The organism is Pseudomonas fluorescens (genome assembly GCF_902497625.1).
In the GTDB taxonomy this organism is placed as follows: Bacteria; Pseudomonadota; Gammaproteobacteria; order Pseudomonadales; family Pseudomonadaceae; genus Aquipseudomonas; species Aquipseudomonas fluorescens_BQ.
The window spans coordinates 1-57,671 of record NZ_CABVGX010000029.1 but is presented as its reverse complement, the minus strand read 5'-3'; the positions used below and the strand labels follow the sequence as shown (position 1 = coordinate 57,671).

Genomic DNA, 57,671 nt, shown 5'->3' with positions numbered 1-57,671 from the left:
GTTCGCCGAGGCGGCCTGATAGCCGGCCTGGCTCGCAGGCGTTGCGCCCACCTATGCAGCAACAGAACCTTTGTAGCAGCTGGCGAAGCCTGCGTCCGGCTCGGGCCGCGATCGGACGAAGCAGTCGTAAAATCAGGCGGCGCGGTTTGATAGATAACCGCATGCTCGGAATCGACGACGACTACTACGACGACGACTGCTGCGTCCGATCGCGGTCCGAGCCGGACGCAGGCTGCGCCAGCTGCTACACGTTCTGTGGCGCGTCGGGCTGAATGGGTCTAGCAGACGAATCTGGGAGCTGCTTTGCTTTGCTTTGGATCTTGATCTTGATCTGCCCCGTCGGCAGGCCGAGCGCAGGTTCTGCGCTCAGCCTCCCGATGGGACGCTAACCGCCACAGTTCGCCGAGGCGGCCTGATAGCCGGCCTGGCTCGCAGGCGTTGCGCCCACCCTACGCACAACAGAACCTTTGTAGCAGCTGGCGAAGCCTGCGTCCGGCTCGGGGCCGCGATCGACGAAGCAGTCGCAAAATCAGGCGGCGCGGTTTGATAGATAACCGCATGCTCGGAATCGACGACGACTGCTGCGCAGCCGGACGCAGGCTTCGCCAGCTGCTACAGGTCCTGTGGGGCGGCAGCTTGATGGGTCTTGCAGACAAATCTGTGAGCCGCTGGCTCCGCTTTGCTTTGCTTTGGATCTGCCCCGCCGGCAGGACCGGCGCGAGGGTATGGCGAGCCTTAGCGAGCCACCGTACGCCAGGGGCAAGAGCGCTTGGTTACTTGGCGCTCTTCCAAGTAACCCGCTGTAAAAGCGGAACCGATATCAGCCATGACACAACAAACGGATATGCACACCACAATCCAAAAACTCAGATCCGCCCCAACGCCCGTCCCAGATCCAACCTCAAATCCTCAACATCCTCAACCCCCACCGACATCCGCACCAACCCATCCCCAATCCCCAGCTGCGCCCGCGTTTCAGCCGGGATACTCGCGTGCGTCATGATCGCCGGATGTTCGATCAGACTCTCCACCCCACCCAAACTCTCCGCCAACGCAAAAATCTCAACCGCCTCAAGAAACCGCCGCGCACCGGCCAGATCGCTGTTCAGATCAATGGAAATCATTCCACCGAAACCGCGCATCTGCCGCCGCGCCAGCTCATGCTGCGGATGCGATGCCAACCCTGGGTAATACACCCGCGAGACCTGCGGCTGACGCTCCAGCCATTGCGCCAACTCCAGCGCGTTACTGCAATGACGCTCCATGCGCAGCGCCAGCGTCTTCACCCCACGCAATGTCAGAAACGCATCAAAAGGCCCGGCAATCGCCCCGACCGAATTCTGCAAAAACCCCAGCCGCTCGGCCAACTCGGCGTTCTGCCCAACCACAGCAATACCGCCAATCACATCGGAGTGACCGTTCAGATACTTGGTAGTCGAATGCAGGACGATGTCAAAACCCAGCTCCAGCGGTCGCTGGATCCAGGGGCTGGCGAAGGTATTGTCGGCCACGCAGATAATCCCGCGATCCCGACACATGCGCGCGACCGCCTCGAGGTCAGTCAGACTGAGCAGGGGATTGCTCGGCGTCTCGACCCAGACCATCCGCGTGTCGTCCTGCAGCGACGCTTCGAAGGCTGACAGGTCGGTCAGATCGACAAAACTGAAGCGGTGCCCGGCACTGCGCTTACGCACTTTGTCGAACAAACGAAATGTACCGCCATATAAATCATTGCCCGACACCACGTGCGCTCCGGCATCGAGCAGTTCCAGCACATTGGCAATCGCCGCCAGCCCGGACGCGAAGGCGAAGGCCTGAGTTCCGCCCTCCAGGTCCGCCACGCAACGCTCCAGGGCAAAACGCGTCGGGTTATGCGAGCGCCCATAATCAAACCCCTTGTGCACACCGGGACTTTGTTGCAGGTACGTGGAGTTGGCGTAGATCGGCGGCATCAGCGCGCCGGTGGTCGGGTCCGGCACTTGTCCGGCGTGGATCACCCGGGTGGCAAATGCGCGCGGCGCGCCGGTTTCATCATGCTGACTCATGTGAGGGATCTCCGTAAATGGTTGAGCAGGTCAAACCGGGTTATCAGGCCATGAAATCCTGAGGCATCGGCAATGATCGCCACGAGGCCGCGGTCGAGTTCAGCCTGCAGCCGCGCCAGACTGGCGTCGGGCGGCAGGGTTTGCACCTTGTCGGTCATCGCGCTGGCGACACTCATGCGAAAGTGCGAAGCATCCTCCTGCATGCCAAGCAAAATGTCAGATTCGTCAATCACCCCGACCAGGCGCTCGCCATTTTCCAGTACCGGCAGCTGTGAGACATCCGCCAGACGCATGCGCTGGAAGGCCGTGAGCAACGTATCGTCAGGGCCGACGCTGATCACCCGACCGTCTTCGAACCGTCGCGCGATCAGATCGCGTAAATCTCCATAACGCTTGTACTGCAGCAGGCCCTGATCGTTCATCCACTGATCGTTGTAAACCTTCGACAGATAGCGCGTACCGGTGTCGCAGACGAAACTCACCACCCGCTTCGGTTCGGTCTGCTCACGGCAATAACGCAACGCCGCCGCCAGCAAGGTACCGGTCGAGGAGCCGCCGAGAATGCCTTCGGCGCGCAGCAGCTGGCGGGCATGGTCGAAGCTTTCCTCATCGCTGATCGAATAGGCGTGGCGCACGCTGGACAGGTCGGCAATCGAGGGGATGAAGTCTTCGCCGATACCTTCAACCGCCCACGACCCGGGTTTTCCGACAGTGCCGCTGCGGCTGTATTCGGCCATCACCGAGCCGACCGGGTCGGCCAGCACCATTTCCAGATTGGGTTGCACACGACTGAAAAAACGGGTGAGCCCGGTCAACGTGCCAGCCGAGCCGACACCGACCACGATGGCATCCAGATCGTGTTGAGTTTGCGCCCAGATTTCCGGCGCGGTGCTGCATTCATGGGCCAGCGGGTTGGCCGGATTGTTGAATTGGTCGGCGAAGAACGAGTCGGGAATATCTTTCGCCATGCGCGCCGCCACATCCTGGTAATACTCGGGATGGCCCTTGCCGACATCAGATCGGGTGATATGCACCTCCGCACCCATGGCTTTCAAGTGCAGGATCTTTTCAGTCGACATCTTATCCGGCACCACCAGCACTACCCGATAACCCTTGGCGCGACCGACCAGCGCCAGACCGAGGCCGGTGTTGCCAGCCGTGGCTTCGACAATGGTGCCGCCCGGACGCAGGCGACCGTCGCGTTCAGCGGCATCGATCATCGCCAGGCCGATGCGATCCTTGATCGAGCCGCCGGGGTTTTGCGATTCAAGTTTGAGAAACAGCGTGCACGGCCCGGTATCAAAACGGTTGACCCGGACCAGCGGCGTATTGCCGATCAGTTCGAGTACGGCAGGGCGTAAATCATTCGGCATGGCGTCACCTCGCTGCGGAGAATCCGCACTGGATGGACAGAAACCTGCGATCGGCAATTCATTGCCGTCGCGGGTAATACCTCGTTTGGACCATAGGCCCGGATGGCGTGACCCGCAACCGCCGCACGCCGTTGGGTAGATCAACGGGTCGTGTCACCTCACCGTGCGCGGCAGGACCGCGAGGAAGTTATCCCGAGCGACCTTTCTTGCAATCTCCTCAGGCAAGGCATCAAGAAACGGCTCGAAACTGTGCAGTTCCTTACCGAGCTTGTTGAATCTTCCTACCACGTCCGAGCCGAGCATGAAGCGGTAGGGGAAACGCTCTACCAGGCTCAGCCACTCTTTGCGTGGCGCGCCCTGCTCGTCCAGCAGGTAAGGCGTGAGCATGCTCCAAGACAGGTCGATAAACAGATTGGGATAGGCTTCGAGCATGCGGTTCAGCGTCGGCAGAAGAAAATCCAGCTGAGTCTGGTGCCGGTGAATCTCCGCACTGGTGCCAGCGTGCGCCCAGATAAACCGGGTGTGCGGATGATTGCGCAGAGGCTCTTCGATTTCCGCCAGGTACAGCGGATTTCGTTCACGCTTGGAGGTGATGTTGGAGTGCACCATCACCGGCAAGTCGTTCTCGGCAGCGAGGTGATAGATGCGCGTCATCGCTTCGTTATTCGCTCGCGGTGTATCGCCGGACGTCAGCGCGGTCAGGTCGTCGTGCCGGGTGAACACTTCGCCGATACCCTGCCAGAGCCCGGGATTGAGATCGAGCATGCGCTGGATATGCGCAGCGGAGTTTTTGTCGTTGGGATTGAAGCCGGACAGGAACGGGTGAAAGTACGGGCGTTGGTCAGGCGTCAGTTTGTTCACCGCCGCAGCGACAATCACGTCCGTCGCACTGTACCAGTAGGCATCGGCGTCATCGCCGGCGTAATAACGTGGGCGCTTGGGCTCGTCTTCGTGCCATTTCTTCGCCACCGGGATGCCGGAAATCATCACGTGCTCGATGCGATTTTCCTTCATCGCCGTCAGTAATTTCGGCATACCGGCGCTTTCCTGGAAAAAATCCACGTAATGCAGATGCGCATCGCTGTAGGCGTATTCGCGGGCGCCAGCATTCGCGCAACAAAAGGCCAACAGGCAGGCAACGCTGGAGCGAATCAGGGGCACGGGCGATCTCCGACAGTCAGGAACAGCGTAGACCCCGCCGCGCGGTTGAGGGTTCACCGATACAAGCTTTGTGGAACGCGCTTGCGTGAGAATGCTCTATAACTTCGGGGGCGCACAGCCACTGCGCGCGTTCCAGGTCGATCGAATTCCCTACATCCTGCGAGGTTTCACATGACTGTCACCGTCAACACCGTAACCGCCGAAGGTCTTCGTCACAGCGTGCAGATCGATGAGCACGAACTGTTTACCGATGCGCCCACCACCGCGGGCGGCGAAGGCTCGGCGCCGGAACCGCACGATTATTTCGATGCCGCGCTGGGCGCCTGCAAGGCACTGACCTTGAAGATATACGCCAAGAAGAAGGAGATCCCGCTGACCGGCGTCACTGTCGAGGTCAAGCGCGACAATAGCGAAGAACAGAAAGGCAAATACGCCCTGCATGTCAAGCTGACCTTGAAAGGTGTGCTCACTGATGCCCAACGCGATGAACTGCACCGCGTGGCCGACCGTTGCCCTATCCACAAGCTGATGACCACCACTGACGTCAGCATTGAAACCCATTTGTCCGAAGGCGCATTCAGCCAATAGCGGCAACGTCCGGGCCGGCGGGTTATGCTCCCTGTGTCTCCCGCCCAGCCTGGAAAGCACCATGAACACTTTGCTAGTGATTCGCCCCCGCGCCGAAGATGTCGAAGGTCAACCGATTCTTCGTCCTTTGCCGTCAGCCAAATGCCGCAGCGTCGGGCCCTTCGTGTTTTTCGACCACATGCTCGAAACCGATTACCCGGCTGGCAAAGGCATGGATATTCGCCAGCATCCGCACATCGGGCTGTCCACCCTCACCTACCTGTTCCAGGGGCAACTTCAGCACAAGGACAGCCTCGGCTCCGATCAAATCGTGGACGCGGGCGATGTCAGCTGGATGACTGCCGGCAGCGCGATTGCCCATGTCGAGCGCACACCGCAAACGCTGCAGGAAAGCGGTTTCAGAATGCATGGCTTGCAAGTGTGGCTGGCGTCCCCCCGGGAACGTGAACAGGGCCCCGGGCACTACAGCCATCACCCGGCGGCGACCTTGCCGGTCAGCGATAGCCTGGGTGTGCGGATTCGGATGATCGCCGGGTCAGGATTTTGTCTGGAATCGCCGGTACCGGTGCTTTCTCCTACCCTATATGCCGAGTTACACCTGCAAACGGCTACGACCTTGTTGATCCCGGCCGAACATGAAGAGCGCGCCCTGTATGTGCTGAGCGGTGAAGTGCAACTGGGGGGCGAGCTCATCGAGCCGCACGCCTTGGTGGTGTTGCCTGCCGGAGAAGAACTGAGCCTGTTCGCCGAAAGCGACTGCCACGCCGTGCTGTTTGGCGGGGCTGCCCTGGACGGTCCACGGCGGATCAACTGGAATTTCGTCGCCAGTGACCCGGCGGCGATCGATGAAGCGCGGCGGCGCTGGGCAGCCGGTGACTGGCCAACGGTGCCGGGGGAGACGGAGCGCATCGAGTTGCCATAGTGGTGTGTTGAGCTTAAAAGACGCCTTCGCGAGCAGGCTCGCTCCCACAAGGATTGGCGGCGGATGCGCAGTAGGTGGATGACATATGAACCCTGTGGAAGCGAGCCTGCTCGCGAAGAGGCCTGAAGGGCAGCGTCTGCGCAATCACCCGCCAAGGATCAGAGGGTCGAGGAGTCAAAAAAAACCCGCCGAAGCGGGTTTTTTCTTATGTAGCGATTAAACCGACAGTTCAACCAGCAGCTTGTTAAGACGGCGCACGTAGGCCGCCGGATCCTTCAAACTGTCGCCGGCCGCCAGGGCTGCCTGATCGAACAGGATGTGCGAGAGGTCACCGAAGCGCTCTTCGCTCTGCTCATTGTCGAGTTTCTCGATCAGCGGGTGAGCCGGGTTGAATTCGAAAATCGGCTTCGACTCTGGAACCTTCTGCCCGCTGGCTTCGAGAATCTGGCGCATTTGCATGCCCAGGTCCTGTTCGCCAATCGCGAGGATCGCCGGCGAATCGGTCAGACGGTGCGAAACCCGCACTTCAGCAACGGAATCGCCCAGCGCGGTTTTCAGACGTTCAACCAGACCTTCTTTGGACTTGGCCACTTCTTCCGCGGCTTTCTTGTCCTCTTCCGAGTCAAGGTTGCCGAGGTCCAGATCACCGCGCGCCACGTCAACGAAGCTCTTGCCGTCGAAGTCGGGGAGGTAGCTCATCAGCCACTCATCGATGCGGTCAGTCAGCAGCAGCACTTCGATGCCTTTCTTGCGGAAGACTTCCAGGTGCGGGCTGTTTTTAACCTGCGCGTAGGTTTCGCCAGTGAGGTAGTAAATCTTGTCCTGACCTTCCTTGGCACGCGCCAGGTAATCGGCCAGACCTACGACTTGCTCGCCTTCCTCACCGCTGGTCGATGCGAAACGCAGCAGGCCGGCGATTTTCTCTTTGTTGGCGAAGTCTTCAGCCGGGCCTTCTTTCATGACCTGGCCGAAGTTCTTCCAGAAACTCTTGTATTGCTCTGGCTCGTTCTTCGCCAGCTTCTCCAGCATGTCGAGAACGCGCTTGGTCAGCGCCGACTTCATGGAATCGATAATCGGGTCTTTCTGCAGGATTTCCCGCGACACGTTCAGGGACAGGTCGTTGGAATCCACCACACCCTTGATGAAGCGCAGGTACAGCGGCAGGAACGACTCGGCCTGGTCCATGACGAAAACGCGCTGGACATACAGCTTCAGGCCTTTCGGCGCTTCTCGCTGGTACAAATCGAACGGAGCGCGGGCCGGCACATACAGCAGCGAGGAATATTCCAGCTTGCCTTCGACCTTGTTGTGGCTCCAGCTCAGCGGGTTCTCGAAGTCATGCGCGACGTGCTTGTAGAACTCCTGATACTCCTCGTCTTTCACTTCAGTACGAGGACGGGTCCACAGAGCGCTGGCGCGGTTAACGGTTTCCCATTCAGCGGCAGGTTGCTCCTCACCTTCAGCAGCGGCGACTTCTTTCGGCAGCTCGATCGGCAGTGCGATGTGGTCGGAATACTTTTTGATGATGTTGCGCAGACGCCAGCCATCGGCGAACTCGTCTTCGCCGGATTTCAGGTGCAGGACAATACGGGTACCACGGTCGGCTTTCTCGACGGTGGCAATTTCGAACTCGCCTTCACCTTTGGACGACCAGTGCACGCCTTCGCTCGCCGCGAGGCCGGCACGACGGCTGAACACGTCAACCTTGTCGGCAACGATGAATGCGGAATAGAAACCAACGCCGAACTGACCGATCAGGTGCGAATCCTTTTTCTGATCGCCGGAGAGGTTTTTCATGAAATCGGCAGTGCCCGATTTGGCGATGGTGCCCAAATGGGTGACAGCGTCTTCGCGGCTCATGCCAATGCCGTTGTCTTCGAGAGTGACGGTGTTGGCGTCCTTGTCGAAGCTGACACGGATTTTCAGCTCGGCGCCACCTTCCAGCAGCTCAGGCTTGGACAGTGCTTCGAAGCGCAATTTGTCGACAGCGTCAGAGGCGTTCGAGATCAATTCGCGAAGGAAGATTTCCTTGTTGGAATACAGCGAATGGATCATGAGGTGCAGCAGTTGCTTCACCTCGGTCTGGAAGCCCAGGGTTTCCTTTTGAGTTTCCACACTCATGGTCATCAAACTCCAATCAGATGGCAATGGCCTCGACCTTGAGGGTCGACGGCGGGTTGTCATCAAAGTTGGGGGCTCAGATCAGGATTTCAAGGGCTCTTCGATTTTGAAATGCGCGCGGGCGGTGGCAATGGGCTCCGATTCAACGCTCTGCCAGGCTGTCACCGCCACATTAGCGACGCGCCGCCCCTGGCGACAGACCTGACAGCGGGCCCAGGTGTCGCGAAATTGCCCGGCACGCAAATAGTCGAGGGAGAAGTCGATGATTTTCGGCACGCCCGGCGAACCGGTGAAAATCAGCAAATGCAGGGCGGCGGACAATTCCATGAACCCGGCGATTACACCACCATGGATCGCCGGCAATAAAGGGTTACCAATGTTGTCCTTGTTGGCTGGCAGTCGAAACAGCAACTCGTCGCCGACCCGCGAGCATTCGACGCCAATCAGCCCGGCGTAGGGAATCATTTGCAGCAGCGGTGCGTAATCCCCCCGCGCGTGGGCCTGTTGCAATTGTTCCTTGAATGTATCGGTCATTGCGCGCCCCCGGCGATAGCGCCACCAAAACCTTTAGTGCCTTTAATGGCTTTGCCCATGCGCATGAACGTGCCCACTACGTGTGCGATAGGTTGCTCTGGATCGTCCTGGTAGGCGAAACCGCGAGCGAAGATCACGTCGGTTGTGACCCGATAGCACTGGGCGAATCCATACACATCTTTATGAGGTTCGGCGGCGTGCATGTAGTCGATGCGCAAATCGAGGGTCGGGCAGACTTCGAATTCAGCCAGCACACACAGGGTCGACATGCCGCACGCCGTGTCCATCAATGAAGTCAGTGCCCCGCCGTGGATCACTCCGGTTTGCGGGTTGCCGACAATTTTTTCGCTGTATGGAAGGATTACGGTAAGCCCTTCAGTGCTGGCGCTGTGCACGCGTAATCCAAGCACATGACAATGGCGCAATGCCGACAGGAATCGCGTCGCACGCTCAAAAACAGGGTTTTCAGACATTTGATAAACATTCTCGTCAAAGCCGGTATTCAGCAACGTGCCAAGCGGCAAAAGTTCAACTGCAAAACAATCTTATATATCTGAACGAATTGAGGAACTTAACCGAGAGGGCCATGCTCGAAAGGCCAGTAGATATTTTCCATAAGGAGATACACCCCATGCGTAAGACTTTTGCTATTGCCTTGATGTTGACCGCTTCCCTCGGTCTCGCTGCCTGCGATAAAAAATCCGAGGACAAAGCTCAAGATGCCAACGAACATGCTGAGCAGGCTCAGCAAGATATGAACAAAGCTCAGGATAAAGTGAACGACGCTGCGAAAGAAAACGCCGAAGCTGCCAAAGCTCAGGCTGAATCGAACGAAGCCGCTGCAAAAGAAGCACCTAAAAACTAATACAGTTTTTAGCGTGATAAAGAAAACCCGCCGAGTGCGGGTTTTCTTTTGCCTGCATTTTTCTGAAGTGGCGTTAGAGCAAGACAGTTCTAAAAGTCGGACTAATCATCAACAACAGCGAACACACTAGTCCGACCACCCACACCAGGCTGCGCTGCCAGGCCAGATCGGCCCAATAGCACAGCAGGTAGATAATTCGAGCGATGACGAAGATGATCGCCAGCGTGTCAATCAACCAGCCCGCAGTTTGCGTGGTATGAGCCATCAACACCCCCACTGCAAACAGCATGAACGCCTCGATACTGTTCTGATGCGCCGCCAGTGCGCGCGCACCGAAGCCAGTCAGTTGGGCCTGTTGCTGGCGTGGCAGATGGTTGTTGTAGCCGCCCTGCTCCTTCATCGCCTTGGCCACCGGCATGCGGGCCACGTAGATCAGCAATGCACTGATCAATACACACCAGAACGGAATACTCATCAAACAGCCTCCTTGTTTGCTTCAGGCAAAGGCGCCTCTGTAGGTGTATACACCATCACGTCGAGTACGTCGGAATGAAACTCGCGGCGGTACAGCACCAGCACTACACCGGCACTCATCAACATGAACAGCCACGGACTGACGAACCAGGCCAGCATGGTCATTCCGAAGTAATAGGCCCGCAGGCCAAAGTTGAACTGGTTGGCCGCCATGGAGATGACGCGTGCGGCACGGGCGGCGAACGCCTTGCGCTCTTGCTCGGATACATGGCGCTCACCCACCATCGGCGCCGAGCCAATCAGAATCGCCGCGAAGTTGTACTGGCGCATGCACCAGCTGAAGGTGAAAAACGCATAGACGAATACCAGGGCCAGGCACAGCAGCTTGATCTCCGACATGCCTCGAGATGCCTGCTGCACCATGGGGATATCCGCCAGCAGCGACACCGCTCGTTCGGAGCCGCCCAGCACGGTCAGAATACCGGCCAGAATGATCAAGGTGCTGGAGGCAAAAAACGAGGCGTTGCGTTCGAGGTTGCCGACAACGCTGGCGTCAGCGATGCGGTTATCGCGCAGCAGCATGCGGCGCATCCAGTCTTTCCGGTACAGGTGCAGCACGCTGGCCAGGCACGCGGTGTCGCGGCCCTTCCACGTCGCGTACCGGGTATAGCCACCCCAGCAAATGACGAACCAGACGGCGGCTAGAATGTGGATCAGGTTGCCTTGGATGAACGACATGCGGGTCCTTGTGGTGTAGAGACGCTGTACATATTACCTGCAGGAGTGAGCCTGCTCGCGATAGCGGTCGAACATTCAACATCTTTGTTGGCTGTAATAACTCTATCGCGAGCAAGGCTCACTCCTACAGGGTTCAGGCAGTGATTCGACGTTAGCTCAAGCAGAAAGACACTGCATCACACGCAAAAAAAATGCCCCGTATCGATTGATACGGGGCATTTCGGGACACCTCAGAAGCGCCTCAGGCCAGCGCCTCTTCGCGCTTGCCCAGCAGACGGTCACAGATCACTGCGACCACCAGGGTCATCACCGATGGCACCAGCCACGCCAGGCCCTGCTCGCTCAGCGGCAGGTGGGCCAGTTGCGCCGGCAGCCAGTCCGCCAGACCTGCACCCTTGAGCGCATCGATCAGGCCGAAGATGAACGACACCAGCATCACCGGACCGACGATGCGCGTCTGCTCATGCCAGAAATCCTTGCAGAAGCTCAGCGCCACCAGCGCGATGCACGGCGGATAGATAGCGGTCAGCACCGGAATCGAGAACGCAATCAGGTTGGTCAGGCCGAGGTTTGACACCAGCAGGGAAAACGCCGCGAGGATGATGACCAACGTCTTGTAGGACAGCGGCAACACACGGCTGAAGTACTCTGCGCAAGCACAGGTCAGACCGACCGCTGTCACCAGGCAGGCCAGGGAGATCAGGACCGCAAGGAACCCACTGCCCAGCGAGCCGAAGGTATGCTGCACGTAGGCGTGCAATACCGCCGCACCGTTGGTTGCACCGGCCGCCACTTCATGGCTGCCCGAACCGAGACGGAACAGGCTGACGTACACCAGCGCCAGTCCGACGCCGGCGATCAGCCCGGCGATGATCGCGTAACGGGTGATCAGTGCCGGCGACTCGACACCGCGCGAGCGAATGGCATTGACGATAACGATACCGAACACCAGCGCGCCGAGGGTATCCATGGTCAGGTAACCATTAATGAAGCCTTGGGAAAATGGTGCTGCGACATATTCCGGCGTCGCTACGCCGATATCACCGGCCGGCAACGCGAATGCCGCAATGCCCAGAATCGCCAGAGCGATAATTTTCAGCGGCGCAAGGAAACGCCCTACGGTATCCAGCAACCGACCTGGATACAGCGAGATGAAGAACACCAGCAGGAAGTACACAGCGCTATAGAGGAACAGCGCCAAAGGGCTTTCACCGGTCAACGGAGCCAGGCCAACTTCGAACGACACGGTCGCCGTGCGCGGTGTGGCGAACAACGGGCCTACCGCGAGGTAGCACGCCGCCGCGAGGATGCCGCCGGCCACCTTGCCGATCGGGCTGCTCAACGCATCCATTGCACCGCCGACTTTCGCCAGCGCTACCACGGTGATCACCGGCAGACCGACTGCTGTGATCAGGAAGCCCAATGCCGCCATCCAGACATGAGGCCCGGACTGCAAACCGACGATAGGCGGGAAGATGATGTTGCCAGCCCCGACAAACAGGGCAAACGTCATAAAACCAAGTGCCAGGATGTCCTGACCTTTCAACACTTTCATTCGGGAAATACCACACTACTGAAATCGGAATTTAGAGAGGGATTTCCCTTATGGGTGAGGGAAATGCTGCCGAACCGCATAGGACCGACCCTTTAGCGCGAAGCTTCCTTGTGGGACGCGGACGCAAAAATGGCGGCTAGCCTAACGAATTTGCACGACAAACGCACTGTTAGAGGGCGAACATTCCGATCTGCGACATTTCTGTGTCGCATTTACATATATAAAGGTCAAAAGATCGCAGCCTCGTTGCACTCGACAGCTCCTACACAACCCCGACAAGATTTCGGATTTCTCGTAGGAGCTGTCGAGTGCAACGAGGCTGCGATCTTTTAATCTTCGAAAACAACAAAGACCACCCGAGGTGGCCTTTGTCTGGTGAAGCGTCTTTCAAGAACCGTCCAACACTGCTGCCCTTAGCTTGCGGCTTAAAGCTTGCAGCTTGAAACTGCTCTTACTTGACCGCCCAACCGGTCAGCTCGGACAAAGCCTTGCCGATGTCTGCCAGCGAACGCACGGTTTTCACGCCTGCGTCTTCCAGGGCAGCAAACTTCTCGTCTGCAGTACCCTTGCCGCCAGAGATGATTGCGCCAGCATGGCCCATGCGCTTGCCCGGAGGAGCAGTCACACCAGCGATGTAGGAAACAACCGGTTTGGTCACGTGTGCCTTGATGTAGGCAGCCGCTTCTTCTTCAGCCGAACCGCCGATCTCACCGATCATGACGATCGCTTCGGTCTTCGGGTCTTCCTGGAACAGCTTCAGGATGTCGATGAAGTTCGAACCCGGGATCGGGTCACCGCCGATGCCGACGCAAGTCGACTGACCGAAACCGGCGTCAGTGGTCTGCTTCACAGCTTCGTAGGTCAGGGTGCCGGAACGGGAAACGATACCGACCTTGCCTGGCAAGTGAATGTGACCTGGCATGATGCCGATCTTGCATTCGCCTGGGGTGATCACGCCTGGGCAGTTAGGGCCGATCAGGACTACGCCCAGCTCGTCGCACTTAACTTTAGCGTCCAGCATGTCCAGGGTAGGAATGCCTTCGGTGATGCAGACGATCAGCTTGATGCCGCCGAAAGCCGCTTCCAGGATCGAGTCCTTGCAGAAAGGAGCCGGAACGTAGATCACGCTGGCGGTGGCGCCAGTTTGAGCAACAGCATCTTTCACGGTGTTGAACACTGGCAGACCCAGGTGCTCGGTGCCGCCTTTACCAGGAGTTACACCACCAACCATCTTGGTGCCGTATTCGATGGCTTGCTGGGTGTGGAAACTACCTTGCGAACCGGTAATGCCCTGGCAGATAACTTTGGTGTCTTTATTGATCAGGACGCTCATTATTTGCCCTCCGCAGCTTTGACAACTTGTTGAGCAGCGTCGGTCAGGCTGGTAGCAGCGATGATGTTCAAACCGCTTTCTGCCAGTACTTTAGCGCCCAGCTCAGCGTTGTTACCTTCAAGGCGAACAACAACCGGGATTTTCACGCCGACTTCTTTCACAGCGCCGATGATGCCTTCGGCAATCATGTCGCAGCGAACGATGCCGCCGAAGATGTTGACCAGTACTGCAGCGACGTTAGTGTCGGACAGAATGATCTTGAACGCTTCAGTTACGCGTTCTTTGGTAGCGCCACCACCTACGTCGAGGAAGTTGGCTGGCTTGCCGCCATGCAGGTTGACGATGTCCATGGTACCCATGGCCAGGCCAGCACCGTTGACCATGCAGCCGATGTTGCCTTCCAGTGCTACATAGTTCAGTTCGAACTTGGCAGCGTGCGCTTCGCGCGGATCGTCTTGCGACGGATCGTGGAAAGTCTTCAGCTTAGGCTGACGGTACATTGCGTTGGCGTCGATGTTGATCTTGGCGTCGAGGCAATGCAGATCGCCGTCAGCCTTGATCACCAGCGGGTTCACTTCCAGCAGAGCCAGGTCGTGATCCTTGAACAGCTTGGCCAGACCTACGAAGATCTTGGCGAACTGAGCAACTTGCTTGCCTTCCAGACCCAACTGGAATGCCAGCTCGCGACCCTGGAATGGCTGAGCGCCGACCAGTGGATCGATAGTGGCTTTCAGAATTTTTTCTGGAGTGTCGTGAGCGATTTTCTCGATGTCCACGCCACCTTCGGTGGAAGCCATGAACACGATGCGACGGCTCGAACGGTCAACGACAGCGCCCAGGTACAGCTCTTTAGCGATATCAGTGCACGATTCAACCAGGATCTTGGTGACTGGCTGACCATTGGCGTCAGTCTGGTAAGTCACCAGACGCTTGCCCAGCCACTGCTGTGCAAAGGCTTTGGCGTCTTCTCTGCTGCGAACCAGCTTTACGCCGCCCGCTTTACCGCGACCACCGGCGTGAACCTGGGCTTTGACAACCCACTCGCTGCCGCCGATCTTGTCGCACGCTTCTGCTGCTGCTTCCGGAGTGTCTACTGCGTAACCGGTCGAAACTGGCAGGCCGTATTCAGCGAACAGCTGCTTACCCTGATACTCGTGAAGATTCATGCTTATTACCGTCTTCGTTAGGTACTGCGCATTCGGTGCTGCACTTGTTCAAGTGCCGCACCACCTGTGACTGCTGCTTGCGTAGCCTTTCCGGACAACCGGTACAGCTACGCAAGGCTGCGTCCAGCGGACTTTCCGCGGTGAGCTTTGCATGCAAGGCTCACGACGGGCCATGCCGCCGTGGTTTCTTATTGTCTTTTCTTAACGCTTCTTGCGGTTGGCAATGTGGATGGCGCCGCCATTCACTGCCAAAGCTGCTTCGTGCAAGGCTTCAGACAGGGTCGGATGGGAGAAAACCATCATGCCCAGGTCTTCAGCGCTGGTGCCGAATTCCATACCGATCGCGCCCTGCTGAACCAGTTCTGCAGCGCTCGGGCCAATCACGTGGACGCCCAGTACGCGGTCAGTCTTGGCATCTGCGATGACCTTGACGAAACCACCGGTATCGTTGGCTGCCATGGCACGGCCACTGGCTGCGAACGGGAAGGTGCCGACGTTAACTTCAACGCCTTCGGCTTTCAAGGCCTGCTCGGTTTTGCCAACCCACGCGATTTCCGGGTGAGTATAAATAACCGAAGGGATCAAGTCATAGTTCATCTGGGCTTTGTGGCCCTTGATGCGCTCGACAACCATGATGCCTTCTTCCGAAGCCTTGTGCGCCAGCATCATGCCGCGAACCACGTCACCGATAGCGAAAACGCCCGGTACGGTGGTGGCGCAGTGATCGTCAACGTGCACAAAGCCGCGCTCGTCAAGGGTCACGCCACTGTCGGAAGCCAGCAGATCAGTGGTCACTGGACGGCGACCAACGGCTACGATCAGCTTGTCGAACGTGATGGTCTGTTCGCCGTTGGCATCGGTGTAGTTCACAACGACTTCATCGCCGTTCACTTTCGAGCCGGTTACGCGAGCGCCCAGCTTGATGTCCAGACCCTGTTTGGTCAGGGTTTTCAGCGCTTCCTTGGAAACGGCGGTGTCCGCTGCCATCAGGAAGGTGTCCAGAGCTTCCAGGACAACCACTTCCGAACCCAGACGCGACCATACCGAACCCAGCTCCAGACCGATCACGCCGGCGCCGATGACGCCCAGACGCTTGGGTACAGTCTGGAATTCCAGTGCGCCAGTCGAATCGACGATGACATTCTGGTCGACCGGAGCCGGAGGAATGTCGATCGGACGCGAACCTGGGGCCAGGATTACGTTCTCGGCTTCGATGATTTCTACCGAACCGTCAGGCTTGGTGACCTCGACTTTCTTGCCGGCCAGCAGTTTGCCGTGGCCCTGGATCGAAGTAACGCCGTTGGCCTTGAACAGCGTGGCAACACCGCTAGTCAGGTTCTTGACGATGCCCGCCTTGCGGCCAACCATTGCCGCCACGTCCATGCTCACGCCATCGTGGTTGATACCGTGGATAGCGAAGCCTTCTTTGGCTTCCTTGTATTTCCAGGAGCTGTCCAGCAGCGCCTTGGAAGGAATGCAGCCAACGTTCAGGCAGGTACCGCCCAGGGCCAGCTTGTCTTCCTTGTCGGTGTACTTCTCGATGCAGACAGTCGACAGACCAAGCTGCGCTGCTTTAATGGCAGCCACGTAGCCGCCAGGGCCAGCGCCAATCACTACCACGTCAAATTTCTGAGTCATGAAAAAGGTTCCCTTTTAGCAGCAAGCTTCAAGCCACAAGCTGCAAGATAAAAGCCCACTCACTCGGCTTGAGCCTGGGGCCTGAAGCTTGCAACTTGCAGCTGCTTTTTAGATATCCAGAAGGAGACGAGCCGGGTCTTCCAGCAGGTTCTTGATGGTAACCAGGAAGGTCACAGCTTCTTTGCCATCGATCAGACGGTGATCGTAGGACAGAGCCAGGTACATCATCGGACGGATAACGACCTGACCGTTGATCGCCATAGGGCGCTGCAGAATGTTGTGCATGCCCAGGATGGCCGCTTGCGGCGGGTTGACGATCGGGGTCGACATCATCGAACCGAAGGTACCACCGTTGGTGATGGTGAACGTACCGCCGGTCATTTCGTCCATGGACAATTTGCCGTCGCGAGCCTTCTTGCCGAAGGTGGCGATGCCGCCTTCGATTTCAGCCAGGCTCATCAGTTCGGCATTACGCAGTACCGGTACGACCAGACCACGGTCGCTGGACACGGCAACACCAACGTCGGCATAGCCGTGATAAACGATGTCGGCACCGTCGATCGAGGCGTTGACTGCCGGGAAGCGTTTCAGCGCTTCGGTAGCGGCTTTGACGAAGAACGACATGAAGCCCAGGCGTACACCGTTATGGCTCTTCTCAAAGAGATCCTTGTACTTCGAACGCAGGGCCATGACTTCGGTCATGTCGACTTCGTTGAAGGTGGTCAGCATGGCCATGTTCGACTGCGCTTCAACCAGACGCTTGGCAACGGTCGCGCGCACGCGGGTCATTGGTACGCGCTTCTCGATGCGGTCGCCGGCAGCGAACACTGGAGCGGCCGCAGCCGGTGCAGCAGCCTTGGCAGGCGCAGCAGCAGGAGCAGATTTTTTCGCAGCAACAGCCGCCACCACGTCTTCTTTGGTAACACGACCGCCTTTGCCAGTGCCGGACACGGAAGCGATGTTGATGCCGTTTTCTTCAGCCAGCTTGCGCGCTGCCGGTGCAGCAACCGGATCGTCTTCGCCTTCAGCGGCAGGAGCAGCAGCTTGTGCAGCAGCCGGAGCAGCAGCTGCGGTTGCGGTTGCAGCTGGAGCGGCAGCAGCGCCGCCCGCTTCGATCGAGCCCAGAACTTCGTCGGACAGAACGGTGTCGCCCTCGTTCTTGACGATAGCGCCCAGCACGCCGTCGGCAGTCGCAAGCACTTCCAGCACAACCTTGTCGGTTTCGATGTCGACGATCAGGTCGTCACGCTTTACAGCGTCGCCCGGTTGTTTGTGCCAGGTGGCAACGGTGCCGTCGGCAACCGATTCCGGAAAAGTGGGGGCTTTGATTTCGATAGCCATTATCTGTGGGTCCTTAAATTCGGTTTCAGGTGCGCGAAGGCGTTAAACAGTAAAGGCGTCTTGCAGCAGTTTTTCCTGCTGCTCAGCGTGCATCGATGCATAACCACAAGCAGGTGCAGCAGAAGCATCACGGCCGGCGTATTCGAGTACGAGCGACTTGTTGTGATTGCCAACGATGCGGCGCATATGGTGTTGGCTGCAGTACCAGGCACCCTGGTTCATCGGCTCTTCCTGACACCAAACGATATGTTTGAGGTTGGTGTACGGAGCCAGGACTTCGTTCAAGTCGTCCTCAGGGAATGGGTACAGCTGCTCGATACGCACGATGGCGATGTCATCACGACCTTCGGCACGGCGTTTTTCCAGCAGGTCGTAGTAGACCTTGCCGCTACACAGAACAACGCGCTCGACCTTGCTCGGTTCCAGTGCATCGATTTCCGGGATAACGGTCTGGAACGAACCTTGAGCCAGATCTTCCAGGGTGGACACGGCCAGTTTGTGACGCAGCAGCGACTTCGGTGTGAGCACGATCAGCGGCTTGCGCAGCGGACGGATCACTTGACGACGCAGCAGGTGGTAGATCTGCGCCGGGGTAGTCGGTACCGCTACCTGAATGTTGTGCTCGGCGCACAGCTGCAGGTAACGCTCCAGACGTGCCGAGGAATGCTCCGGCCCCTGCCCTTCATAACCGTGCGGCAGCAGCATGGTCAGACCGCAAAGACGGCCCCACTTGTGCTCGCCACTGGTGATGAACTGGTCGATCACGACCTGGGCTCCGTTGGCGAAGTCGCCGAACTGGGCTTCCCAGATCACCAGCGCCTCAGGCGTGGTGGTCGAGTAACCGTATTCGAACGCCAGAACGGCTTCTTCAGACAAGAACGAATCGTACAGGTCGAAACGTGGCTGGCCTTTGTACAGATTCTGCAGCGGCACGTAGGTGCCCGCGTCTTTCTGGTTGTGCAAGACAGCGTGACGGTGCGAGAACGTACCGCGACCGATGTCCTGACCCGTCATGCGGATCGGGTGACCTTCGAACGCCAGGGTCGCGTACGCCATGGTTTCGGCGTAACCCCAGTTGATCGGCAGGCCGCCGGCTTGCATTTTCTGACGGTCTTCGTAGATTTTCGAAACCTGGCGCTGAACCACGAAGCCTTCCGGAATTTCCAGCAGCTTGGCAGACAGTTCCTGCAAGGTTTTCAGGTCAAAGCTGGTGTCGTGACGCGCGGTCCAGGCGTGGCCCAGATACGGACGCCAGTCCACGAACAACTCTTTGTTCGGCTCTTTGACCAGGCTCTTCACAACATGCAGACCGTTGTCCAGAGCGTTGCGGTATTCATCGACTTTCGCCTGAACACGCTCTGCGTCGAGCACACCGCCCTGGGTCAGACGATCAGCGTACAGCTCACGGGTGGTGCGCTGCTTGGTGATCTGCTGATACATCATCGGCTGGGTGCCGCTAGGCTCGTCGGCCTCGTTGTGGCCGCGACGACGGTAGCAGACCAGGTCGATGACCACGTCACGCTTGAACTGCATGCGGTAATCGATGGCCAACTGAGTCACGAACAACACGGCTTCCGGATCATCACCATTCACATGGAGAATCGGCGCCTGGATCATTTTGGCAACGTCGGTGGCGTACTCGGTGGAGCGCGAGTCGAGCGGGTTGCTGATGGTGAAACCGACCTGGTTGTTGATCACGATGTGCACGGTGCCGCCGGTTTTGAAACCGCGGGTCTGCGACATCTGGAAGGTCTCCATCACCACGCCCTGACCGGCAAATGCCGCGTCACCGTGGATGGAAATCGGCAGCACCTTCTCGCCGGTAGGATCGTTACGACGATCCTGACGAGCGCGAACCGAACCCTCGACCACTGGAGATACGATTTCCAGGTGGGACGGGTTGAATGCCATGGCCAGGTGAACTTCGCCACCGGTGGTCATCACGTTGGACGAGAAGCCCTGGTGGTATTTGACGTCACCGGAACCCAGCTCGACCTTCTTCTTGCCTTCGAACTCGTCGAACAGCTCGCGCGGGTTCTTGCCGAAGGTGTTGACCAATACGTTGAGGCGGCCACGGTGGGCCATGCCGATGACGATTTCCTTGGTGCCGTAGGAACCGGAACGCTGGATCAACTCGTCGAGCATCGGGATCAGGCTTTCGCCGCCTTCCAGACCGAAGCGCTTGGTACCGGGGTATTTGGTGCCCAGGTATTTTTCCAGACCTTCACCGGCAGTCACGCGCTCGAGCAGGTGGCTCTTGACGTCGGCGGAGTAGACCGGACGGCCGCGTACGCTTTCCAGACGTTGCTGGAACCACTGGCGCTGCTCGGAATCGGTGATGTGCGTAAATTCAGCGCCGATGGTGCGGCAATATGTCTGCTGCAACGCTTCGTTAATTTCGCGTAGGCTCGCCTCCTCTTTGCCGATGAACAGGTCGCCGGCACGGAAGGTCGTATCAAGATCGGCATTGGTCAAGCCGTAATGATTGATTGACAGGTCTGCAGGTGCAGGACGCTGCCACAGCCCCAGCGGATCAAGCTGGGCTGCCTGGTGGCCACGCATACGGTAGGCCTGGATCAATCGCAGCACTTCAACTTGCTTCTTCTCGTGCTCACTGCTCACGCTGCCGGCGGAAACCGGTTGGGCGCGGCGCTGGTTCTTTGCCAGCAAGACGAAATGATCGCGAATTGTGGAGTGCGAAACATCGGTGGCAGAGTTGCCGTCAGCAGGCAACTTCTGGAAGTAGGTGCGCCACTCTTCTGGCACAGCGTTAGGGTCGTGCAGGTAGAGCTCGTAGAGCTCTTCCACATAGGCAGCGTTACTACCGGACAGGTAGGCGCTGTTCCACATGCGCTGCATCACGCTTTCTTGCATGCTTGGTCACCCTCGGTTAGGGGAACACCACCGGCGTCGACACCGAGCAAACTTGCAGAAGTCCGAATGCAGCGACCAAAACAAGCCACCTAGGATCACGCTGATAGTCCGGGTACCAGCCCGGATGCCCCTGCTTGTCTCATTTCTTCAAAATAAGAGCCGCAGCCTTGTAAGCTGCTGCCCAGGTTAAAACTACGGCGCCGGTTGAAGCCTGCGCCGTAGCATCTACGGTGTTGCGGTGTTGCGGTGTAGCAGTTAAAGCTGCCGAATCACACGCCGCTTTGCAGCAACATGTTACGGATGTGACCAATGGCCCTGGTCGGGTTCAGGCCTTTGGGACATACGTTGACGCAGTTCATGATGCTCCGGCAGCGGAATACACTGAACGGGTCATCCAGCGCAGCCAGACGCTCGGACGTCTTGGTGTCGCGACTGTCTGCCAGGAAGCGATACGCCTGCAGCAGAGCGGCCGGACCCAGGAACTTGTCCGGATTCCACCAGAAGGACGGGCAGGAAGTCGAGCAGCAGGCGCACAGAATGCACTCGTACAGACCGTCGAGCTTTTCACGTTCTTCAGGGGACTGCAGACGCTCGATGGCCGGGGCCGGCGAATCGTTTTGCAGGTAAGGCTTCACCTTCTCGTATTGCTTGTAGAAGATGCTCATATCGACGACCAGGTCACGAATGATCGGCAAGCCTGGCAGCGGACGAACGATCAACTTGTTACCTTTTACAACAGCAGACAGTGGCGTGACGCAAGCCAGACCGTTCTTGCCATTGATGTTCATGCCGTCGGAACCGCAAACGCCTTCACGGCAAGAGCGACGATAGGAAAAACCTTCGTCCTGCTCTTTGATCAGGGCCAGCACGTCCAGCACCATCAGGTCTTTACCACCGGTATCGACCTCGAATTCCTGCATGAACGGCGCGGCGTCCTGATCAGGGTTGTAGCGATAAACACTGACTTTCAACATGGCAGCCACCCTTAATAAGTCCGAATCTTGGGTTCAAAAGTCGGAACCGTTTTCGGCGAGAAGTTCACGGCACGCTTGGTCACGCGCTTGTCACCCGGGAAGTACAGGGTGTGGCACAGCCAGTTTTCGTCGTCGCGATCTTCAAAGTCTTCACGGGCGTGAGCACCGCGGGACTCTTTGCGCACTTCGGCGGCGATGGCAGTTGCTTCAGCCACTTCCAGCAGGTTTTGCAGTTCCAGCGCTTCGATACGAGCGGTGTTGAAGGCCTGGGACTTGTCGTTGATCTTGACGTTGGCGATGCGCACGCGCAGATCGGCCAGCTGGGCAATACCCTTCTGCATGTATTCGCCGGTACGGAATACACCGAAGTAGTTCTGCATGCAGCTTTGCAGCTCGCGACGCAAGGTTGCCACGTCTTCGCCATCGGTACGCTCGTTGAGAGCGGACAGACGCGCCAGTGCAGCAGTGATGTCAGCGTCAGTGGCGTCATCGTATTCGATGCCGTCGGTCAACGCTTTTTCCAGGTGCAGACCGGCCGCGCGACCGAACACTACCAGGTCGAGCAACGAGTTGCCGCCCAGACGGTTGGCGCCGTGAACCGATACGCAGGCCACTTCGCCTACAGCGAACAGGCCCGGGATGATGGCGTCAACGCCGTCATCGCCCTGAGTGATCGCCTGACCGTGAATGTTGGTCGGCACGCCGCCCATCATGTAGTGGCAGGTCGGAACAACAGGAACCGGAGCAACCACCGGATCAACGTGCGCAAAGGTCTTGGACAGCTCGCAGATGCCTGGCAGACGGCTGTGCAGCACTTCCTCGCCCAAGTGGTCGAGTTTGAGCATCACGTGGTCGCCATTGGGACCGCAACCATTACCGGCGATGATTTCTTTAACCATCGAACGGGCAACTACGTCACGACCTGCAAGGTCTTTGGCGTTCGGAGCATAACGCTCCATGAAACGCTCGCCGTGCTTGTTGATCAGGTAACCGCCTTCACCACGGCAACCTTCTGTAACCAGTACACCGGCGCCGGCGATGCCGGTCGGGTGGAACTGCCACATTTCGATGTCCTGTACCGGCACGCCAGCACGCAATGCCATGCCGACGCCGTCACCGGTGTTGATCAGGGCGTTGGTGGTGGATGCATAGATACGACCGGCACCGCCGGTGGCCAGCACGGTAGCCTTGGCACGGATGTAGCTGGTTTCGCCGGTTTCGATGCAGATCGCGATCACACCAACGAACGCGCCTTCCTGGTTTTTCACCAGATCGACTGCGTAGTATTCGTTGAGGAACGTGGTGCCGGCTTTCAGGTTGCCCTGATAAAGCGTGTGCAGCAGCGCGTGACCGGTACGGTCGGAAGCGGCGCAGGTACGGGCAGCCTGGCCACCTTTACCGTAGTCCTTCGACTGACCGCCGAACGGACGCTGATAGATGCGGCCCTGTTCGGTACGGGAGAACGGCAGACCCATGTGGTCCAGTTCGAAAACCGCAGCCGGACCTTCCTGACACATGTATTCGATTGCGTCCTGGTCACCGATGTAGTCGGAACCCTTGACGGTATCGTACATGTGCCAGCGCCAGTCATCGTTTGGATCCGCAGAAGCGATGGCGCAAGTGATGCCACCCTGGGCCGAAACGGTGTGCGAACGGGTCGGGAAAACCTTGGTGATCACGGCAGTCTTGTGACCGCCCTGTGCCAGTTGCAGCGCAGCGCGCATGCCAGCACCGCCACCACCAATGATGATGGCGTCAAAAGAAATCGTTGGAATGTTAGCCATGAATCAGATACCCCAGAGAATCTGCACACCCCAGACGAAGTAGGCGAACATCGCAATGCCGCATACTGCCTGGAAAAGGAAACGTACTGCAGTCGCGGACTTGCCCAGCGCCATTGGCGTCAGGTAGTCGGTCGCGATGGTCCACATGCCGACCCAGGCGTGAGCGCCCAGAGCAACAAGGGCCAGCAGACTGAAGATACGCATCCCGTTGTGGGCGAACAGGCCGTGCCACTGGTCGAAGCCAATGCCCGGGTTCGCAACGAGGTATCCGATCAGGAAAATGAAATAAGCCGCGAGAACGACCGCAGACACACGCTGCGCCATCCAGTCGTAGAGGCCTGAACGCGACAGGTTCGTAACGCTGGTTACCATATCCAAACTCCCGCCAGAACGATCAACACCGCAGACACGGCGATAATGATTTTCGAGCCCAGCGCGCCGCCTTCCAGCGTCTCACCGATGCCCATGTCCATGATCAGATGGCGCACACCGGCAACCAAGTGATACAGAAGGGAGGACAGGAGGCCCCATGCTACGAACTTGGCCAGCGGGCTGGTCAAGGTTGCCTTCACGTCGGCAAAACCTTCCTCGGAACCCAGGGATTTGCCCAATGCGTAAAGCATGAAGCCAAGGCCCAGGAAAAGGATGATGCCGGAAACACGGTGAAGAAACGACGTAACGCCGGTGATGGGGAGTTTGATGGTCCTTAGGTCTAGGTTTACAGGTCGTTGGCTATTCACGGCTTTTTTTCACACTGAAGAGCCCCTAACAATCAGGGCAAAGTTGTTGGGGAGTGCACTGGTCAGGTAACCACCACCCAGGGAGGCGACCCCCAAGAAAGCAGGCCCAAAAGCCCCTGGCGGTCGGTGGCCGAGTATAGACAGTTAGGCTACTAATGACAACGCGTTCACCTTCCCCTAATAGCGGATTGCACAAGTTGAATAAAAGGCGTAAATGGCAGGCAATTTCGAGGAAAAAGTACGGTTAAAGCCCTCTGGAGCAGGACTTTAGGCAAATTGACATTCGAATTTATCTCACTATAGTGGTGCGGGCCCTGCGTGGGGGGTCTGTCTGATGATTTGAAGCATAAATAGGAGGCCACATGGCTGACAAAAAAGCGCAGTTGATCATCGAGGGCGCAGCCCCCGTCGAGCTGCCCATTTTAACCGGCACCGTTGGTCCCGACGTTATCGATGTTCGGGGCCTTACGGCCACGGGCCGTTTCACCTTTGACCCTGGTTTCATGTCGACCGCTTCCTGCGAATCGAAGATCACCTATATCGACGGCGACAACGGCATCCTGCTGCACCGCGGCTACCCGATCGAACAGCTGGCTGAAAAGTCGGACTATCTGGAAACCTGCTATCTGCTGCTCAACGGCGAATTGCCGACGGCAGAACAGAAGGCTCAGTTCGTCAGCACCGTGAAGAACCACACCATGGTCCACGAGCAGCTGAAGACTTTCTTCAACGGCTTTCGCCGCGACGCCCATCCAATGGCCGTCATGTGCGGTGTAGTCGGTGCCCTCTCGGCCTTCTACCACGACTCCCTGGACATCAATAACCCGCAGCATCGCGAAATCTCGGCGATCCGTCTGGTTGCCAAGATGCCGACCCTGGCAGCGATGGTTTACAAGTACTCCATGGGCCAACCCATGATGTACCCGCGCAACGACCTGACGTACGCGGAAAACTTCCTGCACATGATGTTCAACACGCCGTGCGAGATCAAACCGATCAGCCCGGTACTCGCCAAGGCCATGGACCGGATTTTCATCCTCCATGCCGACCACGAGCAGAACGCATCGACGTCTACCGTGCGCCTGGCCGGTTCTTCGGGGGCCAACCCGTTTGCCTGCATCGCCGCCGGCATCGCTGCTCTGTGGGGCCCTGCCCACGGCGGCGCGAACGAAGCTGTTCTGACCATGCTTGACGAAATTGGCGATGTGTCGAACATCGACAAGTACATCGCCAAGGCCAAAGACAAGAATGATCCGTTCAAACTGATGGGCTTCGGTCACCGGGTTTACAAAAACCGCGACCCACGCGCCACAGTGATGAAGCAGACCTGCGACGAAGTATTGAAGGAACTGGGCATCAACAACGATCCGCAACTCGAACTGGCCATGCGCCTGGAAGAGATCGCCCTGACCGACCCTTACTTCATCGAACGTTCCCTGTACCCGAACGTCGACTTCTACTCGGGAATCATCCTCAAGGCGATCGGCATTCCAACCAGCATGTTCACCGTGATCTTCGCGTTGGCGCGTACGGTTGGCTGGATCTCGCACTGGAAGGAAATGCTCTCCAGCCCGTACAAGATTGGCCGCCCGCGCCAGTTGTACACCGGTTACGAGTCGCGTGATATTTCCAAGCTGGAAGATCGCAAGTAAGCACTTTCTTGCAATACACGTTGTAGCTGCATAAAAAAACGGCCTCTATTGATAGAGGCCGTTTTTTTATGCGGTGAGAATAATTGAGGCGTCAAGCGTCCCGCGAACTGCTGCGATACATGAAAACCAGCGCCAATCCCAGAAGCACCATGGCCAGGACGCGACTCCCCGACAACTCAATCGCCGGATTTCCCAGCCAGCCGAAGTTATCGATCAACATGCCCATACCCAATTGGCCGACAATGACTGCCACCGTCGCCACAGCAGTTCCAACGCGAGGTACGGCGCCGACCATCACGATCATGTAGACCACGCCGAACAATGCGCCGCCGAGCTGCCACTTCGGCACGTCCAGCAGGCTCATCGCGTGCGCCGGTTCAAAGAACAGGATCAGCAACCCGGTCACCACAGCACCCACTGCAAACGTCAGCAAACTGCTGCGCAATACGCCGACCGTCTCGCCCAGACGTCCGTTGATTGCCGCTTGCACACTCAGTACCGCACCCGCCGCCACCACTACCGCCAACAAAATAATCAGATTCATCATCAACCCCGAGCAATCAGAACAAGCGCTGCGACGATCAGCAGCAAGGCCAGCCAACGTTCACCGTTGACCTTTTTGCGCGTGGCGCCGAACCAGCCAAAGTGGTCGATCAGCACGCTCTTGCCGACTTGTCCGGAAAGAATCGCGATCATGGTCATCGCGACGCCGATATGCGGGGTCGCCAGCGTCAGCACCACCACATATATCGGCCCGAGAAACCCGCCGATCAATTGCCAGCGCGGCAACTCGCTGAGCGCCGGGCCTTGTCGCGGACCGCTGAATAACAGCAGCAGAAACAGAATCGCGGTGCCGACGCCAAAGATGCTCAGCGTCGCCCATAAGTGCCCGACCTGCACACCGAGCGGTCCTAACAGGCCTGCCTCCACTGAAAGGCCCATGCCGGCCAGAATGACCAGCGGCAGTAGTAACACCCGAAGCCCCGGTTTTACCGCTGGCGCTGCAGCGGTTTCAGTTGATGAAGATTGCATTGGCGAACCTACCCGTTATCAAGAAAGCACGATCACCAGGGATGTGCAGAAGTGCGCGCATTATCGGATGGTCGTGCTTTGCGATAAATGGGATCATCCCGACAACACCTTTGCGCGATACGCACAGCAGGACGGCCTATGCACGGCTTCAATGATTTGGGATTCAAGGCGCTCCGCCTGTTCGTGGCCGTGCTCGACCACGGCAGTTTTTCCGAGGTCGCTCGCCGTGAGGGCCTGGCGCCCTCTTCGATTTCCCGACAGATTCAATTGATGGAGCAAGCCTTGAGCCAGCAATTGCTCTATCGCCACACTCGCGCGGTTATGCCGACTGAGGCCGGGCGAATGCTCGGCCACCACGCCAGACTGGTGCTGGCGCAACTGGAGGAAGCCGAACAAGCCTTGCAGGAACAGCAAAGCGAGCCCGGCGGACTGGTGCGAATCAATGCACCGGTGGTGTTTGGCCAGCGGCACCTGACCCCTTGGCTTGGGCAATTGTGCGAGCGGTATCCGAAACTGCACCTGGATATTCAGCAGACCGACCACTACATCGATCCGCTGCACGAAGGCGCCGACCTGCTGTTTCGCATCGGCCCGCTGCATGATTCAAGCATGCAGGCGCGGATCCTGGCGCCACACCGTTTTCTGGTGGCGGCAAGCCCGACCTACCTGGCCCGCCACGGTACGCCGCAACATCCGCAAGATCTGGCGGCTCATCAATGCCTGGCCTACAAAGGCGCAGCGGGCCAGCAGCGCTGGTTTTTCCGTCGCGATCAGCAGGACTGGACGCCCTACTCTGTCAAAGGACCGATCACCGGTAACCATGCCGATACGCTCACGCAAGCCGCCGAACAAGGATTAGGGCTGGTGATGTTTCCGACATGGCTGATTGGTGAAGCGGTGCGTAATGGCACGCTGGTGCCGGTGTTGAGGGAATATGAAGCGTCCAACAGCTTCGAACCGCAGCAGATTGCCGTGTTGTGGCCAGGGAGTCGGCGGCTGTCGGTGAAGGTGCGCACGGTGATTGATTTTTACCTGGAGTGTTTTGGCGCGGTGCCGTATTGGGACCGGCAGTAGCCGTCGAGTTGAAGACTGTGGAGAAGGGCGGCTTCTGTGGCGAGGGGCGCTGTGGCGAGGGGGCTTGCCCCCGTTGGGCTGCGTAGCGGCCCCAAATCTGGCGAGCGCTGCGCACTCGAACGGGGGCAAGCCCCCTCACCACAGGTAAACCTCTGCCAATGAGCGCTGCAGACTCGAACGGGGCGACGCGGCGTTCCGACAAGCCCCCTCACCACAGGTAAACTTCTGCCAATGAGCGCTGCAGACTCGAACGGGGCGACGCGGCGTTCCGACAACCCCCCTCACCACAGGTAGTCCTTTGCCGAGGATTGATTTCTACCTGGAGTGTTTTGGCGCGGTGCCGCATTGGGACCGGCAGTAGCCGGCGAGTTGAAGACTGTGGCGAAGAGCGGCTTCTGTGGCGAGGGGCGCTGTGGCGAGGGGGCTTGCCCCCGTTGGGCTGCGTAGCGGCCCCAGAATCTGGCGAGCGCTGCGCACTCGAACGGGGGCAAGCCCCCTCACCACAGGTAAACTTCTGCCAATGAGCGCTGCAGATTCGAACGGGGCGATGCGAGGTTCCGACAAGCCCCTTCACCACAGGTAAACCTCTGCCAATGAGCGCTGCGCACTCGAACGGGGCGACGCGGCGTTCCAACAAGCCCCCTCACCACAGGTAGTCCTTTGCCGGGGATTGATTTCTACCTGGAGTGTTTTGGCGCGGTGCCGCATTGGGACCGGCAGTAGCCGGCGAGTTGAAGACTGTGGCGAAGAGCGGCTTCTGTGGAGAGGGGCGCTGTGGCGAGGGGGCTTGCCCCCGTTGGGCTGCGTAGCGGCCCCAAATCTGGCGAGTGCTGCGCACTCGAACGGGGCGATGCGGCGTTCCGACAAGCCCCCTCACCACAGGTAAACCTCTGCCAGTGAGCGCTGCAGACTCGAACGGGGCGACGCGGCGTTCCGACAAGCCCCTCACCACAGGTAATCCTCTGCCAATGAGCGCTGCGCACTCGAACGGGGCGACGCGGCGTTCCGACAAGCCCCCTCACCACAGGAAATCCTTTGCCAATGAATGATTTTTACCGGGAGTGTTTGGCGCGGCGCCGTATTGGGGCAGGCGGTAGCCGCCCTCTCCACCTGTAGCAGCTGGCGCAGCCTGCGTCACGCTGTGTACAGCGGCGCAGCAGTCTAAATTTTCGAATCTGATTTCACGACTGCGGCGCGACCGGACGCAGGCTTCGCCAGCTGCTACAGGGCTTGCGTCATTGTCAGATCCGGAACTGACCGACCAGGCCGCCCAGCCGTTGGCCGAGGTCGGCCAGGCTGCGGGTGGTCTGGGCACCGAGTTGGGTTTCGTCGGCGACGCTGTCCACCGCGACAGCAATTTGATGCACGCTGCGGTTGATTTCTTCCGCCACGGCGGTTTGCTCCTCGGCGGCGCTGGCGATCTGCGCATTCATCGAATTGATCGTAGCAATCAACTGCGCCATGGTGTCCAGCGACGCACCGGCTTCGTTGGCCTGCGCCGACGTACCATCCCCCGCCTCACTCGAACGACGCATGGCTTCCACCGCCGATTGCGTGCCGGCTTGCAGGCGGTCGATCATGCCCTGGATTTCCTGGGTGCTGATCTGCGTGCGACTGGCAAGCGCCCGAACCTCATCGGCGACCACCGCAAAACCACGCCCGGCCTCACCGGCACGCGCCGCTTCGATGGCGGCATTGAGCGCCAACAGGTTGGTCTGCTCGGCAATCGAACGAATCACCCCGAGCACACTGACAATCGAGGACACATCCTTTTGCAGGCTGTCCAGAGACACGCCGCTGCTGCGGATGTCGTCGACCAGCGCATGAATCTTGACGATGCTGCCGGCGACCACGCGCTTGGCGGCCTGGCCTTCTTCATCGGTCTGTTGTGCGGCAACCGCAGCGTTTTGCGCGCTCTTGGCGACTTCCTGTGCGGCGGCCGACATCTGGTTGATCGCCGTGGCCACCTGATCGGTCTCGTGACGCTGACGCTCCATCGCCTGATCCGAACGCTGCGCCTGAGCGGACACCTGATTGACCAGCCCGGTCAGTTGCGAGGTCATCTCGGTGATCTGCCGCACCAGGCCATGAATCTTGTCGACAAAACGATTGAACGATCCGGCCAGCTCGCCGAGTTCGTCCTGGCTGGAAATAGTCAGGCGCCGGGTAAGGTCGCCCTCGCCCGCCGCAATGTCGTCCAGGTTGGCTTTCATTTGGTTCAGCGGGCGCAGGATGGTATTGGCCAGCAGCATCCCGGCAGTTGCGATCACCAATAGCGCCACCGCGGCGAGGCCAACGATCGTCAGCACCACCCCTTCCATGCGCGCTTCGACCTTGGCCTCAACCAGCGCGACTTGCGCCTCGATACCGTCAAGATTGACCGAGGTGCCTACTGCCATGTCCCACTTCGGCAGGTAGTCGGTGTAGCCGAGCTTGGGCACCAGCACCTGGCTGTTGCCCGGCAGCGGCGAGCTGTATTGCAGGTAGTGAGTGCCGTCCTTGGCGACTTTCACCAGGTCCCGGTTGACGTACACACCATTAGGATCGCGGTTTTCCTTGAAGCTCTGACCGACGCCTTCCGGGCTGTCAGCCTTGAACAGGCGCACTGTTTGCGAATCGTAGCCAAAGAAGTATCCCTCCTTGCCGTAGCTGATGCTCGACAGCAACTTGATCGCTTGAGCCCGAGCGGCGTCATCGCCGGGGGCGGCGGCTTCGTAAAGGGGTTTGATCGTGGTCATGGCCACGGCGACATAACTTTGCAGGGTCGCCTTGGCGTCGCTGAGCAGGCGCTGGCGAGTTTCGTCGACTTCGTTGCGCGCCTGCTCCTGCAGAATGAGCAAGGTGGCCACGCTGATGACCAGCGCAAAGAGCAACACCGGGAGAACGGCGAGGGACAGGACTTTAGCCTTGAGGCTCATGCGCATGACGGTTCACTCTTTTGATTTTATTGGCGTGCCTGAAGGCTTTAACGGCAGACCGGATCAAAAGTTGAATGCGCAGGGTATTGCGCCTTCCCCTGTGGGAGCAAAACCTGGTTCGGACGGCATTCCGTCGATGGTGGTCAGCTGAACATGAGTCGACTGACACACCATCGCGAGCAAGCTTTGCTCCCACGGGGCAAGTTTTTACAACACCATCGCGGCCACCCAGCCGAACGCCAGCAACGGCAGGTTGTAGTGCAGGAAGGTCGGAACAACGGTGTCCCAGATGTGGTGATGCTGGCCGTCGACGTTCAGCCCGGAGGTCGGGCCAAGGGTCGAGTCCGAGGCCGGCGAACCGGCATCGCCCAGCGCACCGGCGGTGCCGACGATGCAGACAATGGCAAGCGGGCTGAAACCCAGTTGCATGCACAGCGGCACGAAGATTACTGCCAGGATCGGCACGGTGGAAAACGACGAGCCAATGCCCATGGTCACCAGCAAACCGACCAGCAGCATCAGCAGCGCGCCGATAGCCTTGCTGTGGCCGATCCAGGATGCCGAGGTTTCCACCAGCGACTGCACGTGTCCGGTAGCCTTGATCACTTCGCCAAAGCCCGAGGCGGCGATCATGATGAAGCCGATCATCGCCATCATCTTCATGCCTTCGGTGAACAGATCATCAGTCTCGCGCCATTTGACGATGCCCGACGCCGAGAAAATCAGAAAGCCCGCCAGCGCGCCAATGATCATTGAATCCAGCAGCAATTGAACGACAAACGCCGCCGCGATGGCCACACCGGCGACCATCAGGCTCAGCGGATTGTACTGCACCGCCACCTGCTCGACCCTCTCGATCCTGGCCAGATCGTAAACGCGCTTCTTGCGGTAGCTGATGAACGCCACACCCAACCCCACCAGCATGCCCAGTGCCGGGATGCCCATGGCGTGAGTGACGTTAATGCCACTGATATCGACGCCGCTGCGGGCGACATTGGCCAGCAGGATTTCATTGAGGAAGATGTTGCCGAAGCCTACCGGGAGGAACATGTACGGCGTGATCAGACCGAAGGTAATCACGCAGGCGATCAAACGGCGATCCAGCTGTAGCCTGGTCAGCACATAGAGCAGTGGCGGTACCAGCAGCGGGATAAACGCGATGTGGATCGGCAGGATATTTTGCGAGGCGATGGCCACTACCCAGAGCAAACCGATCAATAGCCATTTGACCCGACCGCCGCCGCTCGCATGATGGCGATCGACCATGGCCAGCGCGCGGTCCGCCAGGGCATGGGCCAGGCCGGATTTGGCAATCGCCACGGCAAAAGCGCCGAGCAGTGCGTAGGACAAGGCCACGGTCGCACCGCCGCCGAGGCCGCTATTGAATGCTTTGAGCGTCGCGTCGATGCCTAGCCCCCCGGTCAAACCACCGACCAGCGCGCCCACGATCAGCGCAATCACGACGTGCACGCGGCACAGGCTGAGTATCAGCATGACGCCAACCGCGGCAATTACTGCATTAATCATCTTTACCTCAGGCCAAACGAAATGAGTCCGCCCGGCAGACTGCGAAGCGTCGCCAGCGGGTGAACAACGGGTTTATCAGAGGGCGCGCACTGTGCCGCAGAGTGGGGCCGGTGTCAAAGTGCCCGGTATCCGAAGAGATTCATCTATGGCGAGGGCGCAGCGCAGCAGTGTCGATGACCTGGCCGCGAATCTGAGTGCGGCGATGGTGCAGGTCGAGCGGTGACCGCCGGCATTAACCTGCATATTGCCAGCGATGGCAATTCGGAAAACGCCATCGCCAACAACCCGGTGCCTACGGTAAAGGGGCGTTCGCGGGATGGATGGTTTCAGCGTTTCGGGAGTTCGATGACGACCTTGAGCCCGCCCCACTCGCTCGCTTCCAACTGCATCACGCCGCCCCACGTATCGACGATGTCACGCACGATGCCCAGTCCCAGTCCATGGCCGTCGGTCTGCTCATCCAGTCGTGTGCCGCGGCTCAGCACCTGATCGCGCTGCGCTGCGGGGATGCCCGGCCCGTCATCTTCCACACTCAATTGGTAGCTTGCGGCCGTCTCGACCACACTGAGGCGGACCTCGGCATCCGCCCATTTGCAGGCGTTGTCCAGCAGGTTGCCCAGCAACTCGAGCAAATCCTCACGATCCCAAGGCAGCAACAAACCGGCCGGGGCGCGATAGCTTAGCTGCAGATGATCGCCATGAATCATGTTCAAGGTCGCGAGCAAACCGGGCAGTTCGGTGTCGCAATCGAACAACGCCCCCGGCAGTGCATCGCCGGACAAGCGCGCGCGATTGAGCTCGCGGTTGAGGCGCTGCTGGACCTGCTCCAGTTGGTCTTTGATGATTTTGCGCAGCTCGGGATTGGCATCCAGTTTTTCGCTCGAAGCCAGACTCAACAACACCGCCAACGGGGTTTTCAAAGCATGGCCGAGATTGCCCAAGGCATTACGCGAGCGCTTGAGGCTGTCTTCGGTGTGGGCCAGCAAATGGTTGATCTGCGCCACCAGCGGTTCCAGTTCCGCGGGCACTTGATCGTCCAGCTGCGAGCGCTGGCCCTGCTGCAACTGAGCGATCTGTTCGCGGGCCTTTTCCAGCGGCCGCAACGCACGTCGCACGGTGATCCGCTGCAATAGCAGAATCAACAGCAGCCCCGCCAGGCCGAGGCCGAGGCCGATCTGCTGCATGCGCTGAAAACTTTCCCGCACCGGGGTGTAATCCTGCGCCACGCTGATTGAAATCGACTGGCCGAGGCGCCGGTAATCCGAGCGCAACACGAGCAGCTGCTGGCCGTCCGGGCCCAATTGCAGATTGCTGTGCAGGCCGGGGTGATCCAGGCGTGGCAGCTCCTGATCCCATAATGAACGGGAACGCCAATGGCTGTCGGCGAAATCGATGCGGAAATAATGCCCCGAAAACGGGCGCTGGTAGGCCGGCGACAAATGCCTTTCATCCAGTTGCAAACCTTGCGGCCCGCGTACCAGCGCCACCAACAGGCTTTCACTGTCGTTACGCAGCCCGGCTTCGAGGTAGCGCTGCAAGCCCATTTCGAACAGCCACAAGCTGGTCTGCGCCAGCACCAGACCAACGATCACCATCACGCTGATCAGCCCCAGGCTCAAGCGGCGCTGGATCGATCTCACTGCGCTTGCCCGCCGAACAGGTAACCCTGGCCGCGACGGGTTTCGATCACGCTGCGCCCAAGCTTGCGCCGCAAGTGGTTGACGTGGACTTCCAGCACGTTGGAATCGCGCTCGGTTTCGCCGTCATACAGGTGCTCGGCGAGGTGGCTTTTCGAGAGGATCTGTTCCGGGTGCAGCATGAAATAGCGCAGCAAGCGAAATTCTGCTGCGGTGAGCTGGATGTCAGCGCCATCGCGCGTGACGCACTGACGCCCTTCATCCAGGTGCAAACCGGCCGATTGCAGCGTCGGCTGATTAACCTTGCCGTGGGAGCGGCGGAGCAACGCCTGGATGCGCAAATGCAGTTCTTCGGGATGGAATGGTTTGGTCAGATAATCATCGGCACCGGCCTTGAGCCCTTCGATGCGCTCGGCCCACGAGCCGCGCGCCGTGAGGATCAGGACCGGGGTGGCCAACCCGCCGGCGCGCCACTGCGCCAACACATCGAGCCCGGGCACACCGGGCAGGCCGAGATCGAGAATGATCAAATCGTAGGGCTCGCTGCAGCCCTGATAAACGGCGTCGCGACCGTCGGCCAGCCAATCGACCGCGTAACCCTGGCGGTTCAGGCCGGCGATCAGTTCGTCGGCCATGGGCACGTGGTCTTCCACCAGAAGCAAACGCATCGGTCAATCTTCCTTGTCTTTCAATAACTGGCCAGTGGTGGCATCGAGGTCGAGCTCACGGACCACACCTTCGCGGGTCAGCAGTTCGACTTCGTAAATGTACACGTCATGTTTTTCTTCAAGCTCGGCTTCGAGCAATTTCGAGCCGGGATAACGGTCCAGCGCCTGCTTCAACAACTGCTCGAGCGGCAGGATCACACCTTGCTGACGCAGGCGCAGGGCTTCGTCCTGGTCCAGGTCGCGCGCCATCGCCAATGAGCAAAACGTCAGGAGCGCCAGGGCCAATCGACCGCTGACGCGCCATTTCGAGGAAAACACCTTCATTACGTGTCCTGATGATCCTTGAGCACCTGCCCACTCACCGCGTCCAGTTCCAGGTCCCACTCGATGCCTTGCGGGTCGCGCATTTCAACCTGATAAATGTATTTGCCGTACTCTTCTTCCAGCTCGGTTTCAGTGATATTCGAACCTGGATGCTTGGTCAGGGCGGTGGCGTTGAGCTTTTCGAAGGACACAATGGTACCAGCGTCGCGCAGCCTGAGGGCCTCGTCCGGACCGAGGTCGCGGGCTTGAGCGATGCCGGCAGTCATGGCGATGATGGCGGCGGTGAACAGGGCAGGCAGGATTTTCATGGTGTCTCCGTATTTTTTATGCGTTGCGTACGGGGGCCACCTTAGTCAATCGAACTTAATTGAAGCTGAATTGCCACCATCGTCGCATCGCCTCACCCGTAGGAGCCGGCCTGCTGGCCATGGCGGCGTCCGCATTTCCTCGCCAGCGCTATCTCCAGCGCTATCGCCAACAAGCCGGGTCTTACGGTTCGGGCACAGCCGTCACCTTCTGCGGTGCGCTGTATATAATGCCCACTCGCCAGACACCGAGGCCGGTATGACCGCCATCCATATCAAATTCCCTTCCTTGACCCTCAAGGCCGGCCCGCGCGCTTTTGCGCGCATCCGTGAAAACGGCTTGAGCGCCACCGACGTAGGCACGCTGCCCGGTGCTGCGGGAGGGCCCAAGGCCTTGGGGATTCAGGGTCTGGACCTGGCACTGTTCGGTGAATGGCTGCCCGCCGCGCCGCGGGAACGTTCGCTGATCGGCGCGTCGGTGGGCTCATGGCGCTTCGCCAGCGCCTGCCTGCCGGATGCCGCAGAAGGCATTCGCCGCCTTGGCCATTTGTACACCGAGCAGCATTTCACAAAAGGCGTGACCATGGCGCAAATCAGCCAGAGCTCGCAGCGCATGCTCGATGAGCTGCTTGATGGTCGCGATGCATCGATTCTGGACAACCCTCACTATCGCTTGAACATCATGGTCGTCAAAAGCCACGGCCTGCTGGCGGCCGATCACCGCGGTCGCCTGGGCCTCGGCTTGTCATCGGTGATCGCCGACAACCTGCGGGGTCGCGCGCGGCTTTCGAAGCATTTCGAACGCTTGATCATCCACGATCCACGTCTGGCACCACCGCTCGAGGCGCTCACCGATTTCCCCTCACGCTTCGTCGCACTCAATGCTGGCAACTTGCGTCAGGCCCTGCTCGCCTCAGGCTCGATTCCGATGGTGATGCAAGGCGTCAGTGATTTGCCGGGGGCCGGCGCAGGGATGTTCCGGGATGGTGGCCTGCTCGACTATCACCTCGACCTGCCCTACAGCGGCAGCGACATCGTGCTCTATCCGCACTTCACCGACCGGGTGATTCCGGGCTGGTTCGACAAAACCCTGCCGTGGCGCCGCGCCTGCCCTGCGCGCCTGCAGAATGTCCTGCTGCTGGCGCCGTCCAGGGAATACCTGGCGCGTCTGCCCTACGGCAAACTGCCGGACCGTAACGACTTCAAGCGCTTCATGAGCGATGCCCCGGGACGGCAAAAATACTGGAGCGCAACAATGGACGAGAGTCGCCGGCTGGGCGACGAGTTTCTCGAACTCGCCGCCTCGGGAGGTTTGGGCGAGCGCTTATTGACCCTTTAGTCAGTGTTTTCCCGCAAGCCCAAACACAAGCTGTTAAACTCGCCGCCTGCCCATATCGCCACGGCGATCGCCACCTGACAGAGCTGAAAACACTGTGGAAATCTTCAAGGAATTTACGTTCGAATCCGCCCACCGCCTGCCCCACGTCCCGGACGGCCACAAGTGCGGTCGCTTGCACGGTCACTCGTTCAAAGTGGCGATTCACCTGAGCGGCGACCTCGACCCGCATACGGGCTGGATTCGTGATTTCTCCGAGATCAAGGCAATCTTCAAACCCCTGTATGAGCGTTTGGACCACAACTATTTGAACGACATTCCGGGCCTGGAGAATCCTACCAGCGAAGTGTTGGCCAAGTGGATCTGGGGTGAGCTGAAACCTTTGTTGCCAGAACTCAGCGCGATCCGTATCCACGAAACCTGCACCAGCGGCTGCATCTATCGCGGCGAGTAACGGCAGACCCGTGCGTTTCATCAGGTACGCATCAAACCACCTTCAAAGGTGGTTTTTTATGCCTATGCTTTTTACCTATCACCGACCGAGAAGGATCTCTTTCATGGCTGACTGGCCGCTGCCGCAAACCTATCGCTTCAACGGGCACTCCGTTCGCTTCGCTGTGCGTGGTGACGGGCCGCCGCTGGTGTTTGTGCACGGCACGCCATTCTCTTCTTATGTGTGGCAGCGCATTGCGCCGCATTTCATCGCCACGCACCGGGTACATTACTTCGATCTCTTGGGTTATGGCCAGTCGGAAAAAATCGACGGTGATGTCTCGTTGGGCGTGCAGAACGAGCTGCTGGCGCAACTGCTGGATCACTGGGGACTGAAGCAACCTGACGTAGTCGCTCACGATTTCGGCGGGGCCACGGCGTTGCGGGCGCATCTGTTGAATGGCAAGGACTACCGTAGCCTGACGCTGATCGACCCGGTCGCCCTGACGCCCTGGGGTTCGCCATTTGTGCAGCATGTCCGCCAGCACGAAGCGGCGTTCAGTGGCGTGCCCGATTACATCCAGCGAGCGATTGTCCCGGCCTATATTCGAGGCGCGATCAAACGGCAAATGACCGAAGATGAACTCGCCCCTTACGTGCAGCCGTGGCTGGGCACATCTGGACAAGCTGCGTTTTACCGGCAGATTGCGCAGATGGACCAACGTTATACCCGCGAAGTGGAGCCGCTGTACCCGACCATTCGCTGTCCTGTGCAGATTCTCTGGGGTGAGGACGATCAGTGGATCCCGATCGAGCGCGGGCGCGCCCTGCAGCAGATGATGCCGGGCGCGCAGTTCCAGGCAATTGCCAATGCCGGGCATCTGGTCCAGGAGGATGCCCCGGAGGCGATTGTGGCGGCGCTCTTGAGGTTCTTGCCGCTTACCAAGCCTGCTGGCGCGGCCGGGGCTCTGTAGGAGCAGGCTTGGTCCGGGCGGCGTCGCGACGACAACGGACTTTCGGTCTGCATTGATGTTGCCTGTCATTGTTTATCGCGAGCGCTTGCGCCTACAACGGGCCAGTGTTTCATCCGTTGCACCGGTTTTGTGCTCTTGTGCTTTGAGGGACCTTCGAGCCTCCCCAATACAGTCAGTCTGAATTCTGGCACGACCACTGCAACCCTTTGCGCGTCTCCCCATTCGCAAGGACTGCTCCATGACGCAGAACGACGCTGGCAACGATTACCCCCTCAGCGAAGTCCCGATGCACGCACGCAAAGGCCTGGCCTCCACGGCCATGGTACTACTGGGCTTCACGTTTTTTACCGCGACCATGTTTGCCGGCGGCAAGCTCGGCGTGGCGTTCAGCTTCGGCGAGATGATGGCAGTGATCATCGTCGGCAATCTGCTGCTGGGTCTGTACGCCGCTGCACTGGGGTACATCGCTTTCAAGAGCGGTCTCAATTCGGTGTTGATGGGGCGTCTGTGTTTCGGCGAAGTGGGCAGCAAGCTCAGCGACCTGATCCTCGGGTTCACCCAAATCGGCTGGTATGCCTGGGGCACGGCCACCGCGGCGGTGGTGCTGGGCAAGTATTTCGAGTTGAGCCAGGGCACTGTGCTGGCGCTGATGGTGCTGTTCGGCCTGGGTTTTTGCGCGACGGCATATATCGGTTATCGCGGCCTGGAAATACTGTCGTACATCGCAGTGCCCGCAATGGTGTTGCTGCTGATGCTGTCGATGTGGGTCGCCACCGTCAAAGTCGGCGGGCTCGACGGTTTGCTTGCCGTGGTGCCGACCGGCAGCCTGGACTGGTCGACCGCCATCACCCTGGTGTTCGGCACTTTTGTCAGCGGCGCCACGCAAGCGACCAACTGGACGCGCTTTTCCCGCTCGGCGCGGGTTGCGGTGCTGGCGAGCCTGATCGGTTTCTTCATCGGCAACGGCCTGATGGTGCTGATCGGCGCGTACGGAGCGATCGTGTATCAACAGCCGGACGTGGTCGAAGTGTTGCTGTTGCAAGGTTTCGCCATGGCGGCGATGGCCATGTTGCTGTTGAACATCTGGAGCACTCAGGACAACACCATCTACAACTTCGCCGTCGCCGGGTGCAATTTGCTACGCACCGGGCGGCGCAAAACCGTAACGCTGGCCGGCGCAGTGATCGGCACCCTGCTGGCGTTGCTGGGCATGTACGACATGCTGGTGCCGTATCTGATTCTGCTGGGCACGGTGATACCACCGATCGGCGGGGTGATCATGGCGGACTTCTTCTACCGTCACCGCGGTCGATATCCACGCCTGGACGAGGCGCAACTCCCGGCCTTCAACTGGCCGGGCCTGGGCGCCTACGCCGTCGGTACGATCGCAGCCTTCAGTTCACCCTGGGTTGCACCACTGGTAGGGATTGCCACTGCCGCGTTAACGTATGTGCTATTGACGGGCGTACTCGGCGTTCGCAGCGCCAACGCACCACTACAAGATCTCTAAAAGGATTCGCCTGATGCACATCATCAATGCTCGCCTGCGCAACCAGGAAGGTCTGCATGAACTGCACCTGGAAAACGGTCTGATCAGCAGCATCGCCCGTCAGACCGAAGCGCCGTCCCTGGGCCCCGAAGACCTCGACGCCGGCGGCAATCTGGTGGTGCCGCCCTTTGTCGAACCGCACATTCACCTTGATGCGACGCTGACCGCCGGCGAGCCGCGCTGGAACATGAGCGGCACGCTGTTCGAAGGCATCGAGTGCTGGGGCGAACGCAAGGTCACCATCACCGAGGAAGACACCAAAGCCCGCGCGAAGAAAACCATCCAGAGCCTCGCCGCCCACGGCATCCAGCACGTGCGCACCCACGTCGACGTCACTGACCCGCAGCTCACCGCGCTCAAGGCGATGCTCGAAGTGCGCGAAGAAAGTCGCCACCTGATCGACATGCAGATTGTCGCGTTTCCCCAGGAAGGCATCGAGTCGTACCGCAACGGCCGTGAGCTGATGGAAGAAGCGATCAGCATGGGCGCTGATGTGGTCGGCGGCATTCCGCATTTCGAGTACACCCGTGACCAGGGCGTGAGTTCAGTGAAATACCTGATGGACCTGGCCGAGCGCACCGGTTGCCTGGTGGACGTGCACTGTGACGAAACCGACGACCCGCATTCGCGCTTTCTTGAGGTGCTGGCTGAAGAAGCCCGCAGCCGTGACATGGGTTCACGGGTTACGGCCAGTCACACCACCGCGATGGGCTCCTACGACAACGCCTACTGCGCCAAACTGTTTCGCCTGCTCGGGCATTCCGGCATCAGCTTTGTTTCCTGCCCGACCGAAAGCATTCACCTGCAAGGACGCTTCGACAACTTCCCGAAACGCCGTGGGGTAACCCGGGTGAATGAGTTGCTGGAAGCCGGCATGAACGTGTGTTTCGGCCAGGATTCCATCGTCGATCCGTGGTACCCGCTGGGCAATGGCAACATTCTGCGGGTGCTGGAGGCCGGTCTGCATATCTGCCACATGCTCGGCTATCGCAACCTGCAAAGCGCTCTGGATCTGGTCACTGATAACAGCGCCAAAGCGATGGCGCTCGGTGATCGTTATGGGCTGGAGCGCGGGCGCCCGGCCAATCTGCTGATTCTGTCGGCGGACAGCGATTACGAAGTGATCCGCAGCCAGGGCTTGCCGCTGTACTCGGTGCGCGGCGGCAAAGTGCTGATGAAGCGGCAGATGCCGGTGGTGGAATTCAGTGGTTTGAGCTAAGCAACAGGGTGACTTGACTGGCGCCTTCGCGAGCAGGCTCGCTCCCACATTCGGTCTGCAGTGGACACCGATCATGTGTCAGACAGAGATCAACTGTGGGAGCGAGCCTGCTCGCGATAGCGGTGGGTCAGGCTACGTCTGTTTTGAGGGTGTACATATCCGTTATTGCGGTGATGGCTAATATGGGTTCCGCCTTTACGGCGGGTCACTTGGAAAAGCGCCAAGTAACCAAGCGCAAGCGCCCCTGACGTACGGTGGCTCGCCTAGGCTCGCCATGCCCTCGCTCCGGCCCTGCTCCGTGGGCCCGCCGCGATCGGCCATCCCTGGCCGTGCGCGGCTAACCCGGCATCCTTGCCGGGTTGCCCACTGCGCAGAACCTGCGCTCGGCCTTCCGACGGGGCAGGTCAAGGTCACAAGCCAGATCAAGATCACCAGCAAAGCAAAGCAAAGCAAAGCAAAGCAAGATCGTGTGCGGTCACTCTCCGTCTGACCGTGCTGACGCTGCGTGGGATGCCGCCTTGGCCTTTTCGCGCTCCGGGGCTGCGTCCCGCCGGATTGAATGCTGCAACATATCGCGAAACAGCGCCGGGCTGTGCAAGGATGTCGGCCTGACTGACCCACTGATCGAACCACCCCGGTCAGTCACTGTCCCTTGGGGACGCGACGATTTTTGCCAAGGATTGATATGACCAGCCTCAACACCCAGACCACTTTCGTGCCCGGCCGCCTGGAGCAAATGTCCACGCGCGTGGCGTTTTTCATTGCCGGTGTCGGGATTGCCGCATGGGCGCCGTTGGTGCCGTACGCGAAGGCCCGCGCCGGCCTGGATGAAGGCACGCTCGGGCTGCTGCTGTTGTGCCTCGGCGTGGGCTCGATTCTGGCGATGCCCATGGCCGGCCTGCTGGCCACTCGCTTCGGCTGCCGTCGGGTGGCGGTCGGCGGCACTTTGCTGATCTGTGCGGCATTGCCTTTGTTGGCGACGGTGACTTCGATACCGGCGCTGATCGCGACATTATTCATGTTCGGCGCAGGCCTGGGCACGGTGGACTCGACGGTGAACCTGCAAGCCGTGATCGTCGAACGGGCCAGCGGCAAGAACATGATGTCGGGTTTCCACGGGCTGTTCAGCCTTGGCGGAATTGTCGGTGCGGCGGGTGTCAGCGCGCTGCTCGGTTTGGGCCTTTCGCCGTTGGGGGCGATGGCGGTGGTGATTGTCGTGTTGTTGCTGGCGATGCTCAAAGCCGCGCCGCATATGTTGCCGTATGGCAGCGAAAGTTCAGGGCCGGCGTTTGCCGTGCCGCACGGCATCGTGCTGTTTATTGGCGGGATGTGTTTCATCGTGTTCCTCGCCGAAGGGGCGGCACTTGACTGGAGTGCAGTATTTTTGACCCAGGAACGCGGGATCGACACGGCCTACGCCGGGCTCGGTTATGCCGCGTTTGCCTTGACCATGACCATCGGCCGCTTGACCGGCGACCGTATTGTGCGTCGCCTCGGCGCGACGCGGGTGATCGTATTCGGCGGGTTGACCGCCGCTGCGGGATTGTTCCTGGCGACCTTTGCGCCGACCTGGCAACTGGCACTGGTTGGTTATGCCTTCCTCGGCGCCGGCTGCTCGAACATCGTACCGGTGCTGTACACGGCGGTGGGCAAACAGACCGTCATGCCGGAAAGTATTGCGGTGCCGGCCATCACCACCCTGGGCTATGCAGGGATTCTGGCCGGGCCGGCAGTGATCGGCTTCATCGCCCACGCCAGCAGTCTGAGTTTTGCCTTTGGGTTGATGGCCATTTTGCTGGTGGCGGTGGCGATCGGTGGGAAGGTGTTGAAGGTTTAGGGCTTTGGTGAATGTCACGCCGTCTTCGCGGGCAAGCCCTGCTCCCACAGGATTCGTGCCGGACACGGGATTCGTGGTCGCCGCAGTTCCTCTGTCGGCCAGTCAGAACCCAACACTCGCCTGCACGAAGAATGTGCGAGGCGCGCCGACGTACATGCCCGCGTTGTTGTCGCTAGAGCGGGTGAAATATTGCTTGTCGAAGATGTTCTTCACCCCGGCGCCGAGTTTCAGGTTCGACAGCTGCGCGCCGAAATCATAACCACCGCGCACGTTCCAGGTGACGTAGCCCGGGATATCGCCGTATTGACCGTCCGCCGTGCCTTCGGTGATGTAATCGCCGCTGAAACTGCCATCGGCATTTACCGCAGTACCCGGCGAGCGCTGTTTCGATTGGGCGAACGCATCGACGTTGTAGGTCCAGCGGTCGATGTCGTAACGCAGGCCGGCAGTCACTACCTGGCGCGAATAGAATGGCAAGTCACGGCCCTTGAACGCAGGGATCTCCCCTTCATACACCGCGCGGGTGTAAGTGAAACCGGCGTTGGCCGTCAGCCCGTCCAGGCGCGGATCGAGTGCCGCCAGGTCGTAATGCACCGACGCTTCCAGCCCTTGGTGGGTCGTCGCGCCGAGGTTGGTCCAGCCGGCATCGTTGCTGATGTATTGCAGCTCTTCGTCGAAATCGATGTAGAACAGCGTCACCTCGCCTCCCCACACATCGTCGTTGTAACGCGTGCCCACCTCATAGGTCTTGGCCTTTTCCGGGGTCAGACCGTTAGCCGGCTCGTCCCCGATACCGCCCTGACCAAGCTGGAAATACTGCAGGCTGCCAAACGACGTTTCGTAGTTGGCAAATAACTTCCACGCTTCCGACAAGTGATACATCACGCTCAGGGCCGGCAGCGGCTCATTGCTTTCGATGCTGCGATTCTTCTCCGTGACCGGCCGCCCCGCCGTATCGAGCACCGGACGGTCATGCCAGTCAGTACTGATGTGTTCAAAGCGGATGCCCGGCGTAATGGTCCAGTTACCGACGTCAATCTTGTCGTCAATGTAGACAGAGTTGGCCTCGGTGCCGCCGGTGCGATCCTGATACACATGGCCATCCGACCCCGGACGCACCACCGGCTGGTTGTTGACCAGCGCCAGTCGGCTCGCCTCTTCGTGCATGCCTTCCTTGAGGTAGCGATAACCGATGCTGACTTCCTGAGTGGTCGGGCCGACGTCGAACACATGCGAAACCCGCGGCTCGATGCCGAAGGTGTAGTAAGTGCGCGGAAACGAGCCGAGGGTGCGCTGATCGCGGGCGGCGATATTACTGCCGCGGAAGCTGTCGGAATAATAGGTCAGCACCTCGGCCTGAGTGCGCTCGTCGATCTGCCGCGCCCACTTGAAGGAAACATCCTTGCGGCGTCCGCTGAAGTTGTCGTTATTGCGATCAGACTGAAACGGATCGGCGTCGTATTGCGCCTGAGTGAGGCCGCCGGGCATGTCGGCGCTGGCATCGTAGTAATGAAAGTTCAGACTGAAATCGTCGACATCGGTAGGCGCCCAATGGGTTTTGAGCAGCACGTCGTCGATGTCGTTGCCGTGGTTACGCTCGCGGTAACCGTTGCCATTCACGCCCGAATACAGCAGCGCGACGCCGATGCCGTTGTCCGCCGTGCCGCCGACGAACGCCGTGTCGATGTGTTTCCAGCCACCGTGTTGCGAGGTCTCCAGGGTTGTGCCGATTTGCGCAGTGGCCTGCTCCGGAATCGCCCGCGTAACGAAGTTGATCACCCCGCCGACGTTTTGCGGCCCATAGCGCACGGACCCGGCGCCGCGAACCACGTCGATGCTGTCGAGGTTGCCGGAAGAAATTGGCGCCATCGACAGCTGCGGCTGGCCATACGGCGCGAAAGCAGCCGGCACGCCGTCGATCAACACCGTGGAGCGTGGCGACAGGCGCGAGGTCAGGCCGCGCACACCAACGTTCAGGGAAATGTCACTGCCGCCGGTGCCGTTGGCTTCCTGCACCTGCACGCCCGGCACCCGGCGCAGCACATCGCCGACGTTCATCGCCCCCTGCTCAAGCATCGCTTCGCGGCGGATCACCGTGCGTGCACCGGGATGGTTTTGCACCACGGCGGCGTCCGCGTCGCCGAGCCAGTCACCGACCACTTTGATGTCGGTCACGCCCAGTTCCAGCGGACCATTGCTTGCGGAAGTCGGCGCCTTCGTCAGGGTCACCGAGCCTTCGCTGATCTGGTACTCAAGACCGCTGCCCTGCAGCAATACGCGCAGGGCCTGCTCCGGCGAAAGGTTTCCACCCACCGCCGGCGCCTGCTTTCCTGCCACCAGTTCCGGGCTGAAAAAAACTTGCAGCGAGGTTTGCTGACCCAGTTCGCTCAGCGCCTGACCCAGCGGTTGGGCCGGAATGCGAATAGCGTCAGCGGCGAAGGCCTGCGTCGTTGCAACGTTGATCGCCAGCGCGAGGGTCAACGGCATCCAGAAGGATTTATTGTTTTTGGCAGAGGTTATTTTCACGTCGAACGGTGTCCTGTGGATCGCAAGAGTGTGCGTTTGTTAATGCAAACCAGTTGCAGATGGACAAGAAGACGAAGAACTCGAAAAAAACCTGAATCTATTTTGAAATTATCTGCTGACTGCCGTTGTCCAGCGTTCGCACGGCCACTGGCAAAATATTCGGCAAGGCTTTGAGCAACGCGTCGGTGTTGTCGGAGCTGAACACGCTGGTCAGGCGCAGACTGGCCACTTTTTCATCGCCGACGGTCAGCGGTTTGGCGCGATAACGCGACACCTCTCCGGCCACCTCACGCAAGCTGGCGTTGTTGAACACCAGTTTGCCGCCGCGCCATGCGGTCAGTTCCGCAGGATTGACCGCATAGGCTGCGGTCACTTTGCCTTGGGCATCGACCCGCGCCGCAAGGCCGGCGGTCAGGCTGGTGAAATCGCCGACCGCAGCCTCTCGCCCCTGCACCTTGACCGTGCCCTGCTCCACCACGACGCGGGTTTCGCCGACATCACGGCGCACATCGAAACGCGTGCCAGTCACGGTGATCCTGCCGCTGCCTGCATCCACTACAAACGGCCGGTGACTGTCGTGCTCGACGCTAAACATCGCTTCGCCAGCCGTCAGTTCGAGGCTGCGCAGGTCTCTTGCATAACGCACCTGGAGCAGACTGCGACTGTTCAGATCCACCACCGACCCGTCCGGCAGCGTGACTTGCCGCCGCTCACCGAATGCGGTCGCATAATCGGCGCTGTACGTCCCGGAGGAATTCGTCCCCTTGAACAGTACGAAACCGAGCGCCCCCACCAACACACTGGCGGCCACTGCATAACGCAACAGCGGGCGCCGTTTGCTGGGCACCGACGGGGTTTCGCACAGTGCTTGCAGACGCGCAGCCGGTAACAGGTCCGCCGCTGCCCACATCCTCTGCAGTAGCTGGAATTCGTCGGCATGTTGCGGGTGTTCCTGCAGCCAGCGCTCGAAACACTGACGCTCGTCAGCGTCCATCGCCGGTTCCTGCAGACGCACAAACCAGCGCGCCGCCTCATCGCGAACCGCAGTTTGCCCGCATGCGCAGTCGCGAGTATCCGTCATGGAAGTTCCTGTTGAGCTGGAGGTGCGAAGGCGCTGGAGATCATGGCTGCAAACCCTCCAGACGATCGCGCAGATGCCGCAGGGTGCGGATCATATACTTTTCCACCATGTTCCTGGACAGGCCCAAACGCTCGGCGATTTCCGCTTGGGTCAGCTCTTCGATCTTCTGCCAGATGAATACCTTGCGACAGTTGATCGGCAGTTCGGCCAGTGCACGCTCGATGGAATCAGCCAACTGAATCGCCCGCATGAAATGCTCCGGGTCGCCGGACGACGACACGCTCTGATCAATCGTCTCCGACTCCATGGCGCCCCGCCGATCCTCACGCCGATAACCGTCCACAGCGATATTGCGCGCTGTCTGGTGCAAGTAGGCCCGGGGCTGCTGCACCGCCGTCGAATCCGACTCGAGCACCCGCACGAAGGTGTCGTGGGCCAGATCCTCAGCCTGCTGACGATTTCTCAGGCGTCGGGTCCAGGTGCCAACCAACTCTTCGTAATGCTCGAAAAAGCCGTGTCTGCGGGGCAACTTGGGAGTCATTGCGGCGTGCTGCGCAAAAGGGGCGTGAATAGTAATGCTTCCTATTAACGGGAGGCAATGGATTCCCGAACAGGTTTATCGATGGTCTTGCGCTCGTTCCGACGACTGGCGTCACACAGCGAAGCGCAGACACAAACCTGCGGCGACGCATTTTTGATAATCGGGGTGTGTTTTGTCATCGCCACGGCGATGGTGCCCTTGATGCGCAAGGTGCAACCACCGGCCGCGCCATCAGCGGAGGCTCATTGATCGGCTGCAGGCATTTTGCGAAAGCCCACGGCCAGACGATTCCAGGCGTTGATGGTGGTGATCGCCACGGTCAGGTCGACCATTTCCTTGGGCGTGAACTGGGCCAGGGCGAACTCGTAGTCTTCGTCCGGCGCATGCGTCTGGCTCAGCAGGGTCAACGATTCGGTCCAGGCCAGCGCGGCGCGTTCGCGCGGGGTGAAGAACGGCGTTTCACGCCAGGCCGACAACGTGTACAGGCGACGTTCGGTTTCGCCACCCTTGCGCGCATCGGCGGTATGCAGATCGAGGCAGAACGCACAGCCGTTGATCTGCGAAGCACGCAGCTTGACCAGTTCGATGAGGCTATTTTCCAGGGGCAACTTCGACACGGCGCTTTGCAGCGCGATCATGGCTTTGAGGGCGTCGGGGGACGCGGTGTAGAAATCGATACGAGGTTTCATGGGAGGCTCCGGCTACCAAGTGAGTAGAACCAAGTTAGTCGCCCGGGCCTCGCAGGCAAATAGCCAATAGCGCAGAAATCGTGTAGACCACCCGCGACTGCGATCTCGACGCTCCAAATGACATGTGGCAATGTTGCCAGCGATGACGGTCTTCGATCCAGGCTGAATTCGCTATGTACTCTAGCCCGTGGGAACACAGCTTGCTCGCGAACCCGCGCTGCGGCCATTCGCCGACGCCCCTAAGCCCGCCGCCGCAGCCACTGTAAAAAACCCCTCTTCTGTACAACCGGCGGGATTTCCTGGGTCAGGGTCTGCGCCTTGTTCAAGCGGTAATCCAGCAATGCTTTCATGGCGTCGCCAATGTCCTGCCGCGCATCGAGGTACGGTTTGAGATAGTCCTTCTCCAGGCGGTACACGCTGCAATAGGTCTTGGCGGTAAATTCCGCCGGCAGTGACGTATCGGACAAAATCCCGCCTTCGCCGATCACCTCGCCCGGCCCCATCCGGCCAGATTCGAACCTGACGCCGCCACGGCTTAACTCTACCGAGACCACACCGGATTCGATGATCAGCAAGTGATCGCTAACCTCCCCTGCCGGCATAATCAATTCACCGGCGCGGAATGTCTGCAGCGTCATGTTTGCGCAAAACGCCTCTTTCTCTTCGTCGCTCAGGCTCGAGAAAATGCTTGAGCTGTCCAGCAGCGCCCTTGGCTGCGACAGGCCGACCGGCGCATTTGACTCGACGCTGGACAGCAGGGACACGCCGCTGGCCTGCAACTGGCGGAAGGCAAGGTCGTAGAGTTGATTGCGCACCATGCGTTTCTGATCCATGGACACCACAAAACCGCTGATCTCATATTCCACACCGCTGCTGGTGGAGCTCTTCAGCGAAACTTTGGGTGCCGGTTTGCTCAACAACTGGCGGCACCCCTGCATGGCCCTTTCCAGTGCTTCGATCACCGTATTCGGGCGAACGTGCGGGCTCAGTTGCAGGCTGATCGAGAGGCCGAAGATGTCGATCGGTCGACTGAAATTGATGATTTTCGCTTTGGCTGCCAGCGAGTTGGGAATCACCGCCATGCTGCCTTGGGAGGTTTGCAGGCGTGTGGCGCGCCAGTCGATGTCGGTGACCCGGCCTTCCATGCCGTCAATGGAGATCCAGTCATCCAGTTGATAGGGTTTGGTGGTGTTGAGCACGATGCCGGAAAACACGTCGCTGAGGGTGCTCTGCAAGGCCAGGCCGACGATGATCGCCAGTGCCCCGGAAGTTGCCAGCACGCCTTTGACCGGCAGTTCCAGCACGTAGGCCAGTGCAGCGATGACCGCGATGAGGAAAATCACTGCACCAAGCAGGTCCTGTAGCAATCGCCCGGTATGGCCGACGCGCTGCATCATGACGGCGCCGATCAGCACCGTCAGGGTTCGCGCACCGAACAGCCACCAGCCAATCTGCAAACCGGTGGCGGCCAGGTGCAGCGGCACATTGCCGGCAAACGGCGCGGGTTGCAGCGGGTTCATGCCGGCATTGAACAGCACCATGCTGAACAACGCGAACACCAGCAGGCGTACCACCAGTTTCCACTGACTGCCGCTGGCACTCAGCAAATGCCAGAGGCTGAGGTCAATGAGGATCAGCAACAGCGCGCAAACCAATGGATGATCGGTGAGCAGTGACAGCATCGAACAAACTCCAGCAAAGGCTCATGGCGCGAAGATTCCACGCATTGGCCACAGTGTAGGAGCAATTGAACGGGTCCAGAACTATACGAAAAAATGTATTGGCGGCTGATTTCCCCCTTCAACCTCCTCAGACACTGGCGAGATATTGGTCCAGTCGTGTCATGGCCTGCTGCAACTGATCGACGGCGGCATTGACCAGCGCAGTCTCACCACTGCCGCAGGCTTGCTCCAGCGCCTGGCAACATTGGATCAGGCCATCCGCCCGCACCATCAGCGCACCGCCCTTGATGCGGTGAGCCAAGGTGTGCAATTCATGCTGACTGCCGCTGGCATGGGCCTCGAGCAGTGCTTGCCTGTCACTGCGATTGGTCACGGCCAGAGCGCTGAGCAATTGATTGATCAACTCTCGGTCCGCGCCAACGTAGCGTTCCAGGCCACTCAAATCGATCTCGGCAAAGGCAGACGGGTCCACCTTTACCCCGCCTGCGAAATGCGCGGACAACCAGGCACTGAGGTCAGCCAGGCGAATCGGCTTGAACAGGCAGTCGTCCATGCCTGCTGCCAGGCAGCGGGTTTTTTCCTCGGGCTGGGCATTGGCAGTGAAGCCCAGAATCAGTGTGCGCGGCCGTCCTCGAGCGCATTCCTCATCACGGATAGCTCTTGCCAGTTCATAGCCACTGAGCACCGGCATGTTGCAGTCCGTGATGAGCACGTCGAATGCGTTATCTCGCCACTTTTCCAAGCCGTGCTGGCCGTCCTCGGCGTCCATCACGCTGTGGCCCAGATAGCTCAATTGCCGCGACAGCAATAGACGATTAGCCGGGTAATCATCGACTACCAGAATCGCCAATGTCCGGCTCGTCACTTGCGTCGAAGCGGACCGCTCGCTTGGCGGCAATGCTTCCATGGCAGGCAGATCCAGGCAGAGTTCGAGCCGCGTACCTCGCCCCAGCGTGCTGTCGAGCTGCAACGTGCCATCCATCATTTCACACAGAGTGCGACTGATCACCAGCCCCAGACCGGAGCCGTGTCGGGCCGAGTGGGGATTATTGCCGGCCTGCACGAACGAGCTGAACAAACGCTGCTGATCAAATTCGCTGATGCCGATGCCAGTGTCTTCAATCCACACGCGAACCTGCAGATGCCCCGGTGCGCCGGGTTCGATATGCAGCGTCAACTTCACTTCACCTTCGCAGGTGAATTTGATGGCGTTGCTCAGCAGATTGGACAGCACCTGTTTGTAACGCGTGGGGTCTACCAGCACTGCCTGGTCGCTGCGCTCGTCCAGTTCGACACGCCAGTCGAGCTCTTTCTGACGGGCCAGACCTTCGAATACCCGGCACACCGACTCGGTCAGTGATCGCAGATTGGCCCGCTCCGGAGCCAGCGAAAGATGCCCTGATTCAATCCGCGCAATATCCAGAATATCCCCGATCAATCCCAACAGCTGCTGCCCGGCATTGGAGGCCACCTCAATCGCCGGGCGGTCAACGAACCCTTCATCCGCCCGTTTCAACGCCAATTCGAGCATGCCGAGCAAGGCATTCATGGGCGTACGGATTTCATGGCTCATGGTCGCCAGGAACGTGGTTTTAGCCCGATTGGCGTCGTCGGCAACGTCTTTGGCATCCTGCAACTGGCTGAGCAACTGTTGGCGCTGCCGAATCTGCCTGCGCTGCCATCCGATCCATGCCAGCGCCAGCAAAAGCAACGCGCCAGCAGCGGCGAACGCCTGGAAAACATCCTGGCGATGCCGCAGCCAGAAGCTCTGCTCCACAATCTGATCGTTGCGCCAATACAGTGTGAGCGCATCAAATTCCTCCGGAGCGATGCTCAGCAGCGCTTTGTCGAGAATCGCCTGCAGCTCCTCGGACTCGCGAGCGGTGGCCAGCGTGGCGCGGGCCGGATCGGTGCCGACGGTCGTGGTGACCTGCAGCTTGTCCCGGTATAACCGGGAAATCATGTAGCGCGCGCTGATCAATGAATTGATGCCGCCATCGGCCTCGCCCGAGGCAACCATCGCCATTACATCCCCGGTCAATGGCGCGTCGACCAGTCTGATCGCCGGAAAATGCTGACGAATGAACTCACCTTCACTGCTGCCCTGGGTGATGGCGAGCGTCTTGCCGGCCATATCGTCGAGCGTCGCCGGATTCTCAGGGCCGATGCGCGTGACCAGCACGCTGGGGCTGGTTAGAAACGGCCGGGTGAAACGCAGCTGGGTTTCACGCTCGATGCTGGGTCCGATGCCCGCCACCAGATCGACCTGCCCGGTGCTGATCCAGCCGAGCACTTCGGCCACTGACTTGGTCGGCCTCATGTCAAATTGCAGGCCGGTACGCAGGCTGATTTTCGCCAGCACATCGGCGACGATGCCGATCAATTTGCCTTCGCTGTCGTAAAACGAGATCGGCATCAGGTTCGGGTTGATGGCCACGCGCAAGCGCGGATTCCGGTCGAGCCATTTTTGCTCGGCGATGCTGAAATTCATTGTCTGCGTCGCCGCAATGGATGCCCCGTTCGCCCCCCAGCGACGCAGGATGTTCAGGCGCTCGTTAGTCGGCACCGATGCCAGAGCCTTGTTGACGATGCGCTGCAGTTGACGGTTGCCGTCCCTCATCGCAAAGGCGAAACCACCCGGCTCAATGTGCGAAAAATCGGCCAGTTGTACGTTATTGAGGTAGTTCTTGCTGATGAGATGATGGGTACTGATTGCATCACCCAGGTAGACATCGGCCTGACCGAAGGCCACCGCCCCCACTGCCTCCAGCGTCGAGGGGAAGAGCTGGACGTTCGCGTTGGGGTAGAAGGCCTGAACCTGCTTTGCCGGCAAGTAGTGATAGAGCATGGCGAGCCGTTGCCCGGCAAGCTTCGGTTGCAGGGCGTGCGGCATATCGATACGCGTGACCAGTACAGGTTGATCGTCGGCGTAGACAGCGGACATGGACAACAGCGGGTCCTCCACCTCGTACCGATTGGCCGTTCCGAGCAAATCCGCAGAGCCCAGTTTGATCGCCCGCACCGCCTCGCCACGGCTGGCATAGCGCTGAACGACAATATCGACTTGCAACAACTGCCTGAGCAGACCGGCATAATCCGCAGTCAGTCCTTCATAGTCCGATCCCGTGGTAGTGATGTCGAACGGCGGGTAGTCCGGAGCGGAAATTGCCAGCACCAACCGGCCCTTTTCCCGCAGCCAGCGAGCGTCGTCTTGCGCAAGCTTGACGTTCTGGCCGTCGACGCTGGAGCGACCCAGCAGCGTCAGGGTGCGCGGATCGGCGCACACGCTCGATGCCCACAGCAAAGCGCTGAAGACAAATGCTGCGAGACGCTTCACTGAAGTCTTCATTCGATCAGATTATTGCGCTTGGCGAAATCCCTCAGGTGTACAGCGGAATCGACGCTGAGTTTTTCGATCAACCGGGTCTTGTACGTGCTGACGGTCTTGTGGCTCAGGTTCATCAGGGCGGCTATTGCCTTATTGCTCATGCCTCGGGAGATGTGTTGGAAAATCGTCAGCTCACGGTCCGAGAGCCTCTCGATCATCTGCGTTTCGGTACGCTGCAGGGTGTTCAGCGACACCGAACTCGAGGGTAGTTTGACAAAGTAGCTGTAGCCGGCCATGACTGCCCCCACTGCCTTTTGCAAATGATGCAGATCGTTGGTCTTGGAGACATAGGCTTGCGCCCCGGCACGCATGCAGCGGTCCTGATAGAACAACGGCTCCTGAGAGGTAAATACCAGCACTCGGCACTTCACCCCGCACCCCTGAATCCGGCCCAGCACATCCAGGCCATCAAGGCCGGGCATGACCAGGTCGAGCACCACAAGATCAGGTTTGTGATCACGAATCTTCGGCAGCACCTCGATACCGGTGCGCGCTTCGTGGATGTCGTGAAAACCTTCATTTCTCAGCAGCATGGTAACGGCGGCACATACCACCGGATGATCGTCTGCGATCAGCGCAATCATGAGAACTCCTGTCAGGCCAAGCAGTACGCAGCGCTGCGCAGTGACTCTTGCATGGAAGTCAACCGGCGACTACCTGACAGAAGCGACTGTACCGACGAACGGCAAGGGTGGATCGAGTGACTTCATCACTTGCTCGATTGCGCGCAGGTCCGGCAACGGCGAGTGACTGATCTCGACCTTGTGCTGCACGCCGGCAGGGATTGACGGCAACGGCTCGCGCTCGCAGCCATAGATAAACGCGTGACGAACCTGGAAGTTGTGCAGAAAAAAATCCGCCAGGTCCATGGACTCACGGGTCATCGACTGATTGATCACCACCAGGTCCAACGGCTCGCTGGCGTATTCCACCAAGGTAAGAAGCTCGTCGAGCCCGCGCACGGGAGCGATGCGATAATAACCCAACTGATTGAACAATCGCTCGATGCGCATTCGATGAAAGTGCTGCTCATCGGCGATCAGGATACGTAATGTTTTAGTCTGCAAGCGGCCCCCGGAAGACGTCGGATCGTGAGGGCGCCAAGGCTACTGAAGTGCCTGCATGCTTTCTGTAGGACTATTCCTAAATTTTACAGAACTCATTCAACGATATCCCGTAGGAAGGCATTGATGAGTTCGCCGGCAAATGATCGTTCCCACGCGCGCGGGAACGATGCTTTACCAGCCTCAGCTGGCTGCCGCAAGCAACACGTCCATTACCGAACGATTGTGCGTGCGCAACTTGCCATGCTCATACAGCGAGCTGGCAATTTCATCGGCGCGAATCGGCAGGATCGACAGCAATGTGTCGCTCAAACCGTGGCTTGCCTGACAGAAACCCTGCATGTAGATGCCGGCCTTGCAGCGCTCGTCGGTGATCAGTTTGTAGTGGCGGTCGACTTCGAAGGCGCCCAGATATTCTTCCAGCGGGGCCAGCAGTTGACGGTGCATCTGACGTTCGTAACCGGTGGCCAGAACGACTGCGTCGTAATGCCGAACCGTTACCTCACCGGTGGCATTGTTACGCACCGCCAGGTCAATGCCGCGTGCGGTGGCCGTGGCCTTTTCGATGGTGGTCAGGGTGCGAAATGCGTGGCGAGCAATGCCCGAGACTTTCTGGCGATAGAATATTGCGTAAATACGTTCGATCAGATCAATGTCCACCACCGAGTAATTGGTATTGTGGTACTCGTTGACCAGTCGTTCGCGTTCGCTGCTGTGCTGCTGAAACACCAGGTCGGTAAATTCCGGCGAGAACACCTCATTGACGAATGGGCTGTCATCCGCCGGCTTCAGCGCCGAGCCACGCAGGATCATGTCGACCTGCACGGACGGGAAGCTGTCGTTCAGATCAATAAATGCTTCCGCTGCGCTCTGCCCTGCACCGATGATCGCAATGCTCATCGGCTGATTGTTGACGCACGGCTGCCTGGCCATTTGCGTCAGGTACTGCGAATGGTGAAACACCCGCCCGTCATCCTTCAGCGCCTTGAACGCTTCTGGAACACGCGGTGTACCGCCGGCACTGACGACCACCGAGCGTGTGGTGCGCACGTGCTGCTGGCCTTGAGTATCACGGGAAATCACGCGCAACGCTTCGACTTCCTGGTCGTGCAGGACAGGCTCGATGGTCAACACCTCTTCACCGTAGCGGCTCTGCGCAGCAAACTGCCCGGCGACCCAGCACAGGTAGTCGTTGTACTCCATGCGACACGGATAGAACGTACCGAGGTTGATGAAATCCACCAGACGTCCGTGATGCTTGAGGTAGTTGACGAACGAGTAAGGGCTGGTCGGATTGCGCAGGGTCACCAGGTCCTTGAGGAAGGAAATCTGCAATTCGCTCTGAGTGACCAACGTATTGCCGTGCCAGCGATAGTCCGCCTGCTTGTCGAGAAACAGCACATCCAGTGCGCCCTGACTTGGCCCCCGTTCCTGCAGAGCAATAGCCAATGCCAGGTTTGAAGGACCGAAACCGACGCCGATCAGGTCGTGAACGATGGGCGCTGCATTTGCCTGTGTCATTTCCAGTGTCCTCTGGATGAACCCCTCAACAGTGGGGTGAAAGCCTAAGTGACCTGAGCAGCGTTGCGCCGCACTGCAAGTCGTCTGTTGAATAGGAACGAGGACAATGAAATAAAATTTACCACTACTTTGCGCAAGCACTTGTGATCAATGCGCGTCCCACTGCTGCATGCGCAGACGGCAGTGTTTCATGGCATTGACGATGTGCTTTTCGACCAATGTGCGGGAAATGCCGAGGCGTTTGGCGATTTCAAGATGAGAAAGGCCATCGATCTTGCGCAGCATAAAACTTTCACGACACAGACGTGGCAGTTCGTTCAAGGCTCGCTGGAGCATTTCCAGGCGCTGGCCGTGATCGAGGCTGTGATGGGGCGAAGGCGTAAAATAGCGCTCTTCGCTATCGAGTACTTCCAGCGATTCAACCTGCCGCAAGGCATTACGACGATGGTCGTCAATCACCAGATTGAGCGCGGTGCGATAAAGGAAAGCCCGCGGCTGCTCGATCGGCGTTTCGCTGGAGCGCTCCAGAATTCGCAGATAAGCGTCATGCACCACATCTTCGGCGACCTGACGGTTGCCTAGCTTGGCATTAAGGAAACACACCAGTTCGCGGTAGTAGTTTTCCAACATGACTCCCGGCCACACAGGGTGCGGTTCAGTGCTTGAGCCATATCCGTGACCGTCGGAATGGACGATGGCAGGATGGTGGCAATTTCGAATGCGTAATTTATAGTAATTCTCATATAGATTTAAAGTGTTGTTTCGATTTGCCTGACAAATCGTTGTAATCAGGCATTACCTGCCTCTGCCAGACAGTTACCTGACTGGTCATGGGCTAAATCCCCGAAGACCTGCCTCGTCTACAGGACAGCTCCCCGTCCACCCTTCTGACGGGCCGAACTCCATTGGCCGGAACCCTGCATGAAACGTCCCCGTCATACCCGACGCGCCCTGCTTGTAGCCCTGTGTCTGCTTCCGCTGATTGCCATCGCCACCTGGCAGGTCTTGCCCCCCGGGCGTGATCAGTTCAACACCGTACAAGTTGCTCGCGGTGACATTGAAAGTAGCGTCACGGCCCTGGGCACTCTGCAGCCGCGGCGTTATGTCGACGTCGGCGCGCAGGCGTCCGGGCAGATCCAGAAAATTCATGTAGAAGTCGGCGACGTGGTCAACGAAGGTGAGCTTCTGGTCGAAATCGACCCGTCCACCCAACAGGCCAGGCTCGACGCAGGACGCTTCTCGATCGATAACCTCAAGGCGCAGCTGCTGGAGCAACGAGCCCTGCACGATCTGGCGCAGCAAAAACACAAGCGTCAGCAGAAGCTCGCGGCCGGCGGCGCCACCCGCGATGAAGACGTGCAAGCCGCCCAGGCGGAACTGCGCACCACCCAGGCCCGCATCGACATGTTCCAGGCGCAGATTCGTCAGGCGCAGGCCAGCCTGCGCAGCGATCAGGCCGAACTGGGCTACACGCGCATTTACGCGCCGATGTCCGGCACCGTGGTTGCACTTGATGCGCGCGAAGGCCAGACCCTGAACGCGCAACAGCAGACGCCGCTGATACTGCGCATCGCCAAACTGTCGCCAATGACCGTCTGGGCCGAGGTCTCGGAAGCCGATATCGGCCAGGTCAAACCGGGCATGGTCGCCTGGTTCACCACGCTCAGCGGTGGCAACCGGCGCTGGAACAGCACGGTACGGCAGATTTTGCCAATCCCGCCGAAACCGCTCGATCAGACCAGTCGGGGCGGCGGCAGCCCGGCCAGCTCGGGTAAAAGCGGCAGCGCTCGTGTGGTGCTGTATACCGTGCTGCTGGATGTCGACAACGCTGACAACGCATTGATGGCGGACATGACCACGCAGGTGTTCTTCGTATCCGATCAGGCCAAAAACACTCTCACCGCACCGATCGCTGCGGTGCAAAGCGACGCGCAATCCGCCAGGCAGACCGCACAAGTGGCTGCGAGCAACGGTGACGTGCAGTCCCGGGTGGTACGCACTGGCATCAGCGACCGCTTGAAGGTGCAGATCCTCGATGGCCTGGAAGAAGGCGATCACTTGTTGATCGGCCCGGCGACCGGGAGCGGCGGCTGAATGCAGACGCCCCTGATCGACCTGCAGGATATCCGCAAATCCTACGGTGGCGGCGACGCTCCACAGGTTCACGTGTTACGCGGTATTGACCTGGCGATTCATGCCGGTGAATTCGTTGCGATTGTGGGTGCCTCCGGTTCCGGCAAGTCGACCCTGATGAACATACTTGGCTGCCTCGATCGCCCGACCTCGGGCGAATACCGCTTCGCCGGAGAAGACGTCGCCGGGCTCGACAGCGATGAACTGGCCTGGCTGCGCCGCGAAGCCTTCGGTTTTGTGTTTCAGGGCTACCACCTGATCCCGTCCGGCTCGGCTCAGGAAAACGTCGAGATGCCGGCGATCTACGCAGGCTTGCCCGCCGCCGAGCGCCATGCC

General features: G+C 59.3%; 49 protein-coding genes and 2 pseudogenes. 14 read left to right on the top strand and 37 right to left on the bottom strand.

The window, feature by feature from the left end; genetic code table 11:
- Positions 1 to 866 precede the first annotated feature (866 nt).
- The 3 genes from F8N12_RS18050 to F8N12_RS18040 form a co-directional block, all read right to left on the bottom strand.
- Positions 867 to 2,045, bottom strand: a complete 1,179-nt coding sequence (locus F8N12_RS18050) for a cystathionine gamma-synthase (RefSeq protein ID WP_150581679.1) — start codon at positions 2,043 to 2,045, stop codon at positions 867 to 869.
- Positions 2,042 to 3,418 (bottom strand): pyridoxal-phosphate dependent enzyme, encoded by a 1,377-nt coding sequence (locus F8N12_RS18045; RefSeq protein ID WP_150581678.1) that lies wholly within the window; start codon positions 3,416 to 3,418, stop codon positions 2,042 to 2,044. Before F8N12_RS18045 ends, F8N12_RS18050 begins: the two co-directional genes overlap by 4 nt.
- 153 nt (positions 3,419 to 3,571) lie before the next feature.
- Complete coding sequence (locus tag F8N12_RS18040) at positions 3,572 to 4,579, bottom strand: amidohydrolase family protein (protein WP_150581677.1); 1,008 nt, start codon at positions 4,577 to 4,579, stop codon at positions 3,572 to 3,574.
- A 171-nt stretch (positions 4,580 to 4,750) separates the two neighbouring features.
- Here F8N12_RS18040 and F8N12_RS18035 point away from each other — a divergent pair, with 171 nt between their 5' ends.
- Both F8N12_RS18035 and F8N12_RS18030 read left to right on the top strand, forming a co-directional pair.
- Positions 4,751 to 5,167 carry an OsmC family protein gene (locus F8N12_RS18035; RefSeq protein WP_150581676.1) on the top strand — a complete coding sequence of 139 codons (417 nt, stop codon included), beginning with the start codon at positions 4,751 to 4,753 and terminating at the stop codon, positions 5,165 to 5,167.
- 61 nt (positions 5,168 to 5,228) lie between these two features.
- Positions 5,229 to 6,089: a pirin family protein gene (locus F8N12_RS18030; RefSeq protein WP_150581675.1), complete on the top strand. Its 861-nt coding sequence runs from the start codon at positions 5,229 to 5,231 to the stop codon at positions 6,087 to 6,089.
- 216 nt (positions 6,090 to 6,305) lie between these two features.
- On the opposite strand, the gene htpG is transcribed toward F8N12_RS18030, so the two are convergent.
- The 3 genes from htpG to F8N12_RS18015 form a co-directional block, all read right to left on the bottom strand.
- Positions 6,306 to 8,210, bottom strand: coding sequence for a molecular chaperone HtpG (htpG, locus tag F8N12_RS18025; protein WP_150581674.1), 1,905 nt, complete (start codon positions 8,208 to 8,210; stop codon positions 6,306 to 6,308).
- Positions 8,211 to 8,291: 81 nt separating this feature from the next.
- A complete protein-coding gene (locus F8N12_RS18020) occupies positions 8,292 to 8,744 on the bottom strand; it encodes a PaaI family thioesterase (protein ID WP_150581673.1) in 453 nt (150 codons plus the stop codon).
- On the bottom strand, positions 8,741 to 9,217 hold the full coding sequence (locus tag F8N12_RS18015) for a PaaI family thioesterase (RefSeq protein ID WP_150581672.1): 477 nt from the start codon (positions 9,215 to 9,217) through the stop codon (positions 8,741 to 8,743). Before F8N12_RS18015 ends, F8N12_RS18020 begins: the two co-directional genes overlap by 4 nt.
- A 158-nt stretch (positions 9,218 to 9,375) precedes the next feature.
- On the opposite strand from F8N12_RS18015, the gene F8N12_RS18010 reads away from it, so the two are divergent.
- Positions 9,376 to 9,609 (top strand): hypothetical protein, encoded by a 234-nt coding sequence (locus F8N12_RS18010; protein ID WP_150581671.1) that lies wholly within the window; start codon positions 9,376 to 9,378, stop codon positions 9,607 to 9,609.
- Between the two features lie 73 nt (positions 9,610 to 9,682).
- On the opposite strand, the gene F8N12_RS18005 is transcribed toward F8N12_RS18010, so the two are convergent.
- From F8N12_RS18005 to sdhC, 12 genes are all read right to left on the bottom strand, one after another.
- Entirely contained in the window at positions 9,683 to 10,084 is a 402-nt protein-coding gene (locus F8N12_RS18005) for an MAPEG family protein (protein WP_150581670.1), read from the bottom strand.
- The gene (locus F8N12_RS18000; protein WP_150581669.1) at positions 10,084 to 10,821 is read right to left on the bottom strand and encodes a DUF599 domain-containing protein; all 738 of its coding nucleotides are present in this window, start codon (positions 10,819 to 10,821) and stop codon (positions 10,084 to 10,086) included. Before F8N12_RS18000 ends, F8N12_RS18005 begins: the two co-directional genes overlap by 1 nt.
- Before the next feature lie 241 nt (positions 10,822 to 11,062).
- Positions 11,063 to 12,376, bottom strand: coding sequence for a branched-chain amino acid transport system II carrier protein (gene brnQ, locus F8N12_RS17995; RefSeq protein WP_150581668.1), 1,314 nt, complete (start codon positions 12,374 to 12,376; stop codon positions 11,063 to 11,065).
- A gap of 451 nt (positions 12,377 to 12,827) precedes the next feature.
- Positions 12,828 to 13,709 carry a succinate--CoA ligase subunit alpha gene (gene sucD, locus F8N12_RS17990; protein WP_042558294.1) on the bottom strand — a complete coding sequence of 294 codons (882 nt, stop codon included), beginning with the start codon at positions 13,707 to 13,709 and terminating at the stop codon, positions 12,828 to 12,830.
- Complete coding sequence (gene sucC / locus F8N12_RS17985; RefSeq protein ID WP_028621693.1) at positions 13,709 to 14,875, bottom strand: ADP-forming succinate--CoA ligase subunit beta; 1,167 nt, start codon at positions 14,873 to 14,875, stop codon at positions 13,709 to 13,711. Before sucC ends, sucD begins: the two co-directional genes overlap by 1 nt.
- 201 nt (positions 14,876 to 15,076) lie before the next feature.
- Entirely contained in the window at positions 15,077 to 16,513 is a 1,437-nt protein-coding gene (lpdA, locus tag F8N12_RS17980; protein ID WP_150581667.1) for a dihydrolipoyl dehydrogenase, read from the bottom strand.
- 108 nt (positions 16,514 to 16,621) lie between these two features.
- Positions 16,622 to 17,854: a 2-oxoglutarate dehydrogenase complex dihydrolipoyllysine-residue succinyltransferase gene (gene odhB, locus F8N12_RS17975; protein WP_150581666.1), complete on the bottom strand. Its 1,233-nt coding sequence runs from the start codon at positions 17,852 to 17,854 to the stop codon at positions 16,622 to 16,624.
- A 42-nt stretch (positions 17,855 to 17,896) separates the two neighbouring features.
- Positions 17,897 to 20,728, bottom strand: a complete 2,832-nt coding sequence (locus F8N12_RS17970) for a 2-oxoglutarate dehydrogenase E1 component (protein ID WP_150581665.1) — start codon at positions 20,726 to 20,728, stop codon at positions 17,897 to 17,899.
- 269 nt (positions 20,729 to 20,997) lie between these two features.
- Entirely contained in the window at positions 20,998 to 21,702 is a 705-nt protein-coding gene (locus tag F8N12_RS17965) for a succinate dehydrogenase iron-sulfur subunit (protein WP_150581664.1), read from the bottom strand.
- 11 nt (positions 21,703 to 21,713) lie between these two features.
- Entirely contained in the window at positions 21,714 to 23,486 is a 1,773-nt protein-coding gene (sdhA, locus tag F8N12_RS17960) for a succinate dehydrogenase flavoprotein subunit (RefSeq protein ID WP_150581663.1), read from the bottom strand.
- Positions 23,487 to 23,489: 3 nt separating this feature from the next.
- Positions 23,490 to 23,858, bottom strand: a complete 369-nt coding sequence (gene sdhD, locus F8N12_RS17955) for a succinate dehydrogenase, hydrophobic membrane anchor protein (protein ID WP_028621699.1) — start codon at positions 23,856 to 23,858, stop codon at positions 23,490 to 23,492.
- Entirely contained in the window at positions 23,852 to 24,226 is a 375-nt protein-coding gene (sdhC, locus tag F8N12_RS17950) for a succinate dehydrogenase, cytochrome b556 subunit (protein WP_150581662.1), read from the bottom strand. Before sdhC ends, sdhD begins: the two co-directional genes overlap by 7 nt.
- A gap of 362 nt (positions 24,227 to 24,588) precedes the next feature.
- Between sdhC and gltA the strand changes: the two genes are divergently transcribed.
- A complete protein-coding gene (gltA, locus tag F8N12_RS17945) occupies positions 24,589 to 25,878 on the top strand; it encodes a citrate synthase (RefSeq protein ID WP_150581661.1) in 1,290 nt (429 codons plus the stop codon).
- Between the two features lie 91 nt (positions 25,879 to 25,969).
- Here gltA and F8N12_RS17940 read toward each other — a convergent pair whose 3' ends face one another.
- Positions 25,970 to 26,425: a DMT family transporter gene (locus tag F8N12_RS17940; RefSeq protein ID WP_150581660.1), complete on the bottom strand. Its 456-nt coding sequence runs from the start codon at positions 26,423 to 26,425 to the stop codon at positions 25,970 to 25,972.
- Positions 26,425 to 26,910: a DMT family transporter gene (locus F8N12_RS17935; protein ID WP_150581659.1), complete on the bottom strand. Its 486-nt coding sequence runs from the start codon at positions 26,908 to 26,910 to the stop codon at positions 26,425 to 26,427. Before F8N12_RS17935 ends, F8N12_RS17940 begins: the two co-directional genes overlap by 1 nt.
- 138 nt (positions 26,911 to 27,048) lie before the next feature.
- Between F8N12_RS17935 and F8N12_RS17930 the strand changes: the two genes are divergently transcribed.
- Positions 27,049 to 27,984: a LysR family transcriptional regulator gene (locus F8N12_RS17930; protein WP_150581658.1), complete on the top strand. Its 936-nt coding sequence runs from the start codon at positions 27,049 to 27,051 to the stop codon at positions 27,982 to 27,984.
- 1,241 nt (positions 27,985 to 29,225) lie between these two features.
- Here F8N12_RS17930 and F8N12_RS28315 read toward each other — a convergent pair.
- Together F8N12_RS28315 and F8N12_RS28310 are read right to left on the bottom strand one after the other, a co-directional pair.
- Positions 29,226 to 29,738, bottom strand: a pseudogene (locus F8N12_RS28315) (methyl-accepting chemotaxis protein); the annotation flags it as partial.
- A gap of 393 nt (positions 29,739 to 30,131) precedes the next feature.
- A pseudogene (locus F8N12_RS28310) lies at positions 30,132 to 30,902 on the bottom strand (cache domain-containing protein); the annotation flags it as partial.
- Between the two features lie 4 nt (positions 30,903 to 30,906).
- On the opposite strand from F8N12_RS28310, the gene F8N12_RS27665 reads away from it, so the two are divergent.
- On the top strand, positions 30,907 to 31,053 hold the full coding sequence (locus F8N12_RS27665) for a hypothetical protein (protein ID WP_191623181.1): 147 nt from the start codon (positions 30,907 to 30,909) through the stop codon (positions 31,051 to 31,053).
- A 56-nt stretch (positions 31,054 to 31,109) separates the two neighbouring features.
- Here the strand turns inward: F8N12_RS27665 and F8N12_RS17905 are convergent, their stop codons facing one another.
- The 5 genes from F8N12_RS17905 to F8N12_RS17885 all read right to left on the bottom strand — a co-directional run bounded on the left by F8N12_RS17905 (position 31,110) and on the right by F8N12_RS17885 (position 35,366).
- Positions 31,110 to 32,426, bottom strand: a complete 1,317-nt coding sequence (locus F8N12_RS17905) for a Na+/H+ antiporter family protein (protein ID WP_191623182.1) — start codon at positions 32,424 to 32,426, stop codon at positions 31,110 to 31,112.
- Between the two features lie 329 nt (positions 32,427 to 32,755).
- On the bottom strand, positions 32,756 to 34,069 hold the full coding sequence (locus F8N12_RS17900; RefSeq protein ID WP_150581652.1) for a sensor histidine kinase: 1,314 nt from the start codon (positions 34,067 to 34,069) through the stop codon (positions 32,756 to 32,758).
- The gene (locus tag F8N12_RS17895) at positions 34,066 to 34,734 is read right to left on the bottom strand and encodes a response regulator transcription factor (RefSeq protein ID WP_150581651.1); all 669 of its coding nucleotides are present in this window, start codon (positions 34,732 to 34,734) and stop codon (positions 34,066 to 34,068) included. The genes F8N12_RS17900 and F8N12_RS17895 overlap by 4 nt, the downstream gene beginning before the upstream one ends.
- Before the next feature lie 3 nt (positions 34,735 to 34,737).
- Positions 34,738 to 35,058 carry a PepSY domain-containing protein gene (locus F8N12_RS17890; RefSeq protein WP_150581650.1) on the bottom strand — a complete coding sequence of 107 codons (321 nt, stop codon included), beginning with the start codon at positions 35,056 to 35,058 and terminating at the stop codon, positions 34,738 to 34,740.
- On the bottom strand, positions 35,058 to 35,366 hold the full coding sequence (locus F8N12_RS17885) for a PepSY domain-containing protein (protein ID WP_150581649.1): 309 nt from the start codon (positions 35,364 to 35,366) through the stop codon (positions 35,058 to 35,060). The genes F8N12_RS17890 and F8N12_RS17885 overlap by 1 nt, the downstream gene beginning before the upstream one ends.
- A 256-nt stretch (positions 35,367 to 35,622) precedes the next feature.
- Here F8N12_RS17885 and F8N12_RS17880 point away from each other — a divergent pair, with 256 nt between their 5' ends.
- The 6 genes from F8N12_RS17880 (at position 35,623) to F8N12_RS17855 (ending at position 42,710) form a co-directional block, all read left to right on the top strand.
- Positions 35,623 to 36,702, top strand: coding sequence for a patatin-like phospholipase family protein (locus F8N12_RS17880; RefSeq protein ID WP_150581648.1), 1,080 nt, complete (start codon positions 35,623 to 35,625; stop codon positions 36,700 to 36,702).
- A 94-nt stretch (positions 36,703 to 36,796) separates the two neighbouring features.
- Positions 36,797 to 37,153 (top strand): 6-carboxytetrahydropterin synthase QueD, encoded by a 357-nt coding sequence (gene queD, locus F8N12_RS17875; RefSeq protein ID WP_028621713.1) that lies wholly within the window; start codon positions 36,797 to 36,799, stop codon positions 37,151 to 37,153.
- A gap of 103 nt (positions 37,154 to 37,256) precedes the next feature.
- Positions 37,257 to 38,105: an alpha/beta fold hydrolase gene (locus F8N12_RS17870; RefSeq protein WP_150581647.1), complete on the top strand. Its 849-nt coding sequence runs from the start codon at positions 37,257 to 37,259 to the stop codon at positions 38,103 to 38,105.
- A 238-nt stretch (positions 38,106 to 38,343) separates the two neighbouring features.
- Positions 38,344 to 39,615, top strand: a complete 1,272-nt coding sequence (codB, locus tag F8N12_RS17865; RefSeq protein WP_150581646.1) for a cytosine permease — start codon at positions 38,344 to 38,346, stop codon at positions 39,613 to 39,615.
- A 13-nt stretch (positions 39,616 to 39,628) separates the two neighbouring features.
- Positions 39,629 to 40,873, top strand: coding sequence for a cytosine deaminase (gene codA / locus F8N12_RS17860; protein WP_150581645.1), 1,245 nt, complete (start codon positions 39,629 to 39,631; stop codon positions 40,871 to 40,873).
- Between the two features lie 685 nt (positions 40,874 to 41,558).
- A complete protein-coding gene (locus F8N12_RS17855) occupies positions 41,559 to 42,710 on the top strand; it encodes an MFS transporter (RefSeq protein WP_150581644.1) in 1,152 nt (383 codons plus the stop codon).
- A gap of 102 nt (positions 42,711 to 42,812) precedes the next feature.
- Here F8N12_RS17855 and F8N12_RS17850 read toward each other — a convergent pair whose 3' ends face one another.
- From F8N12_RS17850 to F8N12_RS17800, 10 genes are all read right to left on the bottom strand, one after another.
- Positions 42,813 to 45,236, bottom strand: a complete 2,424-nt coding sequence (locus F8N12_RS17850; protein ID WP_150581643.1) for a TonB-dependent siderophore receptor — start codon at positions 45,234 to 45,236, stop codon at positions 42,813 to 42,815.
- Positions 45,237 to 45,333: 97 nt separating this feature from the next.
- Positions 45,334 to 46,317, bottom strand: coding sequence for a FecR family protein (locus tag F8N12_RS17845; protein WP_150581642.1), 984 nt, complete (start codon positions 46,315 to 46,317; stop codon positions 45,334 to 45,336).
- Between the two features lie 40 nt (positions 46,318 to 46,357).
- Positions 46,358 to 46,858, bottom strand: a complete 501-nt coding sequence (locus F8N12_RS17840) for a sigma-70 family RNA polymerase sigma factor (protein ID WP_150581641.1) — start codon at positions 46,856 to 46,858, stop codon at positions 46,358 to 46,360.
- A gap of 242 nt (positions 46,859 to 47,100) precedes the next feature.
- A complete protein-coding gene (locus tag F8N12_RS17830) occupies positions 47,101 to 47,547 on the bottom strand; it encodes a carboxymuconolactone decarboxylase family protein (protein ID WP_150581639.1) in 447 nt (148 codons plus the stop codon).
- Positions 47,548 to 47,786: 239 nt separating this feature from the next.
- Positions 47,787 to 49,229, bottom strand: coding sequence for a mechanosensitive ion channel family protein (locus F8N12_RS17825; protein ID WP_150581638.1), 1,443 nt, complete (start codon positions 49,227 to 49,229; stop codon positions 47,787 to 47,789).
- A 127-nt stretch (positions 49,230 to 49,356) separates the two neighbouring features.
- A complete protein-coding gene (locus F8N12_RS17820; RefSeq protein ID WP_150581637.1) occupies positions 49,357 to 52,578 on the bottom strand; it encodes a transporter substrate-binding domain-containing protein in 3,222 nt (1,073 codons plus the stop codon).
- Positions 52,575 to 53,201: a response regulator transcription factor gene (locus tag F8N12_RS17815; RefSeq protein ID WP_150581636.1), complete on the bottom strand. Its 627-nt coding sequence runs from the start codon at positions 53,199 to 53,201 to the stop codon at positions 52,575 to 52,577. The genes F8N12_RS17820 and F8N12_RS17815 overlap by 4 nt, the downstream gene beginning before the upstream one ends.
- A gap of 69 nt (positions 53,202 to 53,270) precedes the next feature.
- A complete protein-coding gene (locus tag F8N12_RS17810; RefSeq protein ID WP_150581635.1) occupies positions 53,271 to 53,684 on the bottom strand; it encodes a response regulator in 414 nt (137 codons plus the stop codon).
- Between the two features lie 180 nt (positions 53,685 to 53,864).
- Positions 53,865 to 55,202, bottom strand: a complete 1,338-nt coding sequence (locus tag F8N12_RS17805; protein WP_150581634.1) for a lysine N(6)-hydroxylase/L-ornithine N(5)-oxygenase family protein — start codon at positions 55,200 to 55,202, stop codon at positions 53,865 to 53,867.
- A gap of 147 nt (positions 55,203 to 55,349) precedes the next feature.
- Positions 55,350 to 55,832, bottom strand: a complete 483-nt coding sequence (locus tag F8N12_RS17800) for a sigma-70 family RNA polymerase sigma factor (protein WP_150581633.1) — start codon at positions 55,830 to 55,832, stop codon at positions 55,350 to 55,352.
- Positions 55,833 to 56,123: 291 nt separating this feature from the next.
- On the opposite strand from F8N12_RS17800, the gene F8N12_RS17795 reads away from it, so the two are divergent.
- Together F8N12_RS17795 and F8N12_RS17790 are read left to right on the top strand one after the other, a co-directional pair.
- Positions 56,124 to 57,296 (top strand): efflux RND transporter periplasmic adaptor subunit, encoded by a 1,173-nt coding sequence (locus F8N12_RS17795; protein WP_150581632.1) that lies wholly within the window; start codon positions 56,124 to 56,126, stop codon positions 57,294 to 57,296.
- Positions 57,297 to 57,671 (top strand): ABC transporter ATP-binding protein (locus F8N12_RS17790; protein ID WP_150581631.1); only part of this gene is annotated, 375 nt, incomplete at its 3' end.

What these genes read in the sequence shown, in the direction of transcription:
- odhB (WP_150581666.1), bottom strand. Translation starts at nt 17,854, where the DNA reads ATGGCTATCGAAATCAAAGCCCCCACTTTTCCGGAATCGGTTGCCGAC.
- F8N12_RS27665 (WP_191623181.1), top strand. Translation starts at nt 30,907, where the DNA reads ATGACGGTTCACTCTTTTGATTTTATTGGCGTGCCTGAAGGCTTTAAC.
- F8N12_RS17855 (WP_150581644.1), top strand. Translation starts at nt 41,559, where the DNA reads ATGACCAGCCTCAACACCCAGACCACTTTCGTGCCCGGCCGCCTGGAG.
- F8N12_RS17830 (WP_150581639.1), bottom strand. Translation starts at nt 47,547, where the DNA reads ATGAAACCTCGTATCGATTTCTACACCGCGTCCCCCGACGCCCTCAAA.
- F8N12_RS17820 (WP_150581637.1), bottom strand. Translation starts at nt 52,578, where the DNA reads ATGAAGACTTCAGTGAAGCGTCTCGCAGCATTTGTCTTCAGCGCTTTG.
- sucD (WP_042558294.1), bottom strand. Translation starts at nt 13,709, where the DNA reads ATGAGCGTCCTGATCAATAAAGACACCAAAGTTATCTGCCAGGGCATT.
- htpG (WP_150581674.1), bottom strand. Translation starts at nt 8,210, where the DNA reads ATGAGTGTGGAAACTCAAAAGGAAACCCTGGGCTTCCAGACCGAGGTG.
- F8N12_RS17930 (WP_150581658.1), top strand. Translation starts at nt 27,049, where the DNA reads ATGCACGGCTTCAATGATTTGGGATTCAAGGCGCTCCGCCTGTTCGTG.
- F8N12_RS17935 (WP_150581659.1), bottom strand. Translation starts at nt 26,910, where the DNA reads ATGCAATCTTCATCAACTGAAACCGCTGCAGCGCCAGCGGTAAAACCG.
- F8N12_RS18010 (WP_150581671.1), top strand. Translation starts at nt 9,376, where the DNA reads ATGCGTAAGACTTTTGCTATTGCCTTGATGTTGACCGCTTCCCTCGGT.
- F8N12_RS17895 (WP_150581651.1), bottom strand. Translation starts at nt 34,734, where the DNA reads ATGCGTTTGCTTCTGGTGGAAGACCACGTGCCCATGGCCGACGAACTG.
- F8N12_RS18000 (WP_150581669.1), bottom strand. Translation starts at nt 10,821, where the DNA reads ATGTCGTTCATCCAAGGCAACCTGATCCACATTCTAGCCGCCGTCTGG.
- F8N12_RS17880 (WP_150581648.1), top strand. Translation starts at nt 35,623, where the DNA reads ATGACCGCCATCCATATCAAATTCCCTTCCTTGACCCTCAAGGCCGGC.
- F8N12_RS17800 (WP_150581633.1), bottom strand. Translation starts at nt 55,832, where the DNA reads ATGTTGGAAAACTACTACCGCGAACTGGTGTGTTTCCTTAATGCCAAG.
- F8N12_RS17815 (WP_150581636.1), bottom strand. Translation starts at nt 53,201, where the DNA reads ATGATTGCGCTGATCGCAGACGATCATCCGGTGGTATGTGCCGCCGTT.
- F8N12_RS17845 (WP_150581642.1), bottom strand. Translation starts at nt 46,317, where the DNA reads ATGACGGATACTCGCGACTGCGCATGCGGGCAAACTGCGGTTCGCGAT.
- F8N12_RS17795 (WP_150581632.1), top strand. Translation starts at nt 56,124, where the DNA reads ATGAAACGTCCCCGTCATACCCGACGCGCCCTGCTTGTAGCCCTGTGT.
- brnQ (WP_150581668.1), bottom strand. Translation starts at nt 12,376, where the DNA reads ATGAAAGTGTTGAAAGGTCAGGACATCCTGGCACTTGGTTTTATGACG.
- F8N12_RS18045 (WP_150581678.1), bottom strand. Translation starts at nt 3,418, where the DNA reads ATGCCGAATGATTTACGCCCTGCCGTACTCGAACTGATCGGCAATACG.
- lpdA (WP_150581667.1), bottom strand. Translation starts at nt 16,513, where the DNA reads ATGACTCAGAAATTTGACGTGGTAGTGATTGGCGCTGGCCCTGGCGGC.
- F8N12_RS18035 (WP_150581676.1), top strand. Translation starts at nt 4,751, where the DNA reads ATGACTGTCACCGTCAACACCGTAACCGCCGAAGGTCTTCGTCACAGC.
- F8N12_RS17940 (WP_150581660.1), bottom strand. Translation starts at nt 26,425, where the DNA reads ATGATGAATCTGATTATTTTGTTGGCGGTAGTGGTGGCGGCGGGTGCG.
- F8N12_RS17965 (WP_150581664.1), bottom strand. Translation starts at nt 21,702, where the DNA reads ATGTTGAAAGTCAGTGTTTATCGCTACAACCCTGATCAGGACGCCGCG.
- sdhA (WP_150581663.1), bottom strand. Translation starts at nt 23,486, where the DNA reads ATGGCTAACATTCCAACGATTTCTTTTGACGCCATCATCATTGGTGGT.
- F8N12_RS18005 (WP_150581670.1), bottom strand. Translation starts at nt 10,084, where the DNA reads ATGAGTATTCCGTTCTGGTGTGTATTGATCAGTGCATTGCTGATCTAC.
- codA (WP_150581645.1), top strand. Translation starts at nt 39,629, where the DNA reads ATGCACATCATCAATGCTCGCCTGCGCAACCAGGAAGGTCTGCATGAA.
- F8N12_RS18030 (WP_150581675.1), top strand. Translation starts at nt 5,229, where the DNA reads ATGAACACTTTGCTAGTGATTCGCCCCCGCGCCGAAGATGTCGAAGGT.
- F8N12_RS18020 (WP_150581673.1), bottom strand. Translation starts at nt 8,744, where the DNA reads ATGACCGATACATTCAAGGAACAATTGCAACAGGCCCACGCGCGGGGG.
- F8N12_RS17885 (WP_150581649.1), bottom strand. Translation starts at nt 35,366, where the DNA reads ATGAAAATCCTGCCTGCCCTGTTCACCGCCGCCATCATCGCCATGACT.
- gltA (WP_150581661.1), top strand. Translation starts at nt 24,589, where the DNA reads ATGGCTGACAAAAAAGCGCAGTTGATCATCGAGGGCGCAGCCCCCGTC.
- F8N12_RS18015 (WP_150581672.1), bottom strand. Translation starts at nt 9,217, where the DNA reads ATGTCTGAAAACCCTGTTTTTGAGCGTGCGACGCGATTCCTGTCGGCA.
- codB (WP_150581646.1), top strand. Translation starts at nt 38,344, where the DNA reads ATGACGCAGAACGACGCTGGCAACGATTACCCCCTCAGCGAAGTCCCG.
- sdhD (WP_028621699.1), bottom strand. Translation starts at nt 23,858, where the DNA reads ATGGTAACCAGCGTTACGAACCTGTCGCGTTCAGGCCTCTACGACTGG.
- F8N12_RS17870 (WP_150581647.1), top strand. Translation starts at nt 37,257, where the DNA reads ATGGCTGACTGGCCGCTGCCGCAAACCTATCGCTTCAACGGGCACTCC.
- F8N12_RS17805 (WP_150581634.1), bottom strand. Translation starts at nt 55,202, where the DNA reads ATGACACAGGCAAATGCAGCGCCCATCGTTCACGACCTGATCGGCGTC.
- sucC (WP_028621693.1), bottom strand. Translation starts at nt 14,875, where the DNA reads ATGAATCTTCACGAGTATCAGGGTAAGCAGCTGTTCGCTGAATACGGC.
- F8N12_RS18050 (WP_150581679.1), bottom strand. Translation starts at nt 2,045, where the DNA reads ATGAGTCAGCATGATGAAACCGGCGCGCCGCGCGCATTTGCCACCCGG.
- F8N12_RS17825 (WP_150581638.1), bottom strand. Translation starts at nt 49,229, where the DNA reads ATGCTGTCACTGCTCACCGATCATCCATTGGTTTGCGCGCTGTTGCTG.
- F8N12_RS17840 (WP_150581641.1), bottom strand. Translation starts at nt 46,858, where the DNA reads ATGACTCCCAAGTTGCCCCGCAGACACGGCTTTTTCGAGCATTACGAA.
- F8N12_RS17890 (WP_150581650.1), bottom strand. Translation starts at nt 35,058, where the DNA reads ATGAAGGTGTTTTCCTCGAAATGGCGCGTCAGCGGTCGATTGGCCCTG.
- F8N12_RS17970 (WP_150581665.1), bottom strand. Translation starts at nt 20,728, where the DNA reads ATGCAAGAAAGCGTGATGCAGCGCATGTGGAACAGCGCCTACCTGTCC.